Source organism: Crossiella sp. CA198 (assembly GCF_052078295.1).
Lineage (GTDB): Bacteria > Actinomycetota > Actinomycetes > Mycobacteriales > Pseudonocardiaceae > Crossiella.
Window position 1 is genome coordinate 56555 of record NZ_JBQJIM010000031.1, and the last position, 46951, is coordinate 103505.

The window sequence follows — 46951 nt, forward strand, 5'->3', positions numbered from 1 at the left end:
AACCCCTTCGGCCCGCCCGGCGCCCGGCTCTACCGCACCGGCGACCGGGCCCGCCGCCGACGGGACGGGGTGCTCGACTTCCTCGGCCGCGCGGACAGCCAGGTCAAGATCCGCGGTTTCCGGATCGAACCGGGCGAGATCGAGGCCGCGCTGACCGCCGAACCCGAGGTGGACAAGTCGGTGGTGATCGCCCGACCCGGCCCCGGCGGCGCGCTCCGGCTGATCGGCTACCTGGTCCCGGCCCCGGGCGCGCAGCTGGACCTGACCGCGTTGCGCGCGCGGCTGGCCACCCGGTTGCCCGACTACCTGGTGCCCGCGCTGCTGGTCGAGCTGGCCGAGTTCCCCAAGAACCCCAACGGAAAGCTCGACCGGGCCAAGCTGCCCGACCCGGCGCCGCAGACCGCGACGGGCACCGAACCGGCCACCGAGACCGAGACCACCCTGGCCCGCCTGTTCGCCGAGCAGCTCGGCCTGGCCACGGTCGGTGTGCACGACAGCTTCTTCAGCCTCGGCGGCGACAGCATCAGCGCCGCGCTGCTGGTGGCCAAGGCCAAGGAGGCCGGGCTGGCACTGTCGGTGCGCGAGGTGTTCAAGCACCGCACGGTGGCCGCGCTGGCCGAGCAGTGCGCCCCCGCCGTGATCACCCCCGGCCCGGTCACCCCGCCGCCGCTGCTGCACTGGCTGCGGCAGAGCGAACTGGGCGTCAACGGCCTGCTGGTCTCCACCACCAGGATGATCGAGGCCACCGAGGCGGCGCTGCGGGCCGCCGCCGCGACCGTGCTCGCCCGGCACGAGTCCCTGCACCTGGTGGTCGACCCGAGCAACAAGCGGTTGTGGCGCACCGAGATCCAGCCCGGCGAGCAGGACCTGACCGAGATCGACATCACCAGGGGCGCCACCCTGCGCCTGGACTGGACCCCGGACGGCGTCACGCTGACCGGACACGGCCTGGCCGTGGACCAGCCTTCCCTGGAACTGATCGCGGACGAGATCACCGCCGTGCTGGCCGGGCACACCCTGGCCCCGGCGCCGACCAGTTTCCGGGCCTGGACCGAACACCTGGCCGCCCAGGCCAACGAGGTGGCCACCGCACTGCCGGAATGGACCGCCGCGCTGCGGGAGACCGCCGACCCGATCCCCGCCGCGGCCCGCACACCGGGCAGCGGCGGCCGGGTCAGCCAGACCGTGCTGGCCGATCCCGATGCGGTGGACGCCGCGTTCGTCGAGGCCCTGCGCACCTGGTCCGGCAGCACCGAAACCCGGCTGCGCATCGATCACGAGGTCGACCCGCGCACCAGTGCGAAGTCCCCGGCTGGTGACCTCTCCGGCACGGTCGGGCCGCTCAGTCACCGCCACCCGTTCGCCTTCACCGCCGCCCCCGCGCCGCGCGCCGAGACCGAGCTGGAGCTGCGCTACTGGGCTGATCGCGGCCACGAGTTCGGCCTGCTCCGGCACGCCAGCCGGGCGGGGGCCAAGGCGTTGCGCGAACACCGGGACGCCGCCGTGCTGCTGCGCGCCGGGGCCCCGGACCCGCTGCTCCCGGCCGGGCGCACGATCGTGGCCACCCGGCAGGTCCGGGCGGACGGCGTGCTGCTCGACCTCCAGTTCTCCCCCGACCTCGACCCGGCCGCCGCCAACGCGCTGCTCGGGCTATGGACGGCCGCAGTGACCGCACCAGCAGAATCGGAGCCGACGAGTTGAGCGCATCATCCGGTCAGATCCACCTCGCCGACACCCCGGCGGCCGCCTGGCTGACCGAGGCGTTCACCGGGACCGCCGCGCCCGAACTGCGCCTGGTCGCCGGCCCCTCGGGCACCGGCGCGGAGGCTGTGCAAGCCGCCGTGCGCACCGTCATCGAGGCCCACGAGGTGCTGCGGCACCGGGGCGAACTGCGCTGGGGCGGCACCGGGACCTCGGTCGGGGACCTGAAGCGGCACACCGCCGGACTGCTCGACGCCGACACCGCCCTGGCCGCGGCCTGGGTCGACCGCGGGCCGGAGCGGGACGGGCTGCTGGTGGTAGCCGCGCACGCCGCCGATGTGGACGGTGAGGGCTGGGCGGTGCTGGTCGCCGACCTGCGCGCCGCGCTCGCCGGTGGCGCCCCCAGCACCTCCGGCACCGGGGAATATTTGTCCGCACTGGACACCCTGGCCCGCGACCCCGGTCTGGCCGACCGGGTGGAGCCCTGGCTGGAACTGGCCGACCGGGTGGACGAGCTGGACCTGCCCGCCCCGTGGGCCAGCGACGGCGAGACCGGCGGACCGCGGCACCACGCAGAGCGGATCCTGCCGCTGAACGAGGTCGCCACCGCCGAGGGCCTGCGCGCGCGGGTGCTGCTCAGCCTGGTGCCACAGCTGGGCGCCACCGACGGCCTGCTGCTCGACGTCAGCGAGTCCGACCGGGACCGCCCCGACGTGCTGGGCAACCTGCGCCGGGTGTTCCCGGTGCTGTTCGGCCCGGCCGAACTGTCCGATGTGGACGGATCGGGCGCGGACGCGGTGGCGGTGGCCGATGCCGCGGCCACCGAGTTCGGCGTGGCCAAGTACCTCAGCGGCAGCACCTCGGCCACCTTCGCCGACCTGGCAGAGGCCGCCATCCTGGTCGAGTACGGCGTCACCGACCTGGGTGACGACCCGGAACCCGGCCTCGGCGAACCCGTCGCGGACGCCGGATCCCGCTACCTGCTGCGGATCGGCGCCTGGTTCGACCGCAACAGCGAACGCGTGCGCGCCACCGTCTCCTGGGACCCGGCCGCGCTGCCCGGCCTGGACGCCGACACGCTGCTCACCGACTGGGGCCAGGCGCTGCGCGCGCACGAGCCCGCCGCCGCGCCCGCGCCCGCCCGCGCGCTGCCGCCGGGCGCGATCGAGGCGCTGCCGCTGTCCCCGCTGCAGGAGGGCCTGCTCTTCCACCTGATGCTCGACGGCGCCGAGCGCGACATCTACGTGCAGCAGGCCGTGCTGCACCTGGGCGGCGAGCTGGACCCGGACCGCTTCCGGGAGGCGGTGCGGCTGTCCCTGGCCAAGTACCCCAACCTGGTCGCCGGGTTCGCCACCGCCGACGACGCCCCGCCGGTGCAGTTCATCCCCGGCGAGTACGAGCTGCCGTACACCTACGTTGATCTGTCCACACAGGACGATGCCGCCTTCGACGCCTTCGTGGCCGAGCAGCGGTCCCGGCCCTTCCACGCCGACCGGCCGCCATTGATCCGCTTCGGCCTGGCCACCGTGGCCCCCGGCGCGCACCGCCTGGTGATGACCTCCGAGCTGATCCTGCTCGACGGCTGGTCCGGCGGTCTGCTGCTGAGCAGCCTGCTGGAGTCCTACACCGATCCGGCCGCCGAGTCCGCCCGGCCGACCACCCCGTTCCGGGACTACCTGCGCTGGCTCACCGCGCAGGACCACGAACAGGCCCGCGCGGCCTGGCGGCGCAACCTGGACGGGCTGGCCGAACCCACCCTGCTCGCCCCCGGCACGGACAGCCGCGCGGTGGACCTTACCGCCGCCGACGAGATCGAACTGGAACTGCCCGCCGAACTGGCGACCAGGCTGGCTCAGCGGATGCGCGAGTCCGGGATCACCGCCAGCACCCTGTACGAGACCGCCTGGGCCATGCTGCTGGGCAGGCTCACCGGCCGGGACGACGTGGTGTTCGGCGCCTCGGTCTCCGGCCGCCACCCGGACGTCGCCGGGGTGGAGACCACGGTCGGCCTGCTGTTCAACACCGTCCCGGTGCGCGTCCGGCTCGGCGCGGCCGACGCACTGGACACCGTGCTGCGCCGGGTCCAGGAGGAACAGGCCGAACTGTTCGACTACCCCTACCTCGGGCTCACCGATGTGCAGGCCCTGGCCGGGATCGGCACCCTGTTCGACACCCTGTTCGTGTTCCAGAACTTCCCGCGCCCGTCCAAGGAACGCGCCTTCGGCCCGGACGGCTCGCTGCGGGTGCTCGAACACCAGGTCCTGGACGCCACGCACTACCCGGTCACCATGGTGGTCAACCCCGGCGTGCACACCGAACTCCGGGTGATGTTCCACCAGGATGTGTTCAGCCGCACCGAGATCGAGCGGCTGCTGGAACGCTACCTGCGCATCCTCACCGCACTCGCCGACACCCCGGCGGCCCCCTGCGCCGCGGTGGACGTGCTCGTCGGCGATGAACTCGACCTGCTGCGCCAGGGCTGGGACCACACCGCGAACCCGGTGCCGGACATCACCATCGCGGACATGCTGGAGCAGCAGGCCGCGCGCACGCCCGAGGCGACCGCGCTGGTCTTCGGGCAGGTCCGGCACACCTACGCGGAGCTGAACGAGCGGGCCAACCGGATCGCGCGCTGGCTGGTCCAGCATGGTGCCGGGCCGGAAACCGTGGTGGCCCTTGGCCTGCCGCGCTCCTCGGACATGGTGGCCGCGTTGTTCGCGGTGCTCAAGACCGGCGCCGCCTACCTGCCCCTGGATCTGGACTACCCGGCCGACCGGCTGGAGTTCATGCTCACCGACACCGTGCCGCTGTGCGTGCTGTCCACTGTGGACGTCGACCCGACGCTGCCGCACACCGAGGTCCCGCACGTGCTGCTGGACTCCCCCGAGATCGCCGCCGAGCTGGATTCCTTGCCCGGCAACGATCTCGCCGACGCCGAACGTCGCGGCTTCCACCGCACCGACCCGTGGCGGCTGGCGCACCCGGCCTACGTCATCTACACCTCCGGCTCCACCGGCAAGCCCAAGGGCGTGGCCACGCCGTATCGCGGCCTGACCAACATGCAGTTCAACCACCGGGTGGCCATCTTCGACCCGGTGGTCGAGGCGGCCGGGCGGCGGCTGCGGATCGCGCACACCGTGTCCTTCTCCTTCGACATGTCCTGGGAAGAACTGCTCTGGCTGGTCGAGGGCCACGAGGTGCACGTGCTCACCGAGGACATGCGCCGGGACGCCCTCGCGCTGACCGCCTACTGCGACAAGCACGCCATCGACGTCATCAACGTCACGCCCACCTACTGCCAGCAGCTCATCGACAACGGGCTGCTGGAGGAAAACCCAGGCCACCGGCCGGTTCTCGTGCTGCTCGGCGGCGAGGCCGTGTCCGAACAGGTCTGGACCGCCCTGCGCGACACCCCCGGCGTGCTCGGCTACAACCTGTACGGCCCAACGGAATACACCATCAACACCCTCGGCGGCGGCACCGAGGACAGCGCGACCTCCACGGTCGGCAAGGCCATCTGGAACACCCGCGCCTACATCCTGGACGCCTACCTGCGGCCGGTGCCGGTCGGCGTGCCCGGCGAGCTGTACATCTCCGGCGTCGGCCTGGCCCGCGGCTACCTCAAACGCCCCAGCCTCACCGCCGACCGCTTCATCGCCGACCCCTACGGCGCCACCGGCGAACGCATGTACCGCACCGGCGACCTGGTGCGCGAACGCCAGGACGGCAACCTGGACTTCCTGGGCCGCACCGACGACCAGGTCAAGATCCGCGGTTACCGGGTGGAGATCGGCGAGGTGGAGAGCGCGCTGGCCGCGCATCCCGAGGTCGCGCAGGCCGCGGTCATCGCGGCGGACACCGATCTGCCTGGGGTGAAACGACTTCTCGGCTACCTGGTGCCCGCCGAGGTCAGCGGGGACGAGGCCCGCTCGGAGGTCGAGGCCGAACAGATCGCCGAGTGGAACCAGATCTACAGCGACGAGTACACCGAGATCCCCACCGCGGTCTTCGACGAGGACTACGCGGGCTGGGACAGCAGCTACGACGGCGACCCCATCCCGTTCACCGACATGAGCGAGTGGCGGGCCGCCACCCTGGACCGCATCCGCGAGCTGAAACCCCGGCGGCTGCTGGAAATCGGCGTCGGCACCGGTCTGCTGCTCTCCGGCCTGGCCCGCGACACCGAGTCCTACTGGGCCTGCGACTTCGCCGCCCCGGTCATCGACAAACTCGGCCGCGACCTCCTCGCCGACCCGGAACTGGCCGCCAAGATCGAGCTGAGCTGCCGGCCAGCGCACGACACCGACGGCCTGCCCACCGGGCACTTCGACACCATCGTGATCAACTCGGTGATCCAGTACTTCCCGAACATCGACTACCTCACCGAGGTCATCGGCAAGGCACTGGACCTCCTTGCCCCCGGCGGCGCGCTGTTCGTCGGCGACGTGCGCAACCTGCGACTGGCCCGCACCTTCCACACCGCCATCCAGCTCGGCCGCGCCGACGAACGCACCGACGAGGCCGCGCTGCGCAAGGCGATCGAACGCGCCGTGCTGCTGGAGAAGGAACTCCTGGTCGACCCGGACTACTTCACCGCACTCGGCGACCACCTGCCCACACTGGCCGGGGTGGACCTGCGGATCAAACGCGGGCACATGCACAACGAGCTGTCCCGGCACCGCTACGACGTGGTGCTGCGCAAGGCAGGCACGGACGCACTGTCCCTTGTGGACGGTCCGGCGCTGCCATGGGACGGCGCGCTCGACCTGGCCGCCCGACTGGCCGACCGCCCGGACTCGCTGCGGATCACCCGCATCCCCAACGCCCGGCTCACCGCCGAGGTCGCCGCGCAACGCGCGCTGGAGGCCGGTTCTCCGGTCACCGGCGCACGCAGCCTGCTCAATCCGAAGACCAGCGTGGGTGTCGAACCCGAGGCCCTGCACGAACTGGCCGCCCAGTCCGGGCACCGGCTGCTGCTCACCTGGTCCGACACCACCGACGGCAGCTACGACGCGGTGTTCACCCTGGCCCAGGACGAAATCCTGCTGGGCGCCTACGCCCCCACCAGGGCCCGCAACTCCGCGCTGTCCAGTTACGCCAACAACCCCTCCGCGGCCCGGGACAACTCCGGCCTGGTGGCCAGGGTCCGCGATCACCTCAAGGCCGTGCTGCCCGACTACATGGTGCCCGCCGCCCTGATCACCATGGAACGACTTCCGTTGACCACCAACGGAAAGCTCGATCGCCGCGCCCTGCCCAGCCCCGACCTCGCGGCGGGCGCCGGCTGCGGACGGCCACCGGCCAACCCCACCGAGGAAGCCCTGTGCGAGCTGTTCGCCCAGGTGCTCGGCGTGCCCAAGGTCGGTGTGGCGGACAACTTCTTCGACCTGGGCGGGCATTCGCTGCTGGCCGCCCGGCTGATCGGCAAGGCCCGCACCGGACTCGACGTGGACCTGGCCATCCGGGACCTGTTCACCTGCCCCACCGTGGCCGAACTCGCCGCCAAGGCCCTGGACAGCGCACCCGCCATCGCCCAGCCGGTGCTCACCGCCGGCGCCCGCCCCGAGCGGATCCCGCTCTCCTTCGCCCAGCAACGCCTGTGGCTGCTGGACCAGCTGGACACCGCGGGCAGCGCCTACACCGTGCCCACCGGCGTCCGGCTGCACGGCGAACTGGACCTGCCCGCCCTGCGCGCGGCCTTCGCCGATGTGCTGGCCAGGCACGAGAGCCTGCGCACGGTGATCGAAACCCACGAAGGCCTGCCGTACCAGCGGATCCGGCCGGTCGCGGAGAGCACCCCGGAGGTCACCGTGACCGCGGTGGCCGAGGCCGAACTGGACGCCGCGGTGGCCGCGGCCATCGCGGTGCCCTTCGACCTGGCCGCCGACCACCCGATCCGGCTGGCCGTGCTCACCCTCGGCCCGGCCGACTCGGTGCTGCTGGCCGTGTTCCACCACATCGCCTTCGACGAGTGGTCGCTGCGGCCCTTCGTCGAGGACCTCACCGCCGCCTACGCCGCCCGGCACGACGGCCGGGCCCCGGAGCTGACCCCGCTGCCGGTGCAGTACGCGGACTACGCGCTGTGGCAGCGTGCCCTGCTCGGCGCGCCGAACGACCCGAAGAGCTTGCAGGCCAAGCAGTTGACCTACTGGCGGCGGGAACTGGACGGCATCCCCGAGGAGCTGTCCCTGCCCACCGACCGGCCCCGCCCGGCGGTGGCCAGTTTCCGCGGCGAGACCATCCAGCGGGAGATCGGCCCGGACCTGGCGGTGCGGTTGCGGCAGCTCGCCCGCACCCAGGACGCCACCGTGTTCATGCTGTTCCAGACCGCGGTCGCGGCGCTGCTGCACCGGCTCGGCGCGGGCGCCGACATCCCGCTGGGCAGCCCGGTGGCCGGCCGGGACGAGGACAAGCTCAACGACCTGATCGGGTTCTTCGTCAACACCCTGGTCATCCGGGCCGACGTCAGCGGCAACCCCGGCTTCACCGAGTTGCTGGACCGGGTCCGGCGCACCGACCTGGCCGGGCTCAGCCACGCCGACGTGCCCTTCGAGCGCCTGGTCGAAACGCTCAACCCGACCCGCACGCTCTCCCGCAACCCGCTGTTCCAGGTGATGGTCGGCTACCAGAACCAGGGCACCGGCGCGGCGGTCTTCCCCGGGCTGACCGTGACCGAGGGCCGGTTCGACCCGCCGACCGCCAAGTTCGACCTGGACTTCGTGCTGCGCGACTACGGCGCGGACACCGAGGGCATGGGCCTGGACGTGGAGTACGCGGCCGACCTGTTCGACTGGGCCACCGCGGCGAACCTGCTGGACCGGCTGCTCGACCTGCTCGAACAGGCCGTGGCCCGGCCGGACGTGCGGATGAGCGAACTGGACGTGCTCGGTGCGGCAGGCGCCCGCCTGGAAGCCTGGAACCGGACCGAACGCGAGATCCCCGCGCTCACCATCGCCGACCTGCTCGAACAGCAGGCCGCCCGCACCCCGGACGCGCCCGCCCTGGTCGCCAGCCCGGACCTGCCCGGCGAGATCCGCTGGAACTACACCGAACTGAACGAGCGCGCCAACCGGATCGCCCGGCTGCTGATCAGTCGCGGCGCCGGACCGGAAACCGTGGTGGCCCTTGCCCTGCCGCGTTCGGCGGACATGGTGGCCACCCTGTTCGGTGTGCTCAAGACCGGCGCCGCCTACCTGCCGCTGGACCTGGACTACCCGGCTGAGCGACTGGCCTTCATGCTCGCCGACGCCAAGGCCGTCTGCCTGGTCAGCACCACCGAGGTCGCCGCCACCCTGCCCGCGACCTCAGCCCCCACGGTGCTGCTCGACGCGGCCGCGGCCGAGCTGGATTCCTTGCCCGGCAACGATCTCGCCGACACCGAACGCCGCGGCTTCAACCGCACCGACCCACACCGCCTGGAGCACCCGGCCTACGTCATCTACACCTCCGGCTCCACCGGAAAGCCCAAGGGCGTGCTCACGCCCTACCGCGGCCTAACCAACATGCAGTTCAACCACCGCGCCGAGATCTTCGACCCGGTGGTGGCCGAGGCCGGGCGGCGACTGCGCATCGCGCACACCGTGTCCTTCTCCTTCGACATGTCCTGGGAAGAACTCCTGTGGCTGGTCGAAGGCCACGAGGTGCACGTCTGCGACGAGGAACTGCGCCGCGACGCCGAAGCGCTCACCGCCTACTGCGACCAGCACGCCATCGACGTCATCAACGTGACGCCGACCTACTGCCAGCAGCTCATCGACAACGGCCTGCTCGACGAGAACCCCGGCCACCGGCCCGTTCTGGTGCTGCTCGGCGGCGAGGCCGTGTCCAACCAGGTGTGGGAAACGCTCAGGGACACCCCCGGCGTGCTCGGCTACAACCTTTACGGCCCAACCGAATACACCATCAACACCCTCGGCGGCGGCACCACCGACCGGGACACCCCCACCGTCGGCCGCCCGATCTTCAACACCACCGCGCACGTGCTCGACGAGTACCTGCGCCCGGTCCCGCCCGGCGTGGCAGGCGAGCTGTACATCGCCGGCATCGGCCTGGCCCGCGGTTACCTGGACCGGGCCGAGCTGACCGCGGACCGCTTCCTCGCCAACCCCTTCGGCGCGGCCGGCGACCGGCTCTACCGCACCGGCGACCTGGTGCGCTGGTGTCAGGACGGCACGATCGACTACCTCGGCCGCACCGACGACCAGGTCAAGATCCGTGGCTACCGGGTGGAGATCGGCGAGATCGACACCACCCTGGCCGAACACCCCGGCGTCCGGCAGGTCGCGGTGATCGCCGCCGGCACCGACCTGCCCGGCGTCAAACTGCTGGTCGCCTACGTCGTCGGCGCCGCCACCGCGGCGGAGCTGCGCGAGTGGGCCGGGCAGCGCCTGCCCGGCTACATGGTGCCCTCGGCGTTCGTGCCGATGGACGCGCTGCCACTGACCGTCAACGGCAAGCTCGACCGGGCCGCGCTGCCCGCCCCCGACCTGGGCGCCAAGGTGTCCAGCCGGGGACCGCGCACCGAGCGGGAAGCCGTGCTGTGCCAGGTCTTCGCCGAGGTGCTCGGCGTGCCCAGGGTCGGCGTGGACGACAGCTTCTTCGAGCTGGGCGGCCACTCGCTGCTGGCCATGCAGCTGGTCAGCCGGATCCGCGCCAGCGGCGTCGAGGGCGTCTCGGTCGGCGCGGTGATGGCCGCGCCCACCGTGGCCGCGCTGGCCGACCGGCTCGGCTCCACCGACGGGTCCGACCCGGCGCTGGCCCCACTGCTGGCCCTGCACGCCGAGGGCACCCGGCCGCCGCTGTTCGCCATCCACCCCGGCTTCGGCCTGGCCTGGCCCTACGCCGCGCTGGTGCCGCACCTGGACGCGGACCGGCCGCTCTACGGCCTCCAGTCCCCCGTGGTGACCGGCGAGGACGTGCGCAGCTTTGACGAGCTGGCCCGCGCGCACCTGCGCCGGATCCAGACCGTGCAGCCCAGCGGGCCGTACCACCTGCTCGGCTGGTCCTTCGGCGGTCAGCTCGCGCACGCCATCGCATGCCTGCTCCAGGCCGAGGGCGAGCAGGTGGCCCTGCTGGCAGTGCTGGACGCCCAGCCCGCCGACCCGGCCCTGCCCGCGGACGAACCCCTCGCCGCCGACCAGATCCGGAACCGCCTGCGCCTGACCGCCGACGAGCAGACCACCGAGGCCCTCATCCGGGCCTGGACCACCCACGACCGGCTGCTGCCCGAAACCGGCTACCCGGTCTACTCCGGACCGCTGGTGTTGTTCAGCGCCAAGGGATCCACCGGCACCGGCGCGGCGAACTGGACCGCACTGGCCACCGGCCGGATCGAGGGCCAGGAACTGCCCTACCCGCACGACGAACTACTCTCCCCGGACGCGGTCGCCGCGTTCGGGCCGGTGCTCACCGCCGTGCTGGAGCGGAACGGGGCTGGGCAAGTGCAGTAATTCCGTTACCGCCAGCGGACCGTCCCGTGATCGCTCGACCGAACCCGTCGTTTAGGGTTGGCTAACCTAATCGTCGCCAGGAAAGAAGGACATCTGTATGACGACGCGAACGCACAGGTCGTCGAGTCGAATGGTTCGTCTGGTCGCGGCCGGGGCGGCACTGGTGCTGGGCCTGTCCGCGTGCGGTGGCGGCGGTGACGCCGGCACTCCGAAGGACACGTCGGCCGGTGCCGCGCCGGGTTACCCCATCACCATCACGCACAAGCTCGGCACCACCACGATCAAGGCCGCGCCCAAGCGGATCGTGGTGCTCGGCGAGACCGACCAGGACGCCCTGCTGGCACTGGGCATCCAGCCGATCGCCACGGTGAAGACGAGCATGGCCGACGGCATCGCGCCGTGGAGCAAGGCCAAGGTCACCGGCGCCACGCCGACCCTGCTCACCGTGGGCGACAACGGCATCGACGTCGAGCAGGTGCTCAAGCTGGAGCCGGACCTGATCCTGGCCGGCTACGACTTCTACATCGACAAGTACTGGAAGAAGCTCAACGACATCGTGCCCACCACGGCCTTCCAGACCGGTCCGGTGGAGGACACCTGGCAGCAGGTCACCCGCCAGGTCGGCCAGGCCGTCGGCAAGTCCGCCGAGGCGGACAAGCTGGTCACCGAGGTCGAGGGCAAGATCGCCGGAGTCAAGAAGAGCAACCCGGAGCTGACCGGCAAGAAGTTCGCCTTCGGCGTTACCGGGCAGACCGGCACGATGAACGTGCTGAAGTCCACCGCGGATTCGGCGAGCAAGATGTTCGGCGAGTTCGGCATGACCCTGCCGCAGCCGATCCAGGCGCTGCCGGGCGAGAGCTTCGCCGCCGAGCTGAGCGCCGAACGCTACGACCTGCTCGACCAGGACGTGCTGGTCACCTACTACAACGACAACAAGCAGCACCAGCAGGACACCGAGCAGAACCCGCTGTTCAAGAAGCTCAAGGTGGTCAGCAAGGGCGGCAACATCGTCGTCGACCTGACCGAGTTCTACTCGATCCGCAACCCCTCGCCGCTGGGCATCCCCTACGCCATCGACAAGATGGTGCCGAAGCTGTCCGCCGCGGTGAAGAAGACCGCTGCCTGATGCCAGACTGAGCCGGTGAGTCCGTCCGGCACAGCGCAACGACAAGGGCCGCGCTGCTCGTCAGCGCGGCCCTTGTCGTTGCGTGGCAACCGAGGACTCAGTCCAACACGCAACACAGGGGGGAAACATCCACATGACAACAGGAATCCGACTACTCGCCGCCGTGGCCACCGCGCTACTCGGCCTCGGCACGCTCCTCGCCTGCGGCAGCGGTGACGGACAAGCCCCGCGGACCACCGCGTCCACCGACGCCTTCCCGGTCACCCTCAAGCACAAGCTGGGCAGCACCACGATCACCGCGCCGCCCAAGCGGATCGTGGCGCTCAGCGCCGCCGACCAGGACGCGTTGCTCGCACTCGGGGTGCAGCCGATCGCGATGGTGCGGATGGACGGGCACCCGGACGGGATCACCCCGTGGGCCAAGGCGAAACTCGGCGGCGCCACGCCGACCCTGCTGGTCCCCGGGGACAACGGGTTCGACCCGGAACAGGTGCTCAAGCTCGAACCGGACCTGATCCTGGCCAACTTCGACGCCGGCCTGGACAAGTACTGGTCGAAGCTGAACGCGATCGTGCCGACCACCGGGTACGAGACCGGTTCGTACCAGGACAGCTGGCAGCAGGTCACCCGGCAGGTCGGCCGGGCGATCGGCCGGAAAGCCTTGGCGGATCAGGTGATCGGCGAGGCCGAGGCCAGGATCGCCGGGGTCCGCAAGACCAACCCGGAGCTGACCGGCAAGAGGTTCGGCTACTTCGTGGCAGGCCAGGCGGGCACCGTGCACCTGCTCAAGTCCACTGAGGACACCGCGACCAAGCTGCTCGGCGAGTTCGGCCTGGTGCTGCCGGAGAACATCCGCGCCCAGCCCGGCGGCACCTTCGCGGTCGAGCTGAGCGCGGAGAAGTTCGACCTGCTCGACCAGGATGTGCTGCTGAGCTACTACGCCAACGAGCAGCAGCGGGACGCGGTCGAGCAGAACCCGCTGTTCCGGAAACTGGCCGTGGTGCGCAAGGGCGGCAACCTGACCCTCGCACTGCCCGAGTTCCACTCGATCCGCGCACCGTCGCCGCTGAGCATTCCCTACGCCATCGACAAGCTGGTGCCGATGCTCTCCGCCGCGGTGCAGAAGCCCGCCGCCTGAGCGAAACCGTTGTGACATAAAGAAGGGCGGTCACCCGCACCCCGGGTGACCGCCCTCGTACGCGGTTGCCGCCGGCCCCGAACCGCCGGCCGCCGCTGGTCTAGTGCGCGGCCGCGACCACGCGCCCGGAAAGCTGCGCGCTGCCCGGCACCGGCTCGGCCGGATCGTTGCCCAGGGCCAGGATCCGGTTCCGCTCGTCCACGTGCACCACGTGCGGGACGTGCGTGGCCCGCTCTTCCTCGGTGAACTCCGCGAAGGACATGATGATCACCATGTCCTCGGGGTGCACCAGGTGCGCGGCCGCGCCATTGATGCCGATCACGCCGCTGCCCCGCTCACCGGTGATGGCGTAGGTGGTCAGGCGGGCGCCGTTGGTGATGTCGACGATGTGCACGACCTCGCCCTCGACGATGTCGGCCGCTTCCAAGAGGTTCGCGTCAATGGTCACCGAACCGACGTAGTGCAGGTCGGCCTGGGTCACGGTGGCCCGGTGGATCTTGCCGTTCATCAACGTACGCCGCACGTGGCGCTCTCCTTCTTAGAACGTCAGGTGGGAAGTCAGTCGGCGGCGCGCATGGCTTCGACGAGGCTCTTCGGGCGCATGTCGGTCCAGCTCCGCTCGATGAACTCAAGGCAGGCGGTCCGGGAGTCCTTGCCGAAGGCGATCGTCCAGCCGGCGGGCACGTCCACGAAGACCGGCCACAGCGAGTACTGGCCCTCCTCGTTGACGAGGGCGTAGAACGTGCCGTTCTCGTCATCCAGCGGGTTCATCCACAACTCCTTGAGCGACTGTCCAAACGTCTCGCAGCTTAGGTTAGGTAAAGCTAACCTTGCAACCATCTGTGACGCGTTCGCGCTCGTCCGCGCTGGGCCCGCTCAGCGTGGCTTTACGCAGCTCAGGCAAGGCGATCGCGATGCCGACCACGCCGAGCACGCAGACCGCGCCACCGGCCACCAGGGCCAGGCCGGAGCCGAGCAGCCGGGACAGGCCGCCCATCACCGCGTTGCCCGCGGAGGTGCCGGTGGTGGCCTGGGCCAGCCACATGCTGCCCACCCGGCCGAGCAGCCGTTCCGGGGTGTGGTGCTGCAACAGGGTGCGGCGCAGGATCTCCGAGATGGTGTCGGCCGCGCCGGCCACCGCCAGGAACAGCAGCGCCACCCACAGCGCCGGGCTCAGCCCGAAGCCGATCACGGCCAGGCCCCACAACAACACCGAGCCGATCAGCACCAGTCCGGAACGAGCGACGGTCGCGGTCCAGCCACTGGTCAGCGCGGCCAGGAAGGCGCCGACCGCGGGTGCGGCGTAGAGCAGGCCGGTGGCGAACTCGCCGCCGAAGACGGCCACACCCATCTCCGGGAACAGCACGTACGGCATGGCGAAGACCATCGCGCAGACGTCGATCAGCAGCAGTCCGGTGACCACCCGGCTGCGCCGCAGGAAGGCGAAGCCCTCCACGATGGAACGCACCGGGTGCGCGTGCTCCGCCGAACCCTCCGGTTCGAGCTTGGGCAGGAAGGCCAGCAGCACCGCGCCGAGCAGGAAGGTGGCCGCGTCGATGGCGAAACACACCGCCAGGCCCCAGGATTCGGCGATGAACCCGGCCAGCAGCGGGCCGACCATGGCGCCGATCTGGGTGGTGATCGCGGTCAGCGCGCCCGCCGGGGCCAGGTTCTCCTGGCCGACCAGCGCCGGGGTGGCCGCGATCAGCGCGGGCGCGCCGAGGCCGTTGATCAGCCCGGCCGGGATCGCGGTGGCGTAGATCAGGGCCAGGCTGGGCGAGTCCAGGGTGGCGTTCCAGGCCAGCAGGCCCAGCACCAGCACCATGCCCAGCCGGGTGGTCACGATGATCAGGCGTTTGCTCGCCCGGTCGGCCAGCACGCCGCCGGCCAGCAGCCCGAACAGCAGGGCCACCCCGAGCGCCAGGCTGACCAGCCCGACCTGCAGCGAGGACCGGGTGATGGCGAAGACCTGCAGGTTGGCCGCCACCACGGTGAGGTTGGTGCCGACCATGGCGATCACCTGCACGGCGAAGACCAGCCGGAACGGTGGGCTGCCGCGCAGCGGGGCGGTGTCCATGACGAACTGTCCGAGTCGCACCCCTGGAACTTACCTTAGCCTTACCTAAGCCCGACATCCGGCGCGAACGGTTGCGTTCCCCCAGGCCCGTCCCGCTCGTTAGCAGGAGTGACGGAGTACACCAGCCAGCGGTTTTGGGTCGGGAGGAACAAATGAGAGCGCTCTTTTCAGGAAACAGGCCGGATCATGGGATGTAGTTCCTTCGAAGGATGACAACGGACGAACAGCACAGCATTGTTGACCCTCTCCTGAAATGCTTCGACCTCCTCCGCCATTGGAGTCGGGCGTGAACCAGCTGCGCACGGGCATGGACCCGTGGAAAGTCCTCTCCCGTGATCTGGCCCCGCTGATGCGGGCCGAGGTCCCGGATGTGGCGAACCAGATACTCGGCGAGATCCAACGCGGTATACCCGAGTACTCCCGGCCGCTCGACGAGTCGTTCGGGCAGATCATCAGCGATGGGATCGAGTACGCGCTGATGCAGTTCGTGGACCGGGTGGCCGACCCGGGCGCGCCGAAACCGGCGATCGCGGAGATGTACCGGCGACTGGGCCGCGGCGAGTTCCACGAGGGCCGCAGCCTGGACACGTTGCAGCGGGCCTACCGGCTCGGCGCGCGGATCGCCTGGCGGCGGCTGACCGACTTCGGCGAGCGGGTGCACCTGTCGGTGGACACCATGCGGCTGCTCGGCGAGGCGGTCTTCGCGCACATCGACGAGCTGGCCGCGCTGTCGGTGGAGGGTTACGTGGCCGCTCAGCAGCGGGCCACCGGCGCCAGGGAACGCCGGCGCAGGCGACTGCTGGAGGTGCTGCTGGCCGATCCGCCCAACCCGCGGCACCTGGTGATCGAACTGGCCGCGGCCGCCGAGTGGGAACTGCCGGACCGGGTGTGCGCGGTGGCCCTGGAGCCGCGGCCGGACCGGGTGAACAAGGGCGAGCCACGCCTGGACCGGGCCATCCTGGTCGACTTCGAGGGCAGCGCGCCCTGCCTGCTCATCCCGGCGGGCGCCGAGCAGGAGCGGCTGCTGGACCGCCCGTTGCAGGACTGGCTGGTCGCGGTCGGCCCCACGGTGGAGCTGGCCAACGCCGCCGAGTCACTGCGCTGGGCCCGGCACGCGCTGAACCTGATGCGCGCGGGCACCCTGCCCGCGCTGGAGGTGCAGCACTGCGCCGACCACCTGTGCACGCTGTGGCTGCTGCACGAGGACTTCCTGCTCGACGAGCTGACCACCCGGGTGCTGGCGCCGCTGGCCGAGCTGACCCCGCGCCAGCGCGAGCGGCTCACCGAGACCCTGCTGGCCTGGCTGGAGACCCGCAGCGGCGCGCCAGAGGTGGCCGCCAGGCTAGGCATCCACCCGCAGACCGTGCGGTACCGGTTGCACCAGCTGGAGAGCCTGTTCGGGGAGACGCTGACCGATCCGGCGGCCCGCTTCGAGCTGGAACTCGTGCTGCGGGCCGCCCGGCTGCGCCAGTCAGGAACGGCTGGTCAGCCCGGTCAGTCGAAGCCGCCGGTCAGGTAGCGGTCCCGGGTGGTGGCGCGGCAGACCGCGCCGTCCGGGGTGCGCGGCAGGCGTCCGGTGTCCACCAGCACGACCCGGTCCAGCACCAGGCCGTGCCGGGCGGTCACCGCGCGCCGGACCTGACCGGCCACCTGCTGGGTGGAGCACTCCCGGACCCGTTCGGCCACCAGCACGGTGAGCACCCGGTCGAACTCGCGCACGGTGAACACGGCGGCCTGGTGCGCGCGCAACGCGGAATGCGCCCCGCCCACGGTGGCCTCCACGTCGTAGGGGTAGTGCTGGCGGTCGCGCACGGTCAGCAGTTCGCCGACCCGGCCGAGCACATACAGCTCACCGTCGTCGACCAGGCCGAGGTCCCCGGTGCGCAGCCAGCCGTGCGCCGGGGCGTCCGCGTCCGGCAGGCGGTTGCCGAAGGGCCGCTCGCCCGGCTTCCGCCTGCCCCAGAACCCGGGGCCGAGCGCGCCGGAGACCCACACCTCGCCGACCGCGCCATCGGGGAGCGTCCGGCCGTTGTCCGGAGCCACGATCCGCACCCGGTGCCGGGTGGGTGTGCCGCTGGAGAGCAGAGTCAGCGCGTCGGGGGCGTTCTCCGCGCGTGGCTCGGCCCGGCCCCGGCGCAGCAGGGCCCGGTCGAAACCGGTGCGCCGGGGTTCGGCGGTGGTCACCGAGACCAGGGCGGCCGCGCCGACCGGCCCGTAGCCACAGCGCACCGCTTCGGGGCGGAGTCCGCATTCGGCGAAGGCGGCCAGGAACCGGCTCAGCGTATGCGCCTGCGCGCTGGCCCCGTCCACGAACAGCGCGCGCACGTGGTCCAGCCGCAGCACCGCCTTCTCCTGGGCGCCGATCCGGGCCGCGCAGTAGCCGTAGGCGAAGTCGGGCGCGGCGCTGACCGCACCAGGGTTCGCGGTGAGCGCGCGCAGCCAGCGCTCGGGTTTGAGCAGGAACGCGGCCGGGTCCATCAGCACCGCGCGGGCGCGCACCGCGACCGGCGCGATCACCCCGAGCAGCAGGCCCTCGGCGTGGTGCAGCGGCAGCCAGCTCACCGAGGGCGACTGGCCGGGCAGCGCGCCGATGGACTCGACCAGGGTGAGCGCGTTGTCCACCGCGTTGCGGAAGGTCACCTGGACCGCGCAAGGGGCGCCGGTCCAGGTCGGCGGGTATTGCAGGTAGGCCACGTCGTCCCCGGTGTGCCAGGCCGGTTCGACCTCGGCGCCGATCGCGTCGGGCAGCGCGTCCACCGCGACCACCTCGGGTTTGCGCAGGCCGTGGCTGTCCAGGAACCCGTCCACCGCGGCCAGCTGGGCGCGGGTGGTCAGCACCAGGCGTGGCCCGCAGTCGGCGAACATCGCGGCCAGCCTGCCCACCGTGCCGGGATGGCCGGGCGGGAACAGCGGCACCGCGATGATCCCGGCGCGCAACGCGGCCAGGAAGGCGATCACGTAGTCCGGCCCGTGCGGGGCGAGGATGGCCGCGCGCTGGCCACGGCAGGCGCGGCGCTGGATCCAGGCGGCGACCGCGCTGACCCGGCGGTCCAGCTCGGCCCAGGTCAGCACGACGGCCTCGCCGAGCGGACGTGGACCGTGGTGGTCCAGGAAGGTCAGCGCCGGTTGATCGCCGAACCCGGCCGCCCAGCGGTTGAGGTTGTCCGGCAGCGACAATCCGCCCTGGTCCAGCTTATGGAAGAGCTGTTGCGGAATTAGTGCGGCAGCACGAAAAGACCCGATCACAATGGTTTCTCCTCCGACTTCCCCGAGCTGGACGCTATTTATCAACGAGGAACACTGTCAATAGCCAGGAGGTGAACCCCGGTGACATTCCGCCGACCACAAACCCGGCTCAGTCCCGCCCGCTGGGAATTTTGTGAGCCAGGTGACAAGTCGCCTTACACAATCGGGTGACAACGATTGGGAACCGCGACTTTCTCGTGGCCGTGCCGTTGATCACGACATGGTGGAGTGCCGAACCGAGTCCGAGGCCGCAGTGGCCCTCACCGAGGTGGCCGGGCGTTTGCGCCAGGCGACCGAGGAGAGCTGCCAGTACCGCCGGGCCGAACTGTTGATCGGGATCGCCGAGTCCGTCCAGCGGATCAGCGATGACCTGGAGTGGCTGGTGGCCGCCCAGTACGAGCCGGTGCCACCGCCGCGAGCGGAGCACAGCGCCGAGGTGGTGGTCCGCCAGGCCCGCCTGGAACTGGTGCTGCCCAACGACGAGCTGGCCAGCGTCACGGTCAGCCCCGGCCTGCGCGGCCCCGAGTGGAACGCCCAGCCCTGGCTGCCATTACTCCCGATGAACGGCTCCATCCGCCTCGCCATCGAAGCCGCCCTGCGCCGCATGGGCCACGCCGTCACCGAAGCGATGGTCCCCTCCCCCATCACCGAACACCGCGAAACCTAACCCGCGTGTTGGCCGTTGTCGTACGCCGAGTTGGCCGTTACGGACACCGAGTTGGCCAAACTCGTACGCCACGTTGGCCCAAGTGGTACGCCGAGTTGGGCCAAGTGGGCTGGCCGCGGGTGGTCTAGTCCGCTACCGCGAGCAGGACCTTGCCGGTGGTGCGGCCCGCCGCACCACCGCCGCACGCGTCATTCCCACCCCTGCACTCTATGTGATACCAAGTTACTCATGGGAAGTACGCAGGTGAAGACGGACTGGATCCCCGACGCGGAGGCGCGGGACGTCTACTCCCGCCAGTGCCCCTGCCGGGGCCTGCTCGACATGCTCGCCGACAAGTGGACCGCGTTGACCATCGGCGCGCTGGAGGACGGCCCGCGCCGGTTCGGCCAGCTGCGGGTGAAGCTGGAGGGCATCAGCCAGAAGATGCTCACCCAGACCCTGCGCACCCTCGAACGCGACGGCCTGGTCACTCGCACCGTCTATCCGACCGTGCCGCTGCGGGTGGACTACGAGCTGACCGAGCTGGGTCACTCGGCCGCCGAACCACTGGCCGCGGTGCGGGCCTGGTCCACCGGCAACCTGCCGCAGGTGGTGACCGCGCGGCGGGCCTTCGACCAGCGGGCCACGGACGTGCCGCAGCCCTCCTCCTAGCCGCTTGTGCCCCCGCGGTACGGAGCCGTACCGTCAGGATCTGTCTCAGTACAGGGGAAGCCGGTCAAATCCCGGCGCTGACCCGCAACCGTAGGCGATCTTCCCGATCGCGAGCCGGACTGCCTGACTGAGCTGCGCGGCTTCATCTGTCGAGGACTACAGGGTGGAGCCGGTTGGCGGCTCCCCTGTGCGCCTGCCGGACTCGACCACCGCGAGGAAGGCACTGGGGATGAACCAGATCTGGCGGCGAGCGCTGTCCGCGTTCGCCGGGGCAGCACTGTTATTGACCATGGCCGCGCCACTGGCCGCGGCCGCACCGGCGCCGGTACCCGGCAGTCCCGGCCACTGCCCGGACGGCAACGGGGTCACCGTGGTGGTGGACTTCCAGGAGCTGGGCGGGGACACCGAGATCCGCTGCGCGCCCGGCGAGCAGGCATCCGGGCTGACCGCGCTGGAGAACTCCGGCTTCGTGGTCGAGGGCACCCGGCGCTGGGGCAAGGCGTTCATCTGCCGCATCCAGGGCAAGCCGGGCGCGGACACCGAACGTTGCATCGACACTCCGCCTGCCAGCGCGTACTGGTCCTACTGGCACGCGCCCAACGGCGGCGCCTGGGCCTACAGCACCGCGGGCGTGACCGGGCGCAAGCCTCCGCTGGGCAGCTTCGAGGGCTGGTCCTTCGCCAAGGACAAGACCGGCAGCACCAACCCGCCGCCGCGGGTGGCCCCGGTCCGGCCCACCGTGGCCGCGCCCAAGACCGGGCCCAAGCCGGAGATCAGGACCGCGCCGAAGACCGACGAGGTCGCCGCGGGTGGTCCGGAGGCGAGCCGCTGGCTGGCCGGCTTCCTCAAGGACGGCCTGCTGCCCGGTGTGATCGGCCCCGAGAAGCCCGACCACGGGCTGACCGTGGACGCGCTGTTCGCGCTGGTGGCCACCAAGGCGGATCCGGCGGCCCAGCAGCAGATCACCGGCGCACTGGAACGCACCGTGCTGGACTACATCGGCAACCCGTGGAGTGAGAACCCGAACGAACGCCAGGGCGACCAGACCGCGAAAGCGCTGCTGGGCGCGGTGGCCGCGGGCGTGGACCCGACCGACTTCGGCGGCGTCGACCTGCGCCAGGAGACCCTCAACCTGATCGCGGGCGCCGAGGCGGGCGCGTTCGCGGGCGAGCTGCGCGACCGGGACGTGCAGCCGAAGTCCGAGACCAACCTGTTCGGCCAGAGCTTCGCAGTGCTGGGCCTGGCCCGCAGCGGCGGGGTGCCGCAGCCGGTGGTGGACTTCCTGATCAAGCAGCAGTGCGCGGCAGGCGGCTTCCGGCTGTCCTGGACCAGCTTCGGCGCCACCGGCGCCCGCTGCGACGAGGACCCCACGGCGGTGCTGGACCCGGACTCCTCCGGGATGGCGGTGCAGGCCCTGCTGGCCGCGGCCAGAACGGGCAGCACCGGCGCGGCGGACGCGGCCACCACAGGGCTGAACTGGCTGGAGAGCAAGCAGGACGAGGCTGGCGGCATCGGCGGCTCCGGCCCGACCGCGCCCGCCAACACCAACAGCACCGGACTCGGCGGGCAGGCACTGGCCGCCGGTGGCCGGACCAAGGCGGCCGGGCGGGCCGCCGAGTTCGTCCGCTCGCACCAGCTCACCATGGACAACGGCGGCAAGGCCAGCGCCCAGGCCGGTGGCATCGCCTGGAACCGCGCGCAGTTCGACGAGGCGGTCAAGGACGGCTTCCCCGAACTGCCGGGCGCGCAGGACTCCTGGCGCCGGGCCACCGCGCAGGCGCTGCTCACCCTGGCCGGGGTGCCCCTCGGCGAACTGGGTCCGGACGTCCCGGACGCGGGCCCGAACGGCAAGCTGGCCAAGTACCTGACCGGCAAACTGGTCAACGGCGACCACGTGGAGGTCACCGCAGGCGAACAGTCCTTTGTGGACTACGGCCAGACCGCAGACGTGGCCTACGGCCTGCTGCTCTCCGGCAGGCAGCCCAGCAGTCTGACCAAGGTGCTGGCCTTCCTGGACAAGAAGGACAGCGTCGAGACCTACACCCAGGGCAAGGGCTTCGACAAGCCGGGCGCCCGCTACGCCGGGGCCACCGCCAAGCTCGCCTTCCTGTTCAGCCTGGCCGGGAAGAACCCGCGCGCGGTCGGCGGCATCGACCTGGTGGACCAACTCAGCGGACTGCTCGGGGACAACGGCCGATTCGCCGACATCAGCGATTTTGGCAACAACGCCAACACCTTCGGCCAGTCCTTCGGCATCCTCGCGCTGACCGCGGTGGGTGACACCACCCGCGCGGACAAGGCCGCCACCGCACTGGCCGCGGCCCGCTGCAAGGACGCCACTATGCCGGTCGGTTTCCCCGCCGCCGAGGGCTGCGCCACCGGCATCGCCGATGCCACCGGCCTTGCCCTGCAGGCGCTCAACGCGGTGCCCAAGGGCGGCGGCGCGCTGAGCCAGGAACGCAAGACCGCGCTGACCGAGTCGGTGCGCGCACTGGAGAAACTGCGCCAGGGCAACGGTTCCTGGACCGGCCCCGGTGGCCAGAACGTCAACAGCACCGCCTACGCCACCATGGGTCTGCTCGGCGTGCGCCAGGAAGCCAAGGACAGCCGCGCCTGGCTGCTCGGCCTGCAACGCCAGGACGGCGGCCTGCCGCTCAACCCCGGCGCCGAGAGCAACCTCCTGGCCAGTGCCCAGGCCCTGCCCGCCACCGCCGGGAAGTCCTTCCTCACCAAGGACAACGGCCCGGTCAAGCCGGCCGAGCGGGTGGCCAAGCCGGTCGACCCGAAGCCCGAGCCCAAACCGACCGACCCGCCGCAGCCGGACCCGAACCCCGCGCCAGGCAACGATCCCGGTCCGGCCCCACAGCCGCAGTACCGCCCGGCCGCACTGGCCCGCACCGGCGCCGAGGTCTCCGAAACCCTGCTCGCGGGCGCGCTGCTGCTGGGCGCCGGAGCGGCCATGGTGGTGCTGACCCGCAGGCGGCGAGCCGCATGAACACCGCACTACGCAAGCTGATCGTCGTGCTCGCGGTCCTCGCGGGCACGACGATCGGCGCGCCCCCGGCCTTCGCCGCGGGCACCCCCGGCTACTGCCCCGACGACACCGGCGTCACCGTGGTCATCGACTTCCAGCAGCTCGGCGGCAGCACGATCATCCGCTGTGCTCCCGGAAAACAGGCCACCGGCCACGCCGCACTGCGCGCCGCGGGCATCAACATCACCGGCACCGCCCGCTGGGGCGAGGCGTTCGTCTGCCGCATCGAGGGCAAGCCGGGCTCGGACACCGAGCCCTGCATGGACACCCCGCCGGCCAGCGCCTACTGGTCCTACTGGCACGCGCCCAACGGCGGCGGCTGGACCTACAGCCAGCTGGGCGTGCTGAACCGGACGCCCCCGCCGGGCAGCTTCGAGGGCTGGTCCTTCGCCAAGGACCGCACCGCCGAGTCCAACCCGGCCCCCCGCATCGCTCCCAAGCGCCCCAGCCCCCAGCAACCGCCACGCACCAACCAGCCACCGCCCGGCAACCCACCGCCCCCCGGCGGCAACCCACCACCACCCGGCGGTCAGCCACCTCCCGGCGCGAACCCGCCACCAAGCTCGGAAACCCCGCCCCCCAGCGGCGAACCCACCTCGGCGACCACCCCACCGTCCACTTCGGACACGCCAACCTCGTCGAGCGCTCCGCCGTCCACCAGCGAGGGCCTGGCCTGGACCGGCGGCGTGGAGGCCGAGAAACCCAAGCCGGACCAGGGTTTCCCGCTCTCCACCGCACTCGGCATCGGCGCGGTGGCCGTGCTCGTGCTCGGCGCGGGCCTGCTGGCCTGGCGTCGTCGCCGCAACGCCGACAACCCGAGTTGACGTGACCCTGAACCAAGTCGCGACGCGGCTGTCGGCCCGGCTGCCCCGCACCCTGCACCCCGGCGCGTGGTGGGTGTGGGCACTGGGCCTGGCCACCGCGGCGGGCCGCACCACCAACCCGCTGCTGCTGATCATGATCCTGGCGGTGGCCGGTTATGTGGTGGTCAGCCGCCGCGGCAACGCGCCCTGGGCGCTGGCCTTCCGGATGTACCTCATGTTCGGCGCGTTCATCATCCTGATGCGGGTGCTGTTCCGGATCATCTTCGGCGGCGGCCAGGGCGAGACGGTTCTGTTCACCCTGCCGCAGATCGTGCTGCCCGAACTGGTCGCGGGCATCCGCCTGTTCGGCCCGGTGGCCGCCGAGCAACTGCTGGGCGGCCTCTACGACGGCCTGCGCCTGGCCACCATGCTGATCTGCCTGGGCGCGGCGAACGCCCTGGCCAACCCCAAACGCATGCTCAAAGCCGTCCCCGGCGCCCTGTACGAGGTCGGCTCGGCCGTCGTGGTCGCCCTCTCCGTGGCCCCGCAGCTGATCGAGAGCGTGCACCGGGTCCGCCGCGCCCGCCGCCTGCGCGGTGGCAGGCAACGCGGTATGCGTGCCCTGCGCGGCATCGTCATCCCGGTGCTGGCCGACGCACTGGACCGCTCGCTGCTGCTGGCCGCCGCGATGGACTCCCGCGGCTACGGCCGCCGCGGCACCGCCAGCCCCAGGGCCCGCCTGCTCACCGGCACCCTGGTCCTGCTCGGCCTCTCCGGCGTCTGCGTCGGCGTCTACGGCCTCCTCGACGGCACCACACCCCGGGCCCTCGGCCTGCCCTTCCTGGTGGGCGGACTCGCCATCGCGGCAACGGGTTTCGTCATCGGCGGCAAACGAGTCCAGCGCAGCATCTACCGCCCCGACCACTGGCACCTGCCGGAAATCCTGGTCGCCGCCACCGGTATCACCGCGGGCGCGCTGCTCTTCCTCACCGGCGCGGTCGACCCGACCAACCTCTACCCCTCGCTGAACCCGCTGGCCTGGCCCGAACTGTCCGTCCTGCCCACCCTCGGTGTGCTCATCGCCGTGCTGCCCGCCTGGCTCAGCCCACCCCCACCCACCACGGAGCAACACCGGTGATCAGGTTCGAGCAGGTCTCCATCCAGTACGCAGGCGCCAGCGAACCCACACTGTCCACAGTGGACCTGGAAATCGGCGAGGGCGAACTCTGCCTGGTCACCGGCCGCACCGGCACCGGCAAGTCCACCTTCCTGGGCGCCATCAACGGCCTGGTGCCGCATTTCACCGGCGGCACCCTGCGCGGCCGGGTCACCATCAACGGCCTGGACACCAGAACCCACAAACCACGGGACCTCGCCCACCTGGTTGGCGTAGTCGGCCAGGACCCCCTGGCCGGCTTCGTCACCGACACGGTCGAGGAAGAACTCGCCTACGGCATGGAACAACTGGCCATCCCGCCAGAAGTCATGCGCAAGCGAGTGGAGGAAACCCTCGACCTCCTCGGCATCGCCGAACTCCGCAACCGTCCACTCAGGACTCTCAGCGGCGGACAGCAACAACGAGTGGCCATCGGCTCCGTCCTCACCACGCACCCCCGGGTACTCGTCCTGGACGAACCCACCTCAGCCCTGGACCCCACCGCGGCCGAAGACGTCCTGGCCGCCATCACCCGCCTGGTGCACGACCTGGGCGTCACCGTCGTGGTCGCCGAACACCGCATGGAACGCGTAGTCCAATACGCGGACCAGCTAATCCACCTCCCCGGCAACAAAACCCTCGAACAGGGCCCACCAGCCACCCTCCTGCACACCACCACCATCGCACCCCCAGTAGTGGAACTAGGCCGCCTCGCAGGCTGGTCCCCCCTCCCCCTCTCCATCCGAGACGCCCGCCGCAAAGCAGCCCCCCTGCGAGCCCAACTGGCGGACAAACCCCAACCCACCCAAGGCAGAACCCAAACCCACTCCCCCACCATCCTCGCCGCCAGCAACATCACCGTCCGCTACGGCCAGGTGATCGCCGTCCGCGAACTCACCCTCACCCTCCACCAAGGCCAAATCCTCGCCCTCATGGGCCGAAACGGCTCCGGCAAATCCTCACTCCTCTGGGCCCTACAAGGCTCCGGCCCCCGCCAAAGCGGCACCGTCTCGGTCAACAACCAGGACCCCCGCACCGTTTCCGCCGCCACCGCCCGATCCCTGGTCGGCCTGGTCCCGCAAACCCCCGGCGACCTGCTCTACCTGGAAACCGTCGCCGCCGAATGCACCGAAGCCGACCAGGAAAGCCAGTCCCCCCAAGGAACCTGCCGCACCATCCTGGACCGCCTGGCCCCCAACATCCAGGACACCACCCACCCCCGGGACCTCTCCGAAGGCCAACGCCTGGCCCTGGTCCTGGCCATCCAGTTGACCGCGGCCCCCAACGTGATCCTCCTGGACGAACCCACCCGAGGCCTGGACTACACCGCCAAGAAAGAGTTCGCCACCCTCATCCGCGCCCTGGCCAACGAAGGCCGGACCGTCGTAGTAGCCACCCACGACGTAGAACTCGTGGCCAACACAGCAGACCGCGTGACGGTTATGGCAGAAGGCGAGATCGTCGCGGACGGCCCGACCGCCGACATCATCATCGCCAGCCCCGCCTTCGCCCCCCAGGTAGCCAAAATCCTTAACCCCCAGCCCTGGTTGACGGTCGCCGAAGTAGCCGAGGCCCTGTCATGAATGTCCTCGATCCCCGGGCTCTGCACGTCAGCCCCCGCACCGCCCTGGTCCTCACCATCGCCTCCCTCGCGGGCCTGGCCATGTTCCTCTGGCCCCTCTTCGCCATCGCCCAGCCGGAAGCCATCGCGCACAGCAACGACGCCCCCCTGATCTTCCTGATCGCCCTCCCCGTCCTGCTCGCGATCATCCTGGCCGAAATCACCTCCGGCGGCATGGACACCAAGGCCCTCGCCATGCTCGGCGTCCTCTCCGCCATCAACGCCGCCCTCCGTCCCCTCGGCGCGGGCACCGCGGGCATCGAAACCGTCTTCTTCCTCCTGGTCCTCGCCGGCCGGGTCTTCGGCCCAGGCTTCGGCTTCGTCCTGGGCTCCACCTCCCTGTTCGCCTCCGCCCTGCTCACCGCGGGCGTAGGCCCCTGGCTCCCGTTCCAGATGATCGCCTGCTCCTGGATCGGCCTTGGCGCCGGACTGCTTCCCCGCAAGGTCAAGGGCCGCTGGGAAATAGCCATGCTCATCGGCTACGGCATCTTCGCCGCCTACGCCTTCGGCTTCGTGATGAACATGTGGTTCTGGCCCTTCACCGCCACCATCGACACCCAGCTCGGGTACATCCCCGGCGCCCCCCTGGCCGACAACCTGCACCGCTTCTTCATCTTCACCCTCATCACCTCCAGCTTCGGCTGGGACACCGGCAGAGCCATCACCAACACCATCGCCATCCTGCTCACCGGCCACGCCGTCCTGGCCGTACTACGCCGAGCCTCCAGGCGAGCAGCCTTCGACGCCCCCGTCACCTTCACCGACCGCCCAGGTGGCCAAAGCGGGACAACCAGTTCGCCCAACTAGGCGTACGACTTGGGCCAACTCGACCGCTCAGCAACACGCGACGCGCGCAACGCCCGCCACCGGCGGCTCCAACGCGGCCTTCTCCACCTCCGCCAGCATCCGCACCCGATCCGCCGCGGTGATCACCCGCCCCCGCGTCGCCACCAGGTGAATCCGCCGCGTGTTCGTAATCGAAGCCAACGGATCCCCGTCCAGCACAACAACATCGGCCCGCTGCCCAACCCGCAAAGTCCCGGCCCCGTCCCGCTCCCCCAGGAACCGGGCCACCTCCGAAGTCCCCGCCCGCAACGCATCCATCGGCGACAACCCGGCCCGCACCAGCAACTCCAACTCCTCATGCACCGAGAACCCGGGAAACACATAAGGATTCCCCGAATCGGTCCCCAGCAACGTCCCCACCCCGAACCGATGCTGCTCCGCCACCATCCGCAACCGGGCCGCGAAGTACTCTCGCTGCTGCCGAATCTCCTCCGCCGTCACCGGAGCCCACCGAGCCAACTGCCCCGCCCAGTACTCCTTGTAGAACGGCGGCAGGTACTTCATCCGCTCATCCCCCGCGAACTCCTCCGCCGGCGAGGAGAAGACCCGCATCGCCACCAACGTGGGTGATTGCCAGGAACCATTGCGCCGCAACTGATGCGCGAGCACCCGAGCCTTCACCGCACTGTACGAACCAGCGGCCTCCCGCTCAATCTCCCGTACTCCCTTGAACCACACAAAGGGATCCGCCGGATCCAACGGCATCCCCGCGATCCGCCGCCGCAACTCGCCCTCCCGCGTACTCGTCGCCAGCGGCAACCCATACATGTGCTCAAAAGTCCGCTGCCCCAGCGAACTCGACTCACTCATCGGCACATGATCCGAAGCATGCCCGGCGAACCGCACCCCCAGCACCCGGCACTCCTCCGCCACCGCCCGCAACAGCACCCGGTCCAGGAACGGATACACCTTCACAAAATCCGCCCCACCGGCCACCGAATCCCGCACAGCCTGCCGGGCCTGCTCCGGCGTCCGCACGATCAACGCCATCGGCAACACCGAATCCGGCCCGTCAATGATCGCGCTCCCGATGATCAACCGAGGCCCAAAAACCTCCCCGGCCTCAATCCGCCGCCGCAGGTCATGGTGCTGCGGGAACCCCCACATCTCCCGGAATCCCACCACCCCGTGCAGCAGGCACAACGGCAAGGTGACCTTCTCCAGGAAAGCCCCATGCACATGCATGTCCCACAACCCAGGAATCACATACTTCCCAGGCAAATCAAACACCTCCGCCCCGGCAGGCAGCGGCAGATCCCGCCCACCCACCGCGAGAATCCGCCCCTCCCCCAGCACCATCGTGGCATCCCGCCGCACAGACGAACCGCCGGTATCCACCAGCGTCACCCCACGCAACACCGGCACCGCAACAGAATCAGCGGCCGCGGCCACCCCGGAGCCCAACCAGCTCCCGGCAACCGCGGCCGCCCCGATCCCACTGAGCCAGCCCAGGAACTCCCGGCGACTCGTCCCGTTCTCACGCATGCCCGCAGCCTGCACCCTGACGTAGCGTCAAGTTCAAGCCCCGCCACCCGAAAGTGTCAGCAACAACTGCCCGGCATCACCACGGCCGCACTCCGAGCCGCAGTCGTCGGCGGCTGGAACTCCAGCGCAGCCCGCTCGATCTCTGCCAGCAACCGAACCCGATCCGCAGGCCCGAATACCCGTCCCCGACTGACCACCGAGTGAATCCGCCGGGTATTCGCGATCGAAGCCAACGGATCCGCGTCCAGCACCACCAGATCCGCCTTCTTCCCCACCGACACCGTCCCCACCTCCGATGCCAGCCCCACATGCCGAGCAGCGTCCCGGGTCACCGTCTGCAAAGCCGCCATCGGCGACAATCCGGCCGCTACCATCCGCTCCAACTCGTCATGCAACCCAGACCCGGGGAAACAGTACGGATTCCCGCAGTCCGTCCCGCCGATCACGCCAACCCCGGCCTTGTGCAGGATTCCCACCAACCGCAGCTGCCGCTCGTAGAACTCCCGCTGCCGCGCGATCTGCTCCGGCGTCACCGGCGCCCACCCGGCCGCCCCATTCGCCCAGTATTCCTTGTAGAACGGCGGCAGATACTTCATCCGCTCGTCCCCGGCAAAGGTCTCCTTCGGCGAGGTCACCATGTGCAACACTCGCAACGTCGGCGACAACCATCCGTCCCGCTCGCGCATCTTCCGCGCCAGTGCGACCGCCTTCGCCGGACTGAACGAGTCCCCGGCCTGCCGTTCCAGCTCCCGCACCGCCCGGAACCACGGATACGAAGCCGCCGGATCAAACGGCAACTCCGCGATCTTCCGCCGGTACTCCGCCTCTTCCCGCGAAGTGCTGAACAGGAACCCGAACATGTGCTCGTAGGACTTCTGCCGCAACACCAGCGCCGCGTCCACCGGCACAAAATCCGCCAGATGCCCGGCAATGCGCAGACCCAGTTTCTCCGCCTCATCCGCGATCGCGGTCAGCAGCTCGGGCGTGAGCATCTGATACACCTTGACGAACTCCGCGCCCTTGGCATGCTCGGCCCGGACCGCGGCCCGCGCCTCCGCCTCGGTGCGCACGATCAGCATGCCCCTGCCATAGAAGGACGCAGGCCCGTCGATGATCGCGCTGCCGATGACCATGCGCGGCCCCAGCGCGGTCCCGGCCTCGAAATCCCGCCGGGCCTGGTGCGATTCGGGCAGCCCCCACATCTCCCGCACCCCGGTGACCCCGTACACGATGTGCGACTTGGGCACGATGGTGCGCAACTGCATCAGGTGCGTGTGCATATCCCAGAACCCGGGCACCAGGTACTTGCCGCGCAGGTCGATGATCCTGGCCCCAGCAGGCGCGGCCAGGCCAGCACCGCCGATCGCGACGATCCGATCCGCCACCAGCACCACGGTCGAGTCCGGGCAGGGCGCGGCGCCGGTCGCGTCGATCAGGGTGGCCCCGCGCAACACGGTCACCTGCACCGTGTCCGCACCGGCCGAACCGGCCAGGGCAGGCCACAGTCCTCCAGCAGCGGCGAGGGCGACCCCGCTCCTGGACATCCAGCTCATGAACTCACGTCGGTTGACCCCCAGTTTGGTCATGACCCCATGATGGCCCCATCCCCCGGGGTCAGGTCACCCCCAATTTCACAGCCAGCCGTGCTCCCTGGCGATCCGGGCCGCCTCCGCCCTGGTCCGCGCCCCCAGTTTGGCCATGGCCGAGGACACGTAGTTGCGCACCGTGCCCGCGGACAGGTGCACCGCGGCCGCGATATCGGCCGCGGTCGCGGTGTCGTGCACCTGCCGCAGCACGTCCAGCTCCCTCTCGGTCAGCGGGCAGTCCGCCTCGGCCAGCGCGTCCGCGGCGAACTCCGGGTCCACGTACCGCAAACCCGCGTGCACCCGCCGGATCACCTCGGCCAGCAACGAAGCTGGTGCGTTCTTGGCGAGAAAACCCTTGGCTCCCAAGGACAACGACTGCCGCAACACGCCGGGCCGGGCATGCCGGGTCAGCATCACCACCCGCACCGCCGGGAACTCCCGCGCCAGCCGGGCGGCCACCGCGGGCCCGTCCAGCCCTGGCATCTCCACGTCCAGCACGACCACATCCGGCCCGTGCTCGGCCACCGCGGCCAGGCCCTGCAAGCCGTCGGAGACATCGGCGACCACGGTCAGATCCGGCTCCAGGCCCAGCAACGCGGCCACCGCCTGCCGGGTCAGCCGCTCATCGTCGACCAGCACCACCCTGATCACCGGCCCACCGCCGACTTGGGCAGGCTCGCGGTCACCACGAACTCCCCGCCCCGCGCCACCGCGCTGAACTCACCGCCACCCCCGCTGATCCGCTCGGCCAGCCCGGACAACCCCGAACCCCACTCCCCCGCGTCCAGCACCCCGTCGTTGCCCACCCGCAGCACCACCGATTCCCCTTGCCCGGCAAGGGTGATCCAGCATCGGCGGGCGTCGGCGTGCCGCAGCAGGTTGGTCACCGCCTCCCGCAACACCCAGCCGAACAACTCCCGGTGCGCCGCGGACAGCTCCTCCGGCCGCGCGTCCACCTCGCACCGGATCTCCGCCGAGGCCAGCAGTTTCCGCGCCCCGGCCAGCTCGCCCACCAGATCGGTGCCGCGCTGCGCGTGCGCCAGCGTCCGCACGTCCTGCAACGCCCCGCGCGCCAGCTCCTGCACCTCCACCATCTCGTCCTGCGCCCGCTTGGTATCCACAGTGGACAGTCGAGCGGCCAGCTCGCTCTTCAGCGACACCACTTCCAGCGCGTGCCCGAGGATGTCGTGCAGGTCCTGGGACAGCCGCAGCCGCTCCTTGGTGGCGGCCAGCTCGGCCGCGGCCAGCCGCGCGTTGTCCAGTTCCCGGCTGGACCGCCACAGTCGCGCGGTGGTCTCCTGCAGGTAGCAGGTTATCCCGAGCAGCACCACCGACATGATCACCTGGCGGCCCAGGTCCGGCACGCCCGCCGTCGCGTTGGCCAGCAGCGCCAGGCCCGCGAAGATGGCGGACAGGAACCCGGTCAGCGGCCACACGTACCGGACCGACCGGTTGAGCAGCAACTCCGCACAGGCCAGGCCGGGCAGCACCGCCCAGAACATCCCGACGGCGCCCCACACCAGGGCCAGCAGAGTGAGCCCCAGCCCGAGCGCCAGCAACGGCACCCCGGTACGCAGCGGCCGCACTCGCCACGGATCGCGCAGCAGCCTCAGCGCGCCGGGCAGGAAGAGCACGTTGAACGTCGCCCAGCCCACGAGCAGGACCGCCACCCGGACCAGGCTCAGCTCCGGGGAGTTCAGCAGGGACAGCAACGGGAACATCACCGCCAGGCCGACTCCGCCGTAGAGGGAGTCCCGGCAGTACTTCCGGAGGTGCTCCAGCGCCGCGGCAGACGCCGACTCCTGCTCCTTGATGGCTGTCACCAGCCAAAACTAGCAGCGCGCGGCATCCGCGCCGCCCAGGAGATGACACCTGTCATGCCCGAGGGCGACACCCGTCATGCCACCCCCTGACAACGCACACTGCCCGCGCGCCCGCCCGATCCCTAACTTTGCCCTCATGAACGGCAACGTGATCGAGGTCGAGGACCTCCACTATCGCTACGGCGAGTTCGCCGCGGTGCGCGGGATCGACTTCACCGTACGCCGCGGCGAGACCTTCGCCCTGCTGGGCACCAACGGGGCAGGCAAGACCACCACCCTGGAGGTGATCGAGGGCTTCCGCAAGCCCGCGCAGGGCCGGGTCCGGGTGCTCGGGCTGGACCCGCACGCCGACCGCTACCAGGTGCAGGCCCGGACCGGCGTGATGCTGCAGAACGCGGGGCTGATCGAGGAACTGACCGTGGCCGAGACCCTACGGCTGTGGCAGCGTTTGTCCAGCCGCACCGACCAGGTGACCACCGCACTGTCCAGAGTGGACCTTGCGCATCGGTCGGACGTCCAGGTGGACAAGCTCTCCGGCGGTGAGCGGCGGCGGCTGGACTTCGCCATCTCCACCTGGGGCGCGCCCGAGCTGGTGGTGCTGGACGAGCCGACCACCGGCCTGGACCCCGAGTCCCGGCAACGGCTCTGGGCCAGGGTCGAGGAGCTGAAGCAGTCCGGCAGCACCATCCTGCTCACCACGCACTACCTGGAGGAGGCCGAGGCGCTGGCCGACCACGTGACCATCATGCACAACGGGATCGCGCAGATCTCCGGCACGCTGCACGAGGTCCTCTCCGGTCGCCCGGCCACCATCACCGCCGACCTGCCACCACACGCCCCCGCGCTGCCGCCACTGCACGGATCGACCACAGTGGACGGTAGCAGGATCAAGGTGGAAACCCTTGCCCTGCAAACGGATCTGACCACCCTGCTGAACTGGGCAGGCCAGCACCGGCTGGAGCTGGAGAACCTCAACGCGAGCCCGGCCTCACTGCACGAGGTCTTCCTCGCGACCTCGGAGAAGGGATGACCGGCATGCGTGCCGCCGTGCTGCTCGGCCTGACCGAGCTGAAGTTGCTGCTGCGCAAGAAGATCAACGCGGCATCGGTGCTGGGGGTGCCGGTGGCGATGTGCGTGGTGGCCTATTCCAACGACCGGCCGGACACCGCGGCCGGCTGGGGCTCGATGTTCGCGCACAGCTTCATGATCGTGCTACTGGTGTCCACCTTCCTGGTCAGCACCACGGTGTTCACCGCCCGCCGCCAGTCCCTGGTGCTCAAGCGGATGCGCACCGCGGAGATCACCGACGCGGCCCTGATCGCCGGCATGGTCACCCCGCTGATCGTGGTCACCCTGGCCCAGATGCTGGGCTACCTGGCCTTCTGCGTGGCCATCGGCGCCCCCCTGCCGGAGAACCCGCTGCTGGCCCTGGGCGGCATCCTGCTCGGCGCGGCGATCGCCCTGCTCGCCGGCGCGGCCACGGCCAGTCTCAGCTCAAGTGTGGAGGTCACCCAGATCACCGCGATGCCGCTGCTGGTGGCCGCGCTCGGCGGCATGATCGCCACCTTCGCCGACTCCGACCTGGCCCGCACCCTCGGCATGCTGATGCCGCTGAACGGGCCGACCGACATGCTGGCCAAGGGCTGGGGCGGTGGAGGCGCGGGCATCCAGCTGCCCGAGATCGCCCTGATCCTGCCCGCCGGGATCGCGCTGTCGGCGGTGGTCCTGGGGGTGATCACCGTCCGGTTCTACAAGTGGGAACCACGCTGATCACCGGAAAAGGAACGCCCGTGCGCCTGGAGGGGTCGCACGGGCGTTTTCCGTTTCAGACTGCCAGATCAGGCAGGCACAGCCTGGTCCTGCACCAGCTCGGCCGCTGGCCGCTCGGTGGCCAGCAGGATCGAGTCCAGGATCTCCCCGACCCGCACCGCCGTGTTGGACAGCAGGGTCGAGGTGATGCCATGGCTGGCCTCGGTGGAGCCCTGCAGGTAGATCCCGGCCCGCACACTGTCCTGAGTGGACACCCGGTAGTCCCGGTCCACCCGGAGTTCGCCGCGCTCGTCCCGGTGGCAGTGCTCGCCGAGTTCGCCCAACAGCGACAACGGGTCCACCGGCCGGTAGCCGGTGGCGTAGACCAGCACGTCGGCCTCGATCACGCTCAGCTCGCCGTTCGGCAGGAACCGCAGCACCGCGCGGACCCCGTTCGGCGTGGCGTGCACCTCGGTCAGCCGGGAGATCTTGTGAATGTGCATGCGGTGCACACCCCGGACCTTCTCCTGGTACACCCGGGCGTAGAGCTGGTCGATGAGGTCCATGTCCACCGCGGAGTAGTTGGTGCCGCGGTGGTAGTTCAGCAGCATCCGCTTGACCTCGTCGCTGGCGGAGAAGAAGTAGTCCACCGCCTCCGGGTCGAAGATGCCGTTGACGAAGGCGCTGTCATCGGCGGGGGCGTAGCCGTAGCGGGCGAACACCGCGTGCACCTGGGCGTCGGCGTAGCGCCGGTGCAGGTACTCGGTGGTCTCCGCGGCGCTCTGCCCGGCGCCGACCACGATGAACCGCTTGGCCGCGGACTCGGGCAGCTCCTCCAGCCGGTGCAACAACTGCTGGTTGTGCCAGACCCGTTCGGAGACCACGGCGTCCGCAGGCAGGTTCGGCCGCAGACCGGCGGCCAGCACGATGTTGCGGGCGCGGTGCTCGGTCAGCTCGCCGTCCTTGCGCACCACCACGTCGAAGTAGTCGATCACGCCGTCGGCGGTGTGCACCGGGCGCAGCTCGACCACCTCACTGCCGTAGGAGGCCAGGTGCTCGAACCGCCCGGCCACCCACTCCAGGTAGTCGTGGAACTCGACCCTGGTCGGGAACAGCATCTTGTGGTTGATGAAGTCGGCCAGCCTGCCCTTGTCCTGCAGGTAGCACAGGAAGCTGTGCGGGCTGGTGGGGTTGCGCATGGTGACCAGGTCCTTGAGGAAGGAGACCTGCATCGTGGTGTCCTCGATCAGCATCCCGCGATGCCAGCCGAACCGCGGCTGCTTCTCGAAGAACACCCCGCGCAACTGCCGTTGGTCCGGCTGTTGCTGGTTGCGCTCCTCCATCGCCACGGCCAGCGCGAGGTTGGACGGGCCGAACCCAATGCCCACGAAGTCCAGGACCGGACTATCTCGTTCCTCGGTCGCAGTCGACACGCTTGCCCCTTCACTGCCGAGCCACGGCACTGGAAACTTAGGTTAGCCTTACCGAAACAATCAGACGGGCCCCTGTCAAGTTCACAACGCCCAGATGCCGCGCAAGACACAGTCGCCCCGCCCAGGCTAGGTGTTTAGCCTAACCTAAGTTAGCGTTGCCTACCAGAACTGTCCGATCTTGAGTGGTGGAGGACGCCGGTGCCGCTCGAAGCGCCAGCCAGACAGGACAACGGGCAGCTCACGGTCGATCTGGTGGCCGATCCGCTGCTCGTGGCGACCCGGCTGACCGAGGCGGGACTGAGCGAGACGCACGTGCTCTACGAGCGCTCCGGCGAATTCGCGGTGGCACTGGGCGCGGCGGCCCGGATCACCGTCACCCGCACCGAGATCACCTTGGTGGCGGGCGACTTACGCCGCACCCTGCCCTGGCAGCGCACCCCGCTGGAACGCATTGGCGAACTGCTCGCCCAACTCCCCTTCACCGGCTGGCGCGCCTACGGCTGGGCCGGGTTCGAGTTCGCCTACGCGCACGCGGGCCTGCTGGACCAGGTGGGCGATGATCCGTTGCTGCACTTCGTGATCCCGGCTGTGGAGGCCCGGCTGACCGAGGGCGCCGCGGTGGTCACCGGCACCGATCCGGCGCTGCTGGCCAAGGTCGCCGCGCTGCTGGCCGAACCGGTCGCCGAACCCGCCTACGAAGCGGTGCCGGTGGAGCTGGGCGAGGCGGGCGCGGAGCAGTACCGGGCCGCGGTGGCCGGTGCGATCGAGGAGATCCGGGCGGGCCGCCTGCAGAAGGTCATCCTCTCCAGAGTTGTCCCGGTGGAGCAGCCGGTGGACCTGGCGGGCACCTACCTGGTGGGCCGCCGCCGCAACACCCCGGCCCGCTCCTTCCTGCTCGACCTGGGCGGGATCCGGGCCGCCGGGTTCAGCCCGGAGACGGTCCTCGAAGTGGACGCGCACGGCCGGGTCACCACCCAGCCGCTGGCCGGGACCAGGGCGCTGACCGGTTCCGCCGAGGAGGACCGGCGCCTGGAGCAGGACCTGTTGCGGGACAGCAAGGAGATCTACGAGCACGCGATCTCGGTGAAGGTCGCGCACGACGAGCTGGCCGAGCTGTGCCGGCCGGGCAGCGTGGACGTGCACGGGTTCATGTCGGTGAAGAAGCGCGGCAGCGCCCAGCACCTGGCCTCCACGGTGACCGGCGAACTGCCCGCTGGCGAGGGCCCCTGGGGAGCCTTCGCCGCGCTGTTCCCCGCGGTCACCTCCACCGGCGTGCCCAAGCGCGCGGCCTACGAGACCATCGCCCGGCACGAGTCCGAGCCGCGCGGGCTGTACAGCGGCGCGGTGTTCCGCGCGGACAGCGACGGCACCCTGGACGCGGCGCTGGTGCTGCGCACGGTGTTCCAGCGCGCGGGCCGGACCTGGCTGCGTGCCGGGGCCGGCATCATCGAGCAGTCAGATCCGGACCGCGAGCTGGAGGAGACCTGCGAGAAACTCCGCAGCGTCGCCCCACACCTGGTGCGCGGCAACTAGTTCGTCGGCCAGGGCCGCTGTTCCGGTCGCAGCTGCTCGAACGCGCGGGCCAGCCGCAGCACCCCGATATCGTCGAAGCGCTTGCCGGTGATCTGCACGCCGATCGGCAACCCGTCCGCGCTGTAGCCCGCGTTGAGGGACAGCGAGGGCTGGCCGGACATGTTGAACGGCACGGTGAACCCGATGTGCTCGAACGGCTTCGCCGGATCGTCCACCGGTGAGGCCTGTTCGGCGCCGAAGGAGACCACCGGGCAGACCGGGCTGAGCACGAAGTCGTACTCGCGGAAGGCCCTGGTGGCCGCCGCGCTCATCACGTCCATCTGGGCGAAACCGCGGTACACCGCCAGACTGTCCACTTCGGACCCGTCAAACACCCAGTCCCTGATGTAGGGCAGGATCTTCGCGATCCGTTCCTTCGGCCACCCGGCCAGGTCCGCGGCGAACCTGGTGCGCCAGAACCGATCGAGCCCGTCCAGGACCTCCTGGGTGAGGAACGACCGCACCGGGGTGACGATCGCCCCGGCCGCCTCGAACGTCGCCGCCGCGGCCCGCACCGCTGCCAGGACCTCGGGTTCGACCGGCAGTCCGGCGCCCGCCTCCTCCTGCAACCCGATCCGCAGGCCCTTGACCTCGATGTCCAGTTGCCGCCACGGGATCTGTTCGGGCGGCAGGCTCCAGTAGTCGCGGTCGTCGGGCCGGGCGAGCACGGACATGAGCAGCGCCGCGTCGGCCACGGTGCGGGTGATCGGTCCGGCGACCCGGCCCAGGAACGGCGGATCCACCGGCACCCGCCCGAAACTCGGCTTGTGCCCGACCAGTCCGCACAGTCCGGCGGGCAGCCGGATCGAGCCGCCGATGTCGGTGCCCACGTGCAGTGGCCCGTACCCGGCCGCGGCGGCCGCGGCGGCGCCCGCGCTGGAGCCGCCGGGGTTGCGGTCGAGTCGCCACGGATTGCGGGTGAGCGGGTGGAAGCTGGACAGGCCGGAGGTGAGCATGCCGAAGTCCGGCATGGTGGTCTTGGCCAGGAACACCGCGCCCGCCTCCCGCAGCCGGGCCGCGGGCGGCGCGTCCACCGGCGCTGGCGCGAGTTCGGTGGCCGCGGTGCCCAGCGGCACCGGCACGCCCTCGGTGGCGATGTTCTCCTTGATAGTGACCGGCACACCGTCCAGCGCACCCTGTGGTTCACCGCGCCGCCACCGCTGTTCGGCGGCCTTGGCCTGGGCCAGCGCGGTGGCCGGATCGGGGGCGTAGAGGGCCTGGAGGTCGGGTTCCCAGGCGCCGATCCGGGCGAGCACCGCCTCGGTCACCGCCACCGGGGACAGGTCGCCGCTGCGGTAGCCGTCCAGTAGTTCGACGGCGGTCAGGTCGGGCAGTTCCGTTGCCATACCGGGGTTTCCTCTCAGCTCGCCGGCGGGTCGAAGCGGCCGTCGACGGCGGTCCAGCCGCCGTCCACGCTGAGCACCGAGCCGGTGACGTAGCTGGCCGCGTCCGAGGCCAGGTACACCACCGCCCCGGCCAGCTCCTGCGGCTTGGCCCACCGGCCGAGCGCGTTCTTGTCGGCGTACGCCTGGTACCACTCGGGACTGTTCTTGATCTGCTGGGTCAGCGGGGTCTCCACCACGCCGGGCGCGATCGCGTTCACCCGCACCCCGGCGGGCCCGAACTCCGCGGCCGCGGTGCGTAGCAACTGCACCATGCCCGCCTTGGTCGCGGCGTAGGCGCCCTGCCCTGGTTCCACGGTGACCGCGCGGATCGAGGAGAAGGCGATGATGCTGCCGCTGCCGCGTTCGACCATGGCCCCGCCGAAGGCCCGCACCACCTCGAAGGTGGCGGTCAGGTTCAGCGCGATCACCCGGTCGAATTCGGCGCGGGTGTAGTCCAGCAGCCGTTTGCGCACGTTGACCGCTGCGGTGAGCACCACGATGTCGATCTGGCCGAGACTGGCCGCCGCTTTGGCCAGCGCGTCGGAGTCCAGCACGTCGAGCCGGACCGCGCTGGCGGCCGGGCCGATCAGTTCGGCGGTTTCCCGTGCGGTGACCTGGTTGTAGTCCGCGCACACGACCTTGGCGCCGTGCGCGGCCAGTGCCCGCGCGGACTCACGGCCGATGCCGCTGCCGCCGCCGAGCACCACGGCGGTCTTGCCGTCCAACCGGAACAGGCTCGAATAGTCCATGGTGGACACTCCTCACTCTGGCCGAATCACTCTGGGTCGAACCGGGCCAGCGATCGCGCCAGGCTCGGCGCGGCCGCGATCAGCCCTGCGGTGTAGTCCTGTTGGGGCGCGCCGTAGACCCTCGCCACCGGTCCCAGCTCGACCAGTTCGCCGTGGCGCAGCACGGCCACGGTGTCGCAGACGTGCCGCACCACGCCGAGGTCGTGCGAGACGAGCACCAGGGTCAGCGCGTAGCGGTGCACCAGGTCGTCGAGCAGGTTGAGGATCTGCGCCCGCACCGAGACGTCGAGGGCGCTGACCGGTTCGTCGGCGATGAGCACGCTGGGGTTGGGCGCGAGCGCGCGGGCCAGGGAGATCCGCTGCCGCTGCCCGCCGGAGAACTGGTGCGGGTAGCCATTGGCGGCCTCCACCGGCAGGCCGACCGCGGCCAGCAGCTCCGCCACTCGTTCCTTGCGGCCCGGAATCCGTTGCACCACCAGGGGTTCGCTGATGATGTCGCCGACCCGCAGCCGCGGGTTGAGCGAGCCCATCGGGTCCTGGAACACCAATTGCAGTTCCCGGCGCAGGAAACCCAGCCGCCGCTCGGGCAGCCCGGTGATCTCCTTGCCCTGGAACCGGATCGAGCCCGCGGTGGGTTTGTCCAGCGCGGCCAGCAGCCGCACCAGCGTGGACTTGCCCGACCCGGATTCGCCGACCACGCCGAAACGCTGCCCCGCCTCGATATCGAAGGACAGCTCGCGCAGCGCCGGGATCTCGGCGCCGGGCCGCAGCAGCGAGGTGCGCGCCCGCCGGTAGGTGCGGCGCAGGCCACGGACCTGGATGAGGGGTTCAGTCATCGCCGTGCCAGCTGATCGTGCGCAGTTTGCCGTGCTCGTCGAGTTTCTCCAGGTCCGAGGCGGCCAGCAGGCCCTGGGTGTAGGGGTGCCGCGGGCTGGTGAACAGGCCGGGCAGCGGGCCGGAGTCCACCACCTTGCCGCCGTGCATGACCAGCACCCGCTCGCACATGTCGGCGACCACGGCCAGGTCGTGGGTGATGAACAGTAGCGCGGTGCCGCGTTCCTCGGTGACCGCGCGGATCAGCGCCAGCAGCTTGGCCTGCACGGTGACGTCCAGCGCGGTGGTCGGCTCATCGCAGATCAGCACCTCGGGGTCGTTGGCCAGGGCCATCGCCAGCAGCACCCGTTGCCGCTGCCCGCCGGACAGCTCGTGCGGGTAGGCCCGTGCGGTGATCGCCGGATCGGGCAGCCGCACCTGGTCCAGCAACTCCACCGCGGCCGCCCTGGCCGCCCGGCGGGTTCTGGTGCGGTGCAGGGTCATCGTCTCGGCGACCTGCCTGCCCACCCGCATCGCCGGGTTGAGCGCGGTCATCGGCTCCTGGAAGACCATGGCCAGCCGCCGCCCGCGCACCCTGGCCAGTTCCCGCTCGCGCAGCCGGAGCAGGTCACCGTCCACTCCGGACAGTCGAACCGACCCGCTGGCCCGCACTCCCTCGGGCAGCAGCCCCATCACCGCGGCCGCGGTCATCGTCTTGCCGGACCCGGACTCGCCGATCAGCCCGACCCGCTCACCCCGCGCCACCTCGAAGGACACCTCACGCACCAGTGCACGGTCCACAGTGGACACGGTCAGCTCCGCCACCCTCAGCACGCTCATCCGCGGCCCACCAGCCTCGGGTCGAACCGGTCCCGCAGCCCGTCCCCGAGCAGGTTGAACCCCAGCACCGCCACCGCGATGGCGATCCCGGGCGCCACCGCCAGTCGCGGTTCCACCGAGAGCAGCTCCTGGGACTCCTGCAACATCCGGCCCCAGCTCGGCGTCGGCGGCCGGGTGCCGAAGCCCAGGTAGGACAGGGCCGCCTCGGCCAGCACCGCGATCGCGAAGGACACCGAGCCCTGCACGATGACCAGGCCGCCGATGTTGGGCAGCACGTGCCGCACCGCGATCCCGGTCCGCCCGCGCCCGGCGGCCCGCGCGGCCAGCACGAACTCGGCGGCGCGCACCTGCGCGGTGGCCGCCCTGGCGATCCGGGCGAACCCTGGCACGGTGGCGATGCCGATGGCGATCATCGCGGTGCCGGTGTCCGCGCCGAAGACGGCGCCGAACATGATGGCCAGCAACAGGGTCGGGAAGGCCAGCAGCAGGTCGTTGGCCCGCATCACCAGTTCGTCCAGCCAGCGCGGCCCGAGTGCGGCCAGCACGCCCAGCGGGGTGCCGAGCAGCGCCGCCGCGCCCACCGAGACCAGCCCGATGAGCAGTGTGGTCTGCGCGCCGACCATGAGCTGGCTGACGATGTCCCTGCCGAACCGGTCGGTGCCCAGCCAGTACTCCGGCCCCGGCCCGGCCAGCCGCAGCGTGGCGTCCACCATGGTCGGATCGTGCGGGGTCCACACCAGGGACAGCAGCGCGGCGCAGCCCACGAGTCCAATGAGGACGGTCCCGGCGCACAGGCTGGCCGAGCGGCCTTCGCGCGCGCTCACGTGGCCTGCCGCAGCCGAGGGTTGAGCACCGTGTGCAGCACGTCCACCGCGAAGTTGACCAGCAGCACCGCGCACACCAGCACCATCACCACGGTCTGCACCACCAGCAGGTCCCTGGCCGCGACCCCGTCCAGCAGCAGGCTGCCCAGTCCTGGCAGCACGAACACCCGCTCCACCACCACCGCGCCGATCAGCAGCGTGCTGAGCTGGAGGCCGAGCACGGTGAGCACCGGTCCGGCGGCGTTGCGCAGCCCATGCCGCAGCAGCGCGCTGAACCTGGTGTGCCCCTTCGCCCGCGCCGTCCGCAGATAGTCCTCTGTGGACACATCCAGCACCGCGGAGCGCACGTACCTGGTCAGCACCGCGCCCTGCACCAGGCCCAGGGCCAGCGCGGGCAGCGCCAATCCGCGCAGGAATTCCAGTGGATCCCGCACCGGCGGTGTCCAGCCCCCGGCGGGCAGCAGCTGCCAGCGCACCGCGAACAACTGCACCAGCAGGACGCCGGCGATGAACCCGGGCACGGCCAGGCCGAGCTGGCTCAGCCAGGACACCGCGACCCCGCCTGCCCGCCGCCGCGCCACCGCCGCGTACACCCCGGCTGGCACCGCGATCAGCAGCGCCACCAGCATCCCGGCCCCGACCAGCCACCCGGTCACGCCGAGCCGGTCCAGCAGCTGCGGGCCGATCGGTTCCCTGGTCACGTAGGAGCGGCCGAACTCGCCGGTGACGAACCCGCCGAGCCAGTCCAGGTACTGGGTGAGCGGCGGCCGGTCGGTGCCGAACTCGCGCCGGGTCTGTTCGACCAGCTCGGGCGAGGCACTCAGGCCCAGCGCCACCTGGGCCGGGTCACCGGGCAGCACGGCGAGGAAGGCGAACACCACCACCGACGCGATCAGTGTGCTGACCAGCAGGATCGCCGTACGCCGGGCCAGTCGCGGCAGCATCGCCGCGGTCACTGCCTGCCCAGCCGGGCGAACTCGAAGGACTCCCCGATCTCGTTGCGCGGCAGGCCGCTCACCTTGGTCCGGGCCACCACCAGGTTGGGGAAGACGAACAGCCAGCAGGCAGCCGCGTCCCTGGCGATGGTCCGGGCGACCTCGCGCATCAGCCGGTTCTGGGTGTCCGGATCGACCTGGTCGGCCCGGTCCAGCTGGGTGCGCACGGCCGGGTTGTCATAGCCCCAGTAGTAGTTCGGGTTGCCGAAGCTGTCGATGTCGCGGGCCTCGACGTGCTGCACGATGGACAGGTCGAAGTCGTGCTCGGTGAACACCTGTTTGAGCCACACCGAGGGAAAGTCCACCGGCTCGATGCCCACGGACACGCCGACCTTGTCCAGGTAGGACTTGATCACCTGGGCCGAGGAGATCGCGTACGGCAGGTTCGGGATGCGCAGGGTCAGGTTCAGCCCACTCACCCCGGCCTCGCGCAGCAGTTTCCTGGCCTGGTCCGGATCGTAGGGCGTGACGCCGGTGAGGTCCTCGAACCACGGGTCGGTCGGCGGGACCATGCTGCCGATCAGCACCCCTCGCCCGGCCCAGGCCAATCGCAGCAACGCGGCCCGGTCGATGGCGTGGGTCAGCGCCCGGCGCACCCGCACATCCGACAGCGGCGCCCGGCGGTTGTTGAAGGACAGCACCACCTCGCCGTTGGTGGTGCCCTCCAGCACGGTGAACCGGCGGTCCTGGGTGAACTGCGGGATCGAGTCCGGCGCGCCGACGGTGGAGATCACGTCGATGCCGTTGCTCAGCAGCGCGTTGTTCAGCGCGGTCGGATCGCGGAAGTACTTCAGCTGCACGGTGGTGTAGGTCGGTCGTGATCCCCAGTAGCCGTCACGGGCCCGCAGCACGATGGAATCGCCCCTGGTCCGGGAGAACACCTCATACGGTCCGGTGCCCACCGGCCGGGTGCCCAGCTCGTTGACGCCGGTCGGGGTGAACATCGCGCCCACCCGCCCGGTCATGGCGAACAGCCAGCCGTTGCTCGGCCGGTTCAGCACCACCCTGGCGTGCAGCGGGGAGAGCACGTCGACCTGGCGTAGAACGTCCATTGTGGACTTGAGGGAGACCGCCCAGTCGGTGCGCACCCGCTCCAGGCTGAACTTCACGTCCTCGGCGCTGAACGGCGCCCCGTTCGCGAAGCGGACATTCGGCCTCAGTCGGAAGTCGTAGACCGTCCGATCGGGACTCACCGTCCACGATTCGGCCAGTCCCGGCGCGATCCGGCCCCCCTCGTCCCGCTTCACCAGACCCTCGTAGACGTTGCCGAGCAACACCTGTGGGATGGCGGCCCCGTCGGTCCTGGTGAAGTCGAAGTTCTGCGGCTCAGCGGTGAAACCGATGCTCACGGTGTTCGGATCAGCCGGTGCGGTGGCCAACTCACCCGCTGAACATCCGGCGAAAACGACGCTGAGGACGAGAAGCGACGCGACCGCGCGCAGTCCGCTGGATGATCGTCGCATGTCGGCACACTACGGCTTTCACCGACCGTTGGCCGCCCCAACGGGTGCAAATCCGCACTGAGTCCGGTGGTGTGTGTCATCCCGGGTTAGCTTGCGCAGAGAACGCGTTGTCAGTACTGGGGTAGGGAGGTTCGAACGTGGAGGGCAACGCACCAGTACAGCTCGCCCGGCGGTCCACACCGCCGAAGCCCGGCACCGAGGTGCCGCTACTGGCCTTCGCACCCCGGGTCGGCCTGCAACTCGGCCTCCGCCCGGTCCTGCTGTTCTTCTCCGGCGGTCTGCGCCTGCGCGCCGAAGCCTCCGTCGATGGCCGCAGCCGGCTCCGCGTCCTGGGCTTCCACCTGCTGGCCGATCACCCGCACCTCGGCAAGGTGACCATCACCCGGACCGAACCGGACTCGGCCCCCACCAGCCTGGTGGACACCGGCGGCACCGAGGCTCCGGGAGTGAGCGCGCTGGTCCTGCACTGCGCGGTGGACATCGAACGTTCCCCCGGTTCCGGACGGCCCCTGCACCTGCGGACCTCGACCCCGTTGCAACTGGTCGGCCGCGCCCGGACCTTCCCCCCGGTCAGCGAACCATTCCGATCACAGCGAACGGTCGAGCTGCACCAGCCAGGCGAGTCAGCCCCGATCGGCCTGCTGGAGCCCTTCCGCGTCAACCTCGGAGGCTGCTGACCCGCCCCACCCACTTGGCCAAACCCGCACGCCCAGTTGGGCAAACTGGGACGCCGAGTTGGGCCAAGTGGGACGCCCGGTTGGGCAAACTAGGCGTGCGACTTGGGCCAACTCGGCGTGCGGGGCGGGGCGGCCGCGGTGACCTCGACGCCGGTGCCGTGCACGATGAGCCTGCCCTTGCCGCGGCGCTTGGCCGAGTACATCGCGGCGTCGGCCAGGCCGAGCAGCTTGTCCGCGGTCAGGTCGTGCTCGAACACGGTCAGGCACACCACGCCGATGCTCGCCCTGGCCACGTGTTGCTGCCCGGCGATCGCGTACGGCACCTGCAACGCGGACAGCACCCGCTCGCCGACCTCTTCCGGCGGATGCTCGGTGCCATCGAGCAGCACGCCGAACTCGTCCCCGCCCAGTCGCGCCACCGTGTCGGTGGCGATCACGCAACCACGCAGCCGTTCGCCGACCGCGCGCAATACCGCGTCCCCTGCGGCATGTCCGAACCTGTCATTGACGGCCTTGAAGTCGTCCACGTCGATGAACAGCAGCATCAGCGGCCGGTGCTCGTCGATCCGGCTGCGGATCGCCCCGCTCAGCCGTTCCCGGAAGACGACCCGGTTGGCCAGCCCGGTGAGCGAGTCGTGGTAGGCCTGGTATTCGAGTTGCCGCTGGCTGTCCTGCAGGCGCTTGAGCAGCTGCATGTTGTCCGTGGAGGTCAGCAGCTGGCGGACCATGATCAGGCCGACGCAGAACAGTCCCAGGTAGACCTGCCAGATCCCCAGTTGGATGCCCAGCGCGGTGCCGATCGCGATGAACACGCCGGTGATCACCAGCGGCACGTACGGCACCACCAGGTGCAGGTAGTCCCCGGCCTGCAGCCTGCCAGGGTCCCGCCCGGCAGGCCCGCGCTCCACCGGCGCCCACGGCGCCAGCGCGAAGATCAGGGTGCCCGCCATGAACCCGACGTCCGCGATCGGCGGCACGTGCCCGGTGCCCTTGGAGATCAGGTAGGCGAACAGCCAGCCGGAGGCGGACTGGCAGGCGAAGGCCACGCTGAGGAAGACCACCGGCAGCTGCCGCGCGGTCTGCCGGACCCGGGACAGGGTGGCGACCACGCCGAGCAGCACCACGTAGGCGGCCGGGTGCACCAGCAGGGTGATCATGCCGGGACCGCTGCTGAACCAGGAGCGGGGCGCCCCGCTGGGGATGGCCGAGGCCACCCAGAACAGGAAGGACAGCGAGCCGAGGATGATCAGCGCGTCCACCAGCAGCATCGCGCCGCCGTAGCGCCGCTTCGTCACCGGCGCGGCCACCTCGGAATGCTCACCGCGGGCCAGTTCGACCACCCCGGCCATGGACAGCAATGGCGCCATCACAAAGGCGGCCGAGGCCACAATCGCGATTGTCCGGGTCATCCCGACCACCGAGCCCACGGTCAGCGCCGCCAGCCCGAAGGCCAGTCCGATGCTCGCCGCGGCCATCCAGTTCCGCCACCGCCGGCCGACCCCGGTGCGACCGCGGGCGGTCCAGGAGTACCCGAACACCGCGAACAAGGCCGCTACCAGCTGAAACGCCTTGTCCGTGATCATCGACGCCCAGGGGGACAAGATCCCCGAACTGGTGACGACCACCAGCAACGACAACCCGGCCAGGGTCGTCGTGGTCAACACACGGAACGTTCGCGCGGCCATTGCTCCCGCTGTCGACTAAAGCGGCGGATATGCAGGGACCGGACCACTGTAGTAATAGCCGCCAGAACTGTCGACCTGATCGGGTGACAACGGCACCCCTGACCGGCAATGTGCAACATGCACTCTGCGTTTTTCGGTCAATGAATTCAATGCACTAAAGGGCACAAGCAAGGCCCAAATGCGAAAAAGCTTCCGGCCCCGGGGCGAACCCACGAGGCCGGAAGCCTTCTCAAATTTAGTTCGGCGGCGTCCTACTCTCCCACACGCTCACGCATGCAGTACCATCGGCGCTGGAGGACTTAGCTTCCGGGTTCGGAATGGGACCGGGCGTTTCCCCTCCGCCATAACCACCGAAAC

At 70.5% G+C, this 46951-nt stretch carries 33 protein-coding genes and 1 rRNA gene (1 of these 34 only partly in view); 16 read left to right on the top strand and 18 right to left on the bottom strand.

Features of this window, described 5'->3' with window-relative positions; translation table 11 throughout:
- The 4 genes from ACTOWY_RS38270 to ACTOWY_RS38285 form a co-directional block, all read left to right on the top strand.
- A protein-coding gene (locus tag ACTOWY_RS38270) for an amino acid adenylation domain-containing protein (protein ID WP_441314479.1) crosses the window boundary here: on the top strand, positions 1 to 1701 show its 3' end. The gene continues 5658 nt to the left of window position 1, outside the view; only the last 1701 of its 7359 coding nucleotides appear in the window; its start codon lies beyond the left edge, outside the window; its stop codon occupies positions 1699 to 1701.
- A complete protein-coding gene (locus tag ACTOWY_RS38275) occupies positions 1698 to 11150 on the top strand; it encodes an amino acid adenylation domain-containing protein (RefSeq protein ID WP_441314480.1) in 9453 nt (3150 codons plus the stop codon). Before ACTOWY_RS38270 ends, ACTOWY_RS38275 begins: the two co-directional genes overlap by 4 nt.
- A 130-nt stretch (positions 11151 to 11280) precedes the next feature.
- Positions 11281 to 12276, top strand: a complete 996-nt coding sequence (locus tag ACTOWY_RS38280) for an iron-siderophore ABC transporter substrate-binding protein (protein ID WP_441314481.1) — start codon at positions 11281 to 11283, stop codon at positions 12274 to 12276.
- 133 nt (positions 12277 to 12409) lie between these two features.
- Positions 12410 to 13414, top strand: coding sequence for an iron-siderophore ABC transporter substrate-binding protein (locus ACTOWY_RS38285; protein ID WP_441314482.1), 1005 nt, complete (start codon positions 12410 to 12412; stop codon positions 13412 to 13414).
- 100 nt (positions 13415 to 13514) lie between these two features.
- On the opposite strand, the gene panD is transcribed toward ACTOWY_RS38285, so the two are convergent.
- The 3 genes from panD to entS are packed head-to-tail and all read right to left on the bottom strand — an operon-like array spanning position 13515 to position 15512.
- Positions 13515 to 13937: an aspartate 1-decarboxylase gene (panD, locus tag ACTOWY_RS38290; RefSeq protein ID WP_441314483.1), complete on the bottom strand. Its 423-nt coding sequence runs from the start codon at positions 13935 to 13937 to the stop codon at positions 13515 to 13517.
- A 35-nt stretch (positions 13938 to 13972) separates the two neighbouring features.
- Positions 13973 to 14185, bottom strand: coding sequence for an MbtH family protein (locus ACTOWY_RS38295; RefSeq protein ID WP_441314484.1), 213 nt, complete (start codon positions 14183 to 14185; stop codon positions 13973 to 13975).
- Positions 14186 to 14228: 43 nt separating this feature from the next.
- Positions 14229 to 15512: an enterobactin transporter EntS gene (gene entS, locus ACTOWY_RS38300; protein ID WP_441314485.1), complete on the bottom strand. Its 1284-nt coding sequence runs from the start codon at positions 15510 to 15512 to the stop codon at positions 14229 to 14231.
- Positions 15513 to 15777: 265 nt separating this feature from the next.
- Between entS and ACTOWY_RS38305 the strand changes: the two genes are divergently transcribed.
- The gene (locus ACTOWY_RS38305; protein ID WP_441314486.1) at positions 15778 to 17010 is read left to right on the top strand and encodes a helix-turn-helix domain-containing protein; all 1233 of its coding nucleotides are present in this window, start codon (positions 15778 to 15780) and stop codon (positions 17008 to 17010) included.
- Here the strand turns inward: ACTOWY_RS38305 and ACTOWY_RS38310 are convergent.
- Positions 16986 to 18737, bottom strand: a complete 1752-nt coding sequence (locus tag ACTOWY_RS38310) for a fatty acyl-AMP ligase (RefSeq protein WP_441314487.1) — start codon at positions 18735 to 18737, stop codon at positions 16986 to 16988. The two genes, ACTOWY_RS38305 and ACTOWY_RS38310, sit on opposite strands and share 25 nt — an antisense overlap.
- Before the next feature lie 220 nt (positions 18738 to 18957).
- On the opposite strand from ACTOWY_RS38310, the gene ACTOWY_RS38315 reads away from it, so the two are divergent.
- The 7 genes from ACTOWY_RS38315 to ACTOWY_RS38345 all read left to right on the top strand — a co-directional run bounded on the left by ACTOWY_RS38315 (position 18958) and on the right by ACTOWY_RS38345 (position 27476).
- Entirely contained in the window at positions 18958 to 19404 is a 447-nt protein-coding gene (locus tag ACTOWY_RS38315) for a hypothetical protein (RefSeq protein ID WP_247765762.1), read from the top strand.
- A 228-nt stretch (positions 19405 to 19632) separates the two neighbouring features.
- On the top strand, positions 19633 to 20055 hold the full coding sequence (locus ACTOWY_RS38320; RefSeq protein WP_441314488.1) for a winged helix-turn-helix transcriptional regulator: 423 nt from the start codon (positions 19633 to 19635) through the stop codon (positions 20053 to 20055).
- Between the two features lie 229 nt (positions 20056 to 20284).
- Complete coding sequence (locus ACTOWY_RS38325; RefSeq protein WP_441314489.1) at positions 20285 to 23050, top strand: hypothetical protein; 2766 nt, start codon at positions 20285 to 20287, stop codon at positions 23048 to 23050.
- On the top strand, positions 23047 to 23913 hold the full coding sequence (locus ACTOWY_RS38330) for an LPXTG cell wall anchor domain-containing protein (protein ID WP_441314490.1): 867 nt from the start codon (positions 23047 to 23049) through the stop codon (positions 23911 to 23913). Before ACTOWY_RS38325 ends, ACTOWY_RS38330 begins: the two co-directional genes overlap by 4 nt.
- Before the next feature lies 1 nt (position 23914).
- Complete coding sequence (locus ACTOWY_RS38335; RefSeq protein ID WP_441314491.1) at positions 23915 to 25030, top strand: CbiQ family ECF transporter T component; 1116 nt, start codon at positions 23915 to 23917, stop codon at positions 25028 to 25030.
- Positions 25027 to 26631, top strand: a complete 1605-nt coding sequence (locus ACTOWY_RS38340) for an ABC transporter ATP-binding protein (protein ID WP_441314492.1) — start codon at positions 25027 to 25029, stop codon at positions 26629 to 26631. Before ACTOWY_RS38335 ends, ACTOWY_RS38340 begins: the two co-directional genes overlap by 4 nt.
- Positions 26628 to 27476: an ECF transporter S component gene (locus ACTOWY_RS38345; protein ID WP_441314493.1), complete on the top strand. Its 849-nt coding sequence runs from the start codon at positions 26628 to 26630 to the stop codon at positions 27474 to 27476. The genes ACTOWY_RS38340 and ACTOWY_RS38345 overlap by 4 nt, the downstream gene beginning before the upstream one ends.
- Before the next feature lie 27 nt (positions 27477 to 27503).
- On the opposite strand, the gene ACTOWY_RS38350 is transcribed toward ACTOWY_RS38345, so the two are convergent.
- Genes ACTOWY_RS38350 through ACTOWY_RS38365 form a run of 4 tightly spaced genes read right to left on the bottom strand, consistent with a single transcriptional unit; the run spans position 27504 to position 32409 of the window.
- A complete protein-coding gene (locus ACTOWY_RS38350) occupies positions 27504 to 29000 on the bottom strand; it encodes an amidohydrolase family protein (RefSeq protein WP_441314494.1) in 1497 nt (498 codons plus the stop codon).
- A gap of 56 nt (positions 29001 to 29056) precedes the next feature.
- Positions 29057 to 30586, bottom strand: coding sequence for an amidohydrolase family protein (locus tag ACTOWY_RS38355; RefSeq protein ID WP_441314495.1), 1530 nt, complete (start codon positions 30584 to 30586; stop codon positions 29057 to 29059).
- 45 nt (positions 30587 to 30631) lie between these two features.
- On the bottom strand, positions 30632 to 31237 hold the full coding sequence (locus ACTOWY_RS38360; protein ID WP_441314496.1) for a response regulator: 606 nt from the start codon (positions 31235 to 31237) through the stop codon (positions 30632 to 30634).
- On the bottom strand, positions 31234 to 32409 hold the full coding sequence (locus tag ACTOWY_RS38365; RefSeq protein ID WP_441314497.1) for a sensor histidine kinase: 1176 nt from the start codon (positions 32407 to 32409) through the stop codon (positions 31234 to 31236). Before ACTOWY_RS38365 ends, ACTOWY_RS38360 begins: the two co-directional genes overlap by 4 nt.
- Before the next feature lie 136 nt (positions 32410 to 32545).
- On the opposite strand from ACTOWY_RS38365, the gene ACTOWY_RS38370 reads away from it, so the two are divergent.
- A complete protein-coding gene (locus ACTOWY_RS38370; RefSeq protein WP_441314498.1) occupies positions 32546 to 33439 on the top strand; it encodes an ABC transporter ATP-binding protein in 894 nt (297 codons plus the stop codon).
- Complete coding sequence (locus tag ACTOWY_RS38375) at positions 33436 to 34179, top strand: ABC transporter permease (protein ID WP_441314499.1); 744 nt, start codon at positions 33436 to 33438, stop codon at positions 34177 to 34179. Before ACTOWY_RS38370 ends, ACTOWY_RS38375 begins: the two co-directional genes overlap by 4 nt.
- A 68-nt stretch (positions 34180 to 34247) precedes the next feature.
- Here the strand turns inward: ACTOWY_RS38375 and ACTOWY_RS38380 are convergent, their stop codons facing one another.
- The gene (locus ACTOWY_RS38380) at positions 34248 to 35591 is read right to left on the bottom strand and encodes a lysine N(6)-hydroxylase/L-ornithine N(5)-oxygenase family protein (RefSeq protein ID WP_441314500.1); all 1344 of its coding nucleotides are present in this window, start codon (positions 35589 to 35591) and stop codon (positions 34248 to 34250) included.
- A 198-nt stretch (positions 35592 to 35789) separates the two neighbouring features.
- Here ACTOWY_RS38380 and ACTOWY_RS38385 point away from each other — a divergent pair, with 198 nt between their 5' ends.
- Positions 35790 to 37124, top strand: coding sequence for a salicylate synthase (locus ACTOWY_RS38385; RefSeq protein ID WP_441314501.1), 1335 nt, complete (start codon positions 35790 to 35792; stop codon positions 37122 to 37124).
- On the opposite strand, the gene ACTOWY_RS38390 is transcribed toward ACTOWY_RS38385, so the two are convergent.
- Genes ACTOWY_RS38390 through ACTOWY_RS38420 form a run of 7 tightly spaced genes read right to left on the bottom strand, consistent with a single transcriptional unit; the run spans position 37121 to position 44232 of the window.
- Positions 37121 to 38509, bottom strand: coding sequence for an amidase (locus ACTOWY_RS38390; protein ID WP_441314502.1), 1389 nt, complete (start codon positions 38507 to 38509; stop codon positions 37121 to 37123). The genes ACTOWY_RS38385 and ACTOWY_RS38390 overlap by 4 nt on opposite strands.
- Positions 38510 to 38523: 14 nt before the next feature.
- The gene (locus tag ACTOWY_RS38395; protein ID WP_441314503.1) at positions 38524 to 39297 is read right to left on the bottom strand and encodes an SDR family NAD(P)-dependent oxidoreductase; all 774 of its coding nucleotides are present in this window, start codon (positions 39295 to 39297) and stop codon (positions 38524 to 38526) included.
- 26 nt (positions 39298 to 39323) lie between these two features.
- Positions 39324 to 40133: an ATP-binding cassette domain-containing protein gene (locus tag ACTOWY_RS38400; protein ID WP_441314504.1), complete on the bottom strand. Its 810-nt coding sequence runs from the start codon at positions 40131 to 40133 to the stop codon at positions 39324 to 39326.
- The gene (locus ACTOWY_RS38405; protein ID WP_441314505.1) at positions 40126 to 40950 is read right to left on the bottom strand and encodes an ABC transporter ATP-binding protein; all 825 of its coding nucleotides are present in this window, start codon (positions 40948 to 40950) and stop codon (positions 40126 to 40128) included. Before ACTOWY_RS38405 ends, ACTOWY_RS38400 begins: the two co-directional genes overlap by 8 nt.
- Positions 40947 to 41774, bottom strand: a complete 828-nt coding sequence (locus tag ACTOWY_RS38410; RefSeq protein WP_441314506.1) for an ABC transporter permease — start codon at positions 41772 to 41774, stop codon at positions 40947 to 40949. The genes ACTOWY_RS38405 and ACTOWY_RS38410 overlap by 4 nt, the downstream gene beginning before the upstream one ends.
- Complete coding sequence (locus tag ACTOWY_RS38415) at positions 41771 to 42718, bottom strand: ABC transporter permease (protein ID WP_441314512.1); 948 nt, start codon at positions 42716 to 42718, stop codon at positions 41771 to 41773. The genes ACTOWY_RS38410 and ACTOWY_RS38415 overlap by 4 nt, the downstream gene beginning before the upstream one ends.
- Positions 42719 to 42726: 8 nt before the next feature.
- A complete protein-coding gene (locus ACTOWY_RS38420; RefSeq protein ID WP_441314507.1) occupies positions 42727 to 44232 on the bottom strand; it encodes an ABC transporter substrate-binding protein in 1506 nt (501 codons plus the stop codon).
- A gap of 137 nt (positions 44233 to 44369) precedes the next feature.
- On the opposite strand from ACTOWY_RS38420, the gene ACTOWY_RS38425 reads away from it, so the two are divergent.
- A complete protein-coding gene (locus ACTOWY_RS38425; RefSeq protein ID WP_441314508.1) occupies positions 44370 to 44909 on the top strand; it encodes a hypothetical protein in 540 nt (179 codons plus the stop codon).
- A gap of 89 nt (positions 44910 to 44998) precedes the next feature.
- On the opposite strand, the gene ACTOWY_RS38430 is transcribed toward ACTOWY_RS38425, so the two are convergent.
- Positions 44999 to 46570: a diguanylate cyclase domain-containing protein gene (locus ACTOWY_RS38430; RefSeq protein ID WP_441314509.1), complete on the bottom strand. Its 1572-nt coding sequence runs from the start codon at positions 46568 to 46570 to the stop codon at positions 44999 to 45001.
- Positions 46571 to 46832: 262 nt separating this feature from the next.
- Positions 46833 to 46949, bottom strand: a 5S ribosomal RNA gene (rrf, locus tag ACTOWY_RS38435).
- Positions 46950 to 46951: the final 2 nt, after the last annotated feature.

Excerpts from the sequence above, each read along its gene's own strand:
- ACTOWY_RS38315 (WP_247765762.1), top strand. The coding sequence starts at position 18,958 with ATGGTGGAGTGCCGAACCGAGTCCGAGGCCGCAGTGGCCCTCACCGAG.
- ACTOWY_RS38420 (WP_441314507.1), bottom strand. The coding sequence starts at position 44,232 with ATGCGACGATCATCCAGCGGACTGCGCGCGGTCGCGTCGCTTCTCGTC.
- ACTOWY_RS38325 (WP_441314489.1), top strand. The coding sequence starts at position 20,285 with ATGAACCAGATCTGGCGGCGAGCGCTGTCCGCGTTCGCCGGGGCAGCA.
- ACTOWY_RS38395 (WP_441314503.1), bottom strand. The coding sequence starts at position 39,297 with ATGGACTATTCGAGCCTGTTCCGGTTGGACGGCAAGACCGCCGTGGTG.
- ACTOWY_RS38285 (WP_441314482.1), top strand. The coding sequence starts at position 12,410 with ATGACAACAGGAATCCGACTACTCGCCGCCGTGGCCACCGCGCTACTC.
- ACTOWY_RS38405 (WP_441314505.1), bottom strand. The coding sequence starts at position 40,950 with ATGAGCGTGCTGAGGGTGGCGGAGCTGACCGTGTCCACTGTGGACCGT.
- ACTOWY_RS38350 (WP_441314494.1), bottom strand. The coding sequence starts at position 29,000 with ATGCGTGAGAACGGGACGAGTCGCCGGGAGTTCCTGGGCTGGCTCAGT.
- ACTOWY_RS38280 (WP_441314481.1), top strand. The coding sequence starts at position 11,281 with ATGGTTCGTCTGGTCGCGGCCGGGGCGGCACTGGTGCTGGGCCTGTCC.
- ACTOWY_RS38390 (WP_441314502.1), bottom strand. The coding sequence starts at position 38,509 with ATGGCAACGGAACTGCCCGACCTGACCGCCGTCGAACTACTGGACGGC.
- ACTOWY_RS38400 (WP_441314504.1), bottom strand. The coding sequence starts at position 40,133 with ATGACTGAACCCCTCATCCAGGTCCGTGGCCTGCGCCGCACCTACCGG.
- ACTOWY_RS38295 (WP_441314484.1), bottom strand. The coding sequence starts at position 14,185 with ATGAACCCGCTGGATGACGAGAACGGCACGTTCTACGCCCTCGTCAAC.
- ACTOWY_RS38370 (WP_441314498.1), top strand. The coding sequence starts at position 32,546 with ATGAACGGCAACGTGATCGAGGTCGAGGACCTCCACTATCGCTACGGC.
- ACTOWY_RS38375 (WP_441314499.1), top strand. The coding sequence starts at position 33,436 with ATGACCGGCATGCGTGCCGCCGTGCTGCTCGGCCTGACCGAGCTGAAG.
- ACTOWY_RS38330 (WP_441314490.1), top strand. The coding sequence starts at position 23,047 with ATGAACACCGCACTACGCAAGCTGATCGTCGTGCTCGCGGTCCTCGCG.
- ACTOWY_RS38345 (WP_441314493.1), top strand. The coding sequence starts at position 26,628 with ATGAATGTCCTCGATCCCCGGGCTCTGCACGTCAGCCCCCGCACCGCC.
- ACTOWY_RS38320 (WP_441314488.1), top strand. The coding sequence starts at position 19,633 with ATGGGAAGTACGCAGGTGAAGACGGACTGGATCCCCGACGCGGAGGCG.
- ACTOWY_RS38355 (WP_441314495.1), bottom strand. The coding sequence starts at position 30,586 with ATGACCAAACTGGGGGTCAACCGACGTGAGTTCATGAGCTGGATGTCC.
- ACTOWY_RS38415 (WP_441314512.1), bottom strand. The coding sequence starts at position 42,718 with ATGCTGCCGCGACTGGCCCGGCGTACGGCGATCCTGCTGGTCAGCACA.